This is a genomic window from Actinomycetota bacterium (assembly GCA_035759705.1).
GTDB lineage: Bacteria > Actinomycetota > CADDZG01 > JAHWKV01 > JAHWKV01 > JAJCYE01.
Genome location: DASTUJ010000019.1, coordinates 1 through 45,970, shown reverse-complemented (window position 1 = coordinate 45,970; position 45,970 = coordinate 1). Strand labels below are relative to the sequence as shown.

43 protein-coding genes and 1 tRNA gene are annotated in these 45,970 nt (G+C 66.2%); 20 read left to right on the top strand and 24 right to left on the bottom strand.

All coding sequences use genetic code 11. The features are described 5' to 3' along the window. Nucleotides 1–359: crosslink repair DNA glycosylase YcaQ family protein (locus VFV09_01325; protein ID HEU4866343.1), on the bottom strand; the 359-nt coding region annotated here is incomplete at its 3' end. Nucleotides 360–520: 161 nt separating this feature from the next. Further along, nucleotides 521–1,042: a pentapeptide repeat-containing protein gene (locus tag VFV09_01320; protein HEU4866342.1), complete on the bottom strand. Its 522-nt coding sequence runs from the start codon at nt 1,040–1,042 to the stop codon at nt 521–523. Between the two features lie 43 nt (nt 1,043–1,085). Between VFV09_01320 and VFV09_01315 the strand changes: the two genes are divergently transcribed. Further along, the gene (locus VFV09_01315; GenBank protein HEU4866341.1) at nt 1,086–1,616 is read left to right on the top strand and encodes a hypothetical protein; all 531 of its coding nucleotides are present in this window, start codon (nt 1,086–1,088) and stop codon (nt 1,614–1,616) included. A gap of 4 nt (nt 1,617–1,620) precedes the next feature. On the opposite strand, the gene VFV09_01310 is transcribed toward VFV09_01315, so the two are convergent. The 3 genes from VFV09_01310 to VFV09_01300 form a co-directional block, all read right to left on the bottom strand. After that, a complete protein-coding gene (locus tag VFV09_01310) occupies nt 1,621–2,661 on the bottom strand; it encodes a hemolysin family protein (GenBank protein ID HEU4866340.1) in 1,041 nt (346 codons plus the stop codon). Beyond that, nucleotides 2,654–4,009, bottom strand: a complete 1,356-nt coding sequence (locus VFV09_01305; protein HEU4866339.1) for a hemolysin family protein — start codon at nt 4,007–4,009, stop codon at nt 2,654–2,656. The genes VFV09_01310 and VFV09_01305 overlap by 8 nt, the downstream gene beginning before the upstream one ends. A gap of 116 nt (nt 4,010–4,125) precedes the next feature. Then, nucleotides 4,126–4,815 (bottom strand): NUDIX domain-containing protein, encoded by a 690-nt coding sequence (locus tag VFV09_01300; protein ID HEU4866338.1) that lies wholly within the window; start codon nt 4,813–4,815, stop codon nt 4,126–4,128. Between the two features lie 85 nt (nt 4,816–4,900). Between VFV09_01300 and VFV09_01295 the strand changes: the two genes are divergently transcribed. Both VFV09_01295 and VFV09_01290 read left to right on the top strand, forming a co-directional pair. Continuing rightward, nucleotides 4,901–5,932: an SPFH domain-containing protein gene (locus VFV09_01295; GenBank protein HEU4866337.1), complete on the top strand. Its 1,032-nt coding sequence runs from the start codon at nt 4,901–4,903 to the stop codon at nt 5,930–5,932. After that, nucleotides 5,929–6,816, top strand: coding sequence for a hypothetical protein (locus VFV09_01290; protein ID HEU4866336.1), 888 nt, complete (start codon nt 5,929–5,931; stop codon nt 6,814–6,816). Before VFV09_01295 ends, VFV09_01290 begins: the two co-directional genes overlap by 4 nt. Before the next feature lie 226 nt (nt 6,817–7,042). On the opposite strand, the gene VFV09_01285 is transcribed toward VFV09_01290, so the two are convergent. The 6 genes from VFV09_01285 to VFV09_01260 form a co-directional block, all read right to left on the bottom strand. After that, a tRNA-Ala gene (locus VFV09_01285) sits at nt 7,043–7,115 on the bottom strand. Nucleotides 7,116–7,157: 42 nt separating this feature from the next. Then, nucleotides 7,158–8,564: a cation diffusion facilitator family transporter gene (locus tag VFV09_01280; GenBank protein HEU4866335.1), complete on the bottom strand. Its 1,407-nt coding sequence runs from the start codon at nt 8,562–8,564 to the stop codon at nt 7,158–7,160. A 45-nt stretch (nt 8,565–8,609) separates the two neighbouring features. Beyond that, nucleotides 8,610–8,996, bottom strand: a complete 387-nt coding sequence (locus VFV09_01275) for a cytochrome c (GenBank protein ID HEU4866334.1) — start codon at nt 8,994–8,996, stop codon at nt 8,610–8,612. Continuing rightward, nucleotides 8,993–10,198, bottom strand: a complete 1,206-nt coding sequence (locus tag VFV09_01270; GenBank protein HEU4866333.1) for a ZIP family metal transporter — start codon at nt 10,196–10,198, stop codon at nt 8,993–8,995. The genes VFV09_01275 and VFV09_01270 overlap by 4 nt, the downstream gene beginning before the upstream one ends. Further along, the gene (locus VFV09_01265) at nt 10,195–11,262 is read right to left on the bottom strand and encodes a multicopper oxidase domain-containing protein (protein ID HEU4866332.1); all 1,068 of its coding nucleotides are present in this window, start codon (nt 11,260–11,262) and stop codon (nt 10,195–10,197) included. Before VFV09_01265 ends, VFV09_01270 begins: the two co-directional genes overlap by 4 nt. A 2-nt stretch (nt 11,263–11,264) precedes the next feature. Continuing rightward, nucleotides 11,265–11,924: a metal-dependent transcriptional regulator gene (locus VFV09_01260; protein ID HEU4866331.1), complete on the bottom strand. Its 660-nt coding sequence runs from the start codon at nt 11,922–11,924 to the stop codon at nt 11,265–11,267. A 633-nt stretch (nt 11,925–12,557) separates the two neighbouring features. Here VFV09_01260 and VFV09_01255 point away from each other — a divergent pair. Genes VFV09_01255 through leuS form a run of 3 tightly spaced genes read left to right on the top strand, consistent with a single transcriptional unit; the run spans nt 12,558 to nt 16,101 of the window. After that, nucleotides 12,558–13,202 (top strand): hypothetical protein, encoded by a 645-nt coding sequence (locus tag VFV09_01255; protein HEU4866330.1) that lies wholly within the window; start codon nt 12,558–12,560, stop codon nt 13,200–13,202. Beyond that, entirely contained in the window at nt 13,202–13,582 is a 381-nt protein-coding gene (locus tag VFV09_01250) for a GntR family transcriptional regulator (protein ID HEU4866329.1), read from the top strand. The genes VFV09_01255 and VFV09_01250 overlap by 1 nt, the downstream gene beginning before the upstream one ends. A 56-nt stretch (nt 13,583–13,638) precedes the next feature. Beyond that, nucleotides 13,639–16,101, top strand: coding sequence for a leucine--tRNA ligase (gene leuS / locus VFV09_01245; GenBank protein ID HEU4866328.1), 2,463 nt, complete (start codon nt 13,639–13,641; stop codon nt 16,099–16,101). Nucleotides 16,102–16,153: 52 nt separating this feature from the next. On the opposite strand, the gene VFV09_01240 is transcribed toward leuS, so the two are convergent. Further along, nucleotides 16,154–17,383: a hypothetical protein gene (locus VFV09_01240; GenBank protein ID HEU4866327.1), complete on the bottom strand. Its 1,230-nt coding sequence runs from the start codon at nt 17,381–17,383 to the stop codon at nt 16,154–16,156. Nucleotides 17,384–17,526: 143 nt separating this feature from the next. Then, nucleotides 17,527–18,483: a diguanylate cyclase gene (locus VFV09_01235; GenBank protein ID HEU4866326.1), complete on the bottom strand. Its 957-nt coding sequence runs from the start codon at nt 18,481–18,483 to the stop codon at nt 17,527–17,529. Nucleotides 18,484–18,579: 96 nt separating this feature from the next. On the opposite strand from VFV09_01235, the gene VFV09_01230 reads away from it, so the two are divergent. From VFV09_01230 to VFV09_01220, 3 genes are read left to right on the top strand one after another with little or no spacing between them, the layout of a single operon-like run. Beyond that, nucleotides 18,580–19,443, top strand: coding sequence for a metal ABC transporter substrate-binding protein (locus VFV09_01230; protein ID HEU4866325.1), 864 nt, complete (start codon nt 18,580–18,582; stop codon nt 19,441–19,443). Further along, a complete protein-coding gene (locus tag VFV09_01225) occupies nt 19,440–20,192 on the top strand; it encodes a metal ABC transporter ATP-binding protein (protein ID HEU4866324.1) in 753 nt (250 codons plus the stop codon). Before VFV09_01230 ends, VFV09_01225 begins: the two co-directional genes overlap by 4 nt. Beyond that, complete coding sequence (locus VFV09_01220) at nt 20,193–21,011, top strand: metal ABC transporter permease (GenBank protein HEU4866323.1); 819 nt, start codon at nt 20,193–20,195, stop codon at nt 21,009–21,011. Nucleotides 21,012–21,021: 10 nt separating this feature from the next. Here the strand turns inward: VFV09_01220 and VFV09_01215 are convergent, their stop codons facing one another. Beyond that, on the bottom strand, nt 21,022–23,313 hold the full coding sequence (locus VFV09_01215) for a transglycosylase domain-containing protein (GenBank protein HEU4866322.1): 2,292 nt from the start codon (nt 23,311–23,313) through the stop codon (nt 21,022–21,024). A gap of 131 nt (nt 23,314–23,444) precedes the next feature. Between VFV09_01215 and VFV09_01210 the strand changes: the two genes are divergently transcribed. Next, nucleotides 23,445–23,897 (top strand): SRPBCC family protein, encoded by a 453-nt coding sequence (locus VFV09_01210; GenBank protein ID HEU4866321.1) that lies wholly within the window; start codon nt 23,445–23,447, stop codon nt 23,895–23,897. Nucleotides 23,898–23,951: 54 nt separating this feature from the next. Here the strand turns inward: VFV09_01210 and VFV09_01205 are convergent, their stop codons facing one another. Beyond that, complete coding sequence (locus tag VFV09_01205; GenBank protein ID HEU4866320.1) at nt 23,952–25,031, bottom strand: ice-binding family protein; 1,080 nt, start codon at nt 25,029–25,031, stop codon at nt 23,952–23,954. Between the two features lie 249 nt (nt 25,032–25,280). Between VFV09_01205 and VFV09_01200 the strand changes: the two genes are divergently transcribed. Next, entirely contained in the window at nt 25,281–26,489 is a 1,209-nt protein-coding gene (locus tag VFV09_01200; protein HEU4866319.1) for a methylated-DNA--[protein]-cysteine S-methyltransferase, read from the top strand. Nucleotide 26,490: 1 nt separating this feature from the next. On the opposite strand, the gene VFV09_01195 is transcribed toward VFV09_01200, so the two are convergent. The 3 genes from VFV09_01195 to VFV09_01185 are packed head-to-tail and all read right to left on the bottom strand — an operon-like array spanning nt 26,491 to nt 28,544. Next, nucleotides 26,491–26,928, bottom strand: coding sequence for a transcriptional repressor (locus tag VFV09_01195; GenBank protein ID HEU4866318.1), 438 nt, complete (start codon nt 26,926–26,928; stop codon nt 26,491–26,493). Nucleotides 26,929–26,970: 42 nt separating this feature from the next. Continuing rightward, entirely contained in the window at nt 26,971–28,110 is a 1,140-nt protein-coding gene (locus VFV09_01190; protein HEU4866317.1) for an amidase, read from the bottom strand. 14 nt (nt 28,111–28,124) lie between these two features. After that, nucleotides 28,125–28,544, bottom strand: coding sequence for a helix-turn-helix domain-containing protein (locus VFV09_01185; GenBank protein ID HEU4866316.1), 420 nt, complete (start codon nt 28,542–28,544; stop codon nt 28,125–28,127). 65 nt (nt 28,545–28,609) lie between these two features. On the opposite strand from VFV09_01185, the gene VFV09_01180 reads away from it, so the two are divergent. Together VFV09_01180 and VFV09_01175 are read left to right on the top strand one after the other, a co-directional pair. Then, on the top strand, nt 28,610–30,361 hold the full coding sequence (locus VFV09_01180) for a chloride channel protein (protein ID HEU4866315.1): 1,752 nt from the start codon (nt 28,610–28,612) through the stop codon (nt 30,359–30,361). Between the two features lie 60 nt (nt 30,362–30,421). Next, nucleotides 30,422–30,661 (top strand): hypothetical protein, encoded by a 240-nt coding sequence (locus tag VFV09_01175; GenBank protein ID HEU4866314.1) that lies wholly within the window; start codon nt 30,422–30,424, stop codon nt 30,659–30,661. Here the strand turns inward: VFV09_01175 and VFV09_01170 are convergent. Continuing rightward, nucleotides 30,658–30,795 carry a hypothetical protein gene (locus tag VFV09_01170; GenBank protein HEU4866313.1) on the bottom strand — a complete coding sequence of 46 codons (138 nt, stop codon included), beginning with the start codon at nt 30,793–30,795 and terminating at the stop codon, nt 30,658–30,660. The genes VFV09_01175 and VFV09_01170 overlap by 4 nt on opposite strands. A 29-nt stretch (nt 30,796–30,824) precedes the next feature. Continuing rightward, nucleotides 30,825–33,065, bottom strand: coding sequence for a 1,4-alpha-glucan branching protein GlgB (glgB, locus tag VFV09_01165; protein HEU4866312.1), 2,241 nt, complete (start codon nt 33,063–33,065; stop codon nt 30,825–30,827). Nucleotides 33,066–33,195: 130 nt separating this feature from the next. Here glgB and VFV09_01160 point away from each other — a divergent pair, with 130 nt between their 5' ends. After that, the gene (locus VFV09_01160; GenBank protein HEU4866311.1) at nt 33,196–33,678 is read left to right on the top strand and encodes a hypothetical protein; all 483 of its coding nucleotides are present in this window, start codon (nt 33,196–33,198) and stop codon (nt 33,676–33,678) included. Nucleotides 33,679–33,681: 3 nt separating this feature from the next. Here VFV09_01160 and VFV09_01155 read toward each other — a convergent pair whose 3' ends face one another. Beyond that, nucleotides 33,682–36,945, bottom strand: coding sequence for a DEAD/DEAH box helicase (locus VFV09_01155; protein HEU4866310.1), 3,264 nt, complete (start codon nt 36,943–36,945; stop codon nt 33,682–33,684). Nucleotides 36,946–37,063: 118 nt separating this feature from the next. On the opposite strand from VFV09_01155, the gene VFV09_01150 reads away from it, so the two are divergent. The 4 genes from VFV09_01150 to VFV09_01135 are packed head-to-tail and all read left to right on the top strand — an operon-like array spanning nt 37,064 to nt 40,579. After that, complete coding sequence (locus tag VFV09_01150; protein ID HEU4866309.1) at nt 37,064–37,633, top strand: cytochrome c oxidase subunit 3; 570 nt, start codon at nt 37,064–37,066, stop codon at nt 37,631–37,633. After that, the gene (locus tag VFV09_01145) at nt 37,630–38,364 is read left to right on the top strand and encodes a c-type cytochrome (GenBank protein ID HEU4866308.1); all 735 of its coding nucleotides are present in this window, start codon (nt 37,630–37,632) and stop codon (nt 38,362–38,364) included. Before VFV09_01150 ends, VFV09_01145 begins: the two co-directional genes overlap by 4 nt. Beyond that, nucleotides 38,361–39,206: a Rieske 2Fe-2S domain-containing protein gene (locus VFV09_01140; GenBank protein HEU4866307.1), complete on the top strand. Its 846-nt coding sequence runs from the start codon at nt 38,361–38,363 to the stop codon at nt 39,204–39,206. Before VFV09_01145 ends, VFV09_01140 begins: the two co-directional genes overlap by 4 nt. After that, complete coding sequence (locus VFV09_01135; protein HEU4866306.1) at nt 39,203–40,579, top strand: ubiquinol-cytochrome c reductase cytochrome b subunit; 1,377 nt, start codon at nt 39,203–39,205, stop codon at nt 40,577–40,579. The genes VFV09_01140 and VFV09_01135 overlap by 4 nt, the downstream gene beginning before the upstream one ends. Nucleotides 40,580–40,583: 4 nt before the next feature. Here the strand turns inward: VFV09_01135 and VFV09_01130 are convergent, their stop codons facing one another. The 3 genes from VFV09_01130 to VFV09_01120 are packed head-to-tail and all read right to left on the bottom strand — an operon-like array spanning nt 40,584 to nt 42,645. Beyond that, entirely contained in the window at nt 40,584–40,931 is a 348-nt protein-coding gene (locus VFV09_01130; GenBank protein HEU4866305.1) for a type II toxin-antitoxin system PemK/MazF family toxin, read from the bottom strand. Further along, the gene (locus VFV09_01125; GenBank protein HEU4866304.1) at nt 40,918–41,151 is read right to left on the bottom strand and encodes an antitoxin; all 234 of its coding nucleotides are present in this window, start codon (nt 41,149–41,151) and stop codon (nt 40,918–40,920) included. The genes VFV09_01130 and VFV09_01125 overlap by 14 nt, the downstream gene beginning before the upstream one ends. 39 nt (nt 41,152–41,190) lie before the next feature. Beyond that, nucleotides 41,191–42,645: an LCP family protein gene (locus tag VFV09_01120; GenBank protein HEU4866303.1), complete on the bottom strand. Its 1,455-nt coding sequence runs from the start codon at nt 42,643–42,645 to the stop codon at nt 41,191–41,193. A 98-nt stretch (nt 42,646–42,743) separates the two neighbouring features. Here VFV09_01120 and VFV09_01115 point away from each other — a divergent pair, with 98 nt between their 5' ends. Further along, nucleotides 42,744–43,523 carry a MerR family transcriptional regulator gene (locus VFV09_01115; GenBank protein HEU4866302.1) on the top strand — a complete coding sequence of 260 codons (780 nt, stop codon included), beginning with the start codon at nt 42,744–42,746 and terminating at the stop codon, nt 43,521–43,523. A gap of 224 nt (nt 43,524–43,747) precedes the next feature. Beyond that, complete coding sequence (locus VFV09_01110; GenBank protein HEU4866301.1) at nt 43,748–45,967, top strand: transglycosylase domain-containing protein; 2,220 nt, start codon at nt 43,748–43,750, stop codon at nt 45,965–45,967. Nucleotides 45,968–45,970: the final 3 nt, after the last annotated feature.

Genomic DNA, 45,970 nt, shown 5'->3' with positions numbered 1-45,970 from the left:
TTCAGCACGTCGAGGCCGTCCGCCCGGCCCTTGAGAATCCCGGCGAGGGCGGCGTCGAACACCGGCTGGAGCGTGGAGCGGAACTCGAGATAGTCCGCCGCCGTGAGCAGGTGCAGCGTGCCCCTCATCATCGTCGCCTTGAGGATCGTCTTGTCTTCGATCAGACGGGCGACCTCCTCCCGGCTGAGGCCCTCAACGCGGGTCCACAGCCCGACGAACGGCGCCACGGCGGACTGCGCCTGCAGGCCGACGAGCCGGGAGACCGCCTCGGTTGCCGCGCCGGAGTCCCGGGACAGAAGCATCTGGCGGGCCAGGATGGTCCGGTTGAGCTCCCTCAGGGTCTGGATCCGGTCGGCCATAGCCACAAATCTACTTCGGCCAATCAAAGGGCGGGGTGGGCTTAGCTTCCGGAAGCCCTTCGACCCGGATGCCCCCGGTACACTACGTCGCCGCGATCGCGTCGTGATGCTGCTTCCCGACCAGGAGGTTAGATCCGACCTACCGGCAAGAAGGTGCGCGCCTAAAGCCTGTTCCCCTTATTTTCCAGGTCGCCCCAGTGGTGCGGCCGCGTGATGGAGGGCGGAAGCCCGGTCTGCAGGTCGCCGGTTGCCGACTCGACCTGGGTCTGGACCAGAAAGAAGCTCTGCGACAGATCGGCTCCCCTCAGGTCGGCACCACGAAGGTCGGCGCCCCGGAGATCGGCCACGCTGAGGTCGGCGCCCCGGAGGTTTGCCCCCAGCATCAAAGCCCCTACGAGAGAGGCCCGGGCGAACACCGCCTTGCTCAGGTCGGCCGCAATGAGATCCGACTCGTTGAGGGTTGCCCGGGTGAGGTCGGCTCCGCCGAGGCGGGCTTCGCTGAGGCTCGCGCGGTGGAGAACCGCCTCGCGCAGGTCCGCCCGCCTTAGATCGGCTCTCCTCAGGTTGGCTTTCGTCAGGTCCGCGTGCCGAAGGTTCGGCCGGGTTTTGAGGTTGCGCGCCCTCCAGCCGTTCCACTCGCCCACGGAGTTGAGAAGCATCTCGACCTGTTGCTCGTCTGCCATCGGCAGAAGTGTAGTGGCGGCAAACCACGGTTAACCTTCAACCGTGCCCTATGCCCCCGGCCCGGACCTCAAGCCCGACTGCGAGAAGTGTTGCGGGCTCTGTTGTGTCGCCCCGGCCTTTGCGGTCTCCTCGGACTTCGCGATCAGCAAGCCGGCGGGCAAACCCTGCCCGAAGCTCACAACCGACTTTCGCTGCAGCATCCACGAGCGCCTGCGGCCCGAGGGGTTCCCGGGTTGTATCGCCTACGACTGTTTCGGCGCCGGCCAGAAGGTGACTCAGCTGACGTTCAAAGGGTCTACCTGGCGCAGCTCGCCGAAGGTCGCCGGGCAGATGTTCGAGGTCTTCGGGGTGATGCAGCAGCTTCACTCGATGCTGAGGTACCTCACCGAGGCGTTGGAGCTGGAGCCGGCCGGGCCGCTTTCTGCCGCATTGCAGGGCAGGCTCGATGAAGTGCGGGGACTCTCCGAGGGGACTCCGACCGATTTGATGGCCCTCGACCTGAAGGCCGTGAGGCTTCAGACCGACGACCTGCTCCTCAGGTTCAGCGAGTTCGTACGCCGCCGGGACCCATGAGCTTCTAGGCCGACTGGGTGGCGTCCCGGATTACCCCTACCAGCTCCTCCAGCACGTCCTCCAGGGTCACCACGCCGATGAACCTGCCGTCCGGCTCGTGCACCCGAGCCAGGTGGGTGCCGCGCTCCTGCATCAAGCGAAGGGCCGAGTCGAGGGGCTCGTCGGCGGCCAGGGTGGGCATGGGCCTGATGCGCTTGGCGGCGATCTTACGCACCCGCTTGGCGGGGTCCTCCTCCAGGACGTCCTTCAAGTGCAGGTAGCCCATCAGCTGGCCCTCGGCGTCGCGCACCGGGAACCGGGAGAACCCGGTCTCCGCCGACTTGGCCTCCACGTCGGCGGCGGTGATGCCGGTGCCCAACACCTCCAGCCGGGAGGTGGGGATCAGCACCGTGCGAACGCTGCGCTCCGGAAACGACAGGGCCCCCTCCAGCAGCTCGTGCTCGCCCTCTTTCAGCAGCCCCTCCTTTTTGGACTCGGCCACCAGCGCGGCCACCTCTTCCCGGGTGAAGGCCGAGGCCACCTCGTCCTTAGGCTCGACCTTGAACAGGCGCAGGATCGCGTTTCCGATGGCGTTGAGGGTGACTATCAAGGGCTTCAGGACCAGGACAATGGCGTAGAGAATCGGGCTCAAAAGCAGGGCCGACCTCGTGGGGCCCGCCAGCGCCAGGTTCTTGGGGACCATCTCGCCCAGGACCATGTGAAGGAAGACCACAATCCCCAGGGCGACGGTGAAAGCGATCGGGTGGAGCAGCGGCTCGGGAAGGTTCATCGCGGCAAAGGGAACCTCGAGCAGGTGAGCCACCGCGGGCTCTCCTATGGCCCCCAGGCCCAGGGAGCACATGGTGATCCCAAGCTGGGCTCCCGCCATCATGAGCGACACGTTCTCCATGGCTTTGAGAGTGATCCTCGCCGGCCTGGAGCCCGTCTCGGCCCGGGGCTCAATCTGCGAACGCCGCAGCGAAATCAATGCGAACTCGGCCCCCACGAAGAACGCATTGCCTATGAGGAGGGCTGCGCCGATGAGCAGGGCAGAGGCGTTACTCATCGGCAGCACCCTCCGACGACTGGTCGTTCCCACCGAATGCCGGGTCGGCCTGGACGTCCGCCAGCAGCCGGTCCACCCGGAATCCGTCCATTCTCTGCACCGTCAGAACCACGGGGACCTCTTCGAGGGTGACCGCCGCCACGTTGCCCACCTTCGGAATCCTCCCCAGCTCGCCCGCCATCAGGCCGCCGAGCGTGTCGTAGTCGTCGCTTTCGGGGAAGGCAAGGCCCGTCAGCTCCCGTGCCTCATCCGGGCGGAGCAACCCGGACAGGGACCAGACCCCGTCGGGCCGGCGGTGGGCGTGCAGGTTGGTCCGGTCGTGCTCATCCACAATCTCGCCCACGATCTCTTCGATCAGGTCTTCGAGGGTGACGATCCCCGCCGTCCCTCCGTACTCGTCGACCACGATCGCCATCTGCAGGCCCCTTCCCCGGAGAACGCTGAGCAGCTGGTCCAGGTTGGTCGACTCCAGCACCAGGACCGGCGGGATCATCACTTCGCCGATCCGGCGGACGGAGCGTTCGTCGAAGGGGGCTGCAATCGCCTGCTTGATGTGCACGACGCCTACCGGGTCGTCGACCCCCTCGCCCAGCACCGGGAACCGGGAGTGGCCGGTGGACCGGGCGAGCGCCACGAGATCCGAGATGGGTGAGTCGACGCTAAGTGTCCGCACCCGCCGCCGCGGGACCATGACATCGGCGGCGGAGAGGCCGCCGAACTTGAAGGACCGGATCAGGAGCTTGGCTGTGTTGCTCTCCAGGGTTCCCTCGGAGCGTGACCGCTGAACAAGGGAGAGCAGTTCCTGGGGGGAGCGGGCTGAGGCCAGCTCCTCCACCGGCTCCACTCCGAAGGCGCGCAGGATCCGGTTGGCGGAGCCGTTGAGGAAATCGATCAACGGCCCGGTGGCGGCGGTGAACGCCCGCTGGGGACCGGCGACTGCCCGGGCGACCTGGTAGGGGCGGGCCAGGGCAAGGTTCTTGGGGACCAGCTCTCCGAGGATCATCTGGAAGGCGGTTGTCAGGATGAATGCGCTTCCGAACGCGACCGCGGTAGCGGAGTCCGCCAGGCCGACACGTCGAAGGGGCCCGAGCAGGATTGCCGCCAGTGAGGGCTCGGCGATGAAACCGACAATCAGACTGGTAACCGTGATGCCGAGCTGGGCCCCGGAAAGCTGGGTCGAAAGGGACTTCAGCGCAGCGAGGATTCCCCCGGCCCGTACGTCGCCTTCACCGGCAGCCTTCTCCACCAGGGGCCGGTCGATAGTCACGAGGCTGAACTCGGCCGCCACGAACAACGCGTTGGCGGCGACCATCAGGACGACCACCCCAAGCAGGAGCCACTCGATCAAACGGTTTGCCCATCTGTGTTGGGGAACGGAAAAATCGGTCCGGCAGTCCTGATTCTAGGATGCATTCCGTCGGTTCCTCTTTCCGTGGGTACGCCGACCCGGCCGTTCGACACCGGCTAGCGAAGAAACGGCGGGTAGAGGAACTTCGCCTCACCGCGGCGGTAGAGCTGAGCGGGCCGCCCTCCCTGCCTGCTGGTGCGGCTTCCCGTCTCTTCCACGAATCCCGGGGTCGAGGTGACCTTGCGATGGAAGTTCCGGGGGTCCAGCGGGAAACCCCAGACCGCTTCGTACACCCCCCTCAGCTCCGCCACCGTAAACGACTCCGGGCAGAACGCGGTGGCCAGGGTCGAGTACTCGAGCTTCGCCCGGGCCCTCTCGACGCCGTCGGACAGGATGCGGTGGTGGTCGAAGGCCAGTCGGTCCGGCTCGGAAAGCAGGTCGTCGACCGACTCGAGTCCGGCGCCCGCAGCGTCCGACCCGGCCACCGGGTCGGGCAGGTCGGGGACCAGGGCCAGGTAGGCAACGGCCACCACCCGCCCGCGGGGGTCCCGATCCGGGTCGCCGTAGGTGGCCAGCTGCTCCAGGTGGCCGGTCTCTGCCGCAACCCCGGTCTCCTCGGCCAGCTCCCGGGTCGCAGCCTCGGCAAGTGTTTCGTCGTTCAAGACGAAACCACCCGGGAGGGCCATGCGGCCTTTGAACGGCGGGATGCCGCGCTCGACGACGACGGTCAGGAACCGCCCTTCCCGAACGGTGAGCACGACCAGGTCAACCGCTACCGCGGCCGTCAGATGAAGTGATTCGGTCATCTGTCCAGACTAATCGTCAGATTGACATTTATCCAGTATGGTCTTATCGTCTTAATGACGAAAACAACCGGAAAAGGAGATGAAGATGGCCGAGATTCAGCATCTACCGTTCGTTCGCCACCTGCGGGCCGAGCCAACCGCGTATGTCGTGCACCTGCAGAAGGGACGGCCGCGCCACAAGGGCCCGGGGCTGGCGTTCTGGTTCCTGCCGTTGACCAGCGCCCTCAGCGAGGTGCCCATCGCCGATCAGGAGCAGCCCCTTCTGTTCCACGCCCGGACCCGTGACTTCCAGGACGTGACGGTCCAGGCAACAATCACCTACCGCTTCACCGACCCGGTCCTTGCCTCCACCCGGATCGACTTCGGCATCGACCCGAAAACCGGCCGGTGGAACTCCGCGCCGCTGGAGAGGGTCGGGGGAATCCTGACCGAGCTGTGCCAGCAGCCGGCCCTCGCTCTCATCGGAACGCTGGGGGTGGAGGAGGTGCTCAATGCGGGCATTGAGCTGGTGGGGGAGCGGGTAGCCGATGCGCTGGTGGGCGACGCCCGCCTTGCCGAGCGGGGAGTGGTGATCGGAGACGTCCGGGTCGTGGCGGTCAGGGCCGAGAACGACCTGGAGCGGGCGCTTCAGACGCCGACCCGGGAGCAGGTCCAGGCCGAATCCGACCGCGCAACCTTCGAGCGCCGGGCCCTCGCCGTCGAGCGGGAGCGGGCGATTGCGGAGAACGAGATGCAGAACCAGATCGAGCTGGCCCGCCGGGAGGAGGAGCTGGTTGCCCAACACGGCGCGAACGCCCGCAGCCGGGCGACCGAGAAGGCGGAGGCCGACCGCATCGCCAACGTCGCCGAAGCGGAGCGCATTCGGGTGAGCGCGGCGGCGGAGGCGGAACGTGCCGAGGTGCTCGGCGCTGCCGAGGCGGCGTCCACCCGCCTGCTCGGTGAGGCAGCTGCAGCCGGCGAGGCGGCACGGATCGACGTCTACCGGGACCTCGACGCCCGGCTGTTGACCGCACTTGCGCTCAACGAGCTGGCGGCTAACCTGCCGGCCATCGACAACCTGACGATCACGCCCGATCTGCTCACCGACGTGATCCGGCGGTTCGGAGGGGCGGCGTGAGCCTGAAGCCCCGGGTTGTGGTGGTCCACCGCCAGACCGAGTTCGACGAGCTGGTCGCCCGGCACGGCACCCCGGGGCAGGCTGCGTTTTTCCTCTCGACCAGAGGGCGCAGCATGGAGGAGGTCAAGCGGCGCCACGAGCTCACGACGGAAAGCCTGGGTGAGGTTGCGGCGGCGATTCCCCCGGACTGGCGCCGGGGACGGGTCGAGCGGGGCGACCTCAGCCGGTTTGCCTTCGACCCTGGGGATGTCGTCGTCGTGGTCGGTCAGGACGGGCTGGTGGCGAACGTGGCGAAGTACCTCGATGGTCAGGTCGTGATCGGGATCGACCCGGAGCCGGGCAGGAACGCCGGGGTCCTGGTCCGCCACGCCCCGGGCGAAGCTGCCGGCCTGCTGCACCGGGCGATCCGGGCCAACCCTGCCAGCGACCACCTGACGATGGTCACCGCATCCTCCGACGACGGCCAGACCCTCACCGCTCTGAACGAGGTGTTCCTGGGCCACCCGTCCCACCAGTCCGCCCGCTACGCCCTGGTGTGCGAAATGGGCACCGAGCACCAGTCGAGCTCGGGCGTGCTGGTCGGGACGGGAACCGGCGCCACCGGCTGGCTGGCCTCGGTGGCCCGGGAGCGGGCGTCTGCGCCGGGGATGCCGGGACCTGCGGACGCTGCGCTGTGCTGGTTCGTGCGGGAGGCGTGGCCGTCCCGGGCGACCGGCACTTCGCTGACGAGCGGACGGCTGGAAGCCGGGGAGAAGCTGGCGCTGGTGGCGGAGACCGACGGCCTGGTCGTCTTCGGGGACGGCATCGAGGCCGACGCCCTCACACTGCGTTGGGGCCAGCGGGTTGAGGTTCGCGTCTCAGACCGAGCGCTTCGTTTGATTTAGGAGGCGAAGACCAGGGAGCTTGTTGTGTCGTGCGAATTTTCTTGCGTCGGTGACGCAAATTTAAGAATTGCGGTTAGGTCGGGACTGCTTTGTGGTCAGGAAAGAACGGTGCACGAATTGCCGGCTTGTGATGGGGCCTAACTTCGGGACCCCCCTATGCCCCAGCTAAGGGGTGAGTGTCTCGCGGCCGAGGACTACATCGAAGAGAATTACATACCTGTAATTGTGGAGCTAAGGGGATTCGAACCCCTCGCCTCCGCCATGCCATGGCGGCGCTCTACCAAATGAGCTATAGCCCCGGGAACAACGAGTTTACCAAGATCACGAAGGGCGCATTGTTCTCAGCCGCTGTCGACCGGCTCGAAGTGTACCGTTACTCGCTTCACATCGGGCCACCTGAGGTGGGTGGCATTCTCGATCCTGGTCGATGCGTCGTGGACGGCCAGCACCGACAGCTTCGGCTCCGCCTCGCAGTGCATGACTATGGCCAAGCCCTCCTCCGACTCGGTGATCAGAACCTCGTGGCAGTCGTGAACTTCGGGCTGGCGCTCGGCCAGTTGCTTGGTCCACTGCGCCAGAAGCATGTGGCTTTCGGTCACGTCCAGGCCGAAGGCGCCCTCCTCCAGCGGCTCGATGTGGGTGTCGACCCTGACCACTCCCGGAATCTCGCCCATGATCTCCCGCTCCAGCTGATCGGCCAGTGCGTGCGCTTTCTCCAGGTCCATCTCGGCGGGGAACTTTGCGTGCAGCGAGATGTGGTCGCCCTCGGGGTGCGAGGTCACTGCGATGTTGTGGACCTCCGCCACCACCGGCTGCCGCAGGGCGACCGCCTCGACCTGTTGGGCGACCTTCTTCTCGTCGGCCAGCGGCTCGACGTGGACGACCACGTCGGCCCCCGGCTCCTCCTCCCGGATGACCCGCTCGACCTCCTCGGTCACGTCGTGCGCCCGCTCCAGGGGGACCCTCCGGGAGATGGCGATTACCACGTCGGTCTGCGGTTCGCCCCCGACGTACCGGACCCGCACCCGGCGCACCTCCTCCACCCCTTCGACCCGGGAGGCGATCTGGCCTATCCGGGCGCTGGACCCGGCGGGAGCCCGGTCCATCAGGGTGTCTATGCTCGACCTGCCCATCTTGATGCTCATCCATGCGACGTAGCCGGCGATCCCGAGGCTGGCTATGGCGTCGACCGCCGGGTAACCGGCTCTCACCAGGATCAAGCCCACCAGGACGGCGCCCGAGCTGAGCAGGTCGGACCGGAAGTTGAGGGCGTCGGCCTCCAGGGCCGGGCTGCGCTCCTCCCGGGCGACCTTCCTGAGGACCGTCGACCGCCAGCCGTCTACCGTCATCGAACCGATGACCACCACGAACGAGTACCAGGCGGCTTCGATGTCGGCGTGGCCGGTCCGGAGGCGGAAGATCGCGTTCACGGCGATGTACATGGCGAGGCCCACCAGGACCATTGTCTGGAGCAGTGCCGCGAGGTTCTCCGCCTTGCCGTGCCCGTACGGGTGGTCGGAATCCGGCGGGCGGGCGGCGATCCGGACGGCGATGAAAGTGATGAGGGTCGTCCCGACGTCGAGCGCCGAGTTGGCCGCCTCGGACAGCAGGGCCAGGCTCCCGGTCGCCAGCGCTGCCGCTGCCTTGGCCGCCACGAGTCCGAGAGTGATGACGAGCGAAAAAAAGGCGGCCTTGCGGACGCGGGTGGAGTTGGGGGCGGAAGCGCCCGGGGCGGGCGGGCTGGCCATGGGAGGTGAAGTCTAATCTGCAGCTAGGGGAGTTGGCCGAAACTGCTACTTCAGGGTCTTGATGTATGCCACGAGGGCCTGGGCCTCCTCGAAGGTCAGGGAGTCCGGCTTGATAACCGTCTCCATGAGGCCGGCCGGGAATCCCTTCACCGTCTTTGCGCTCGGCTTAAGTATCGATTCGTGGAGGTACACATCGTCGGCGACGACCTTGGTCCCGTCTTCTAGTTCAACCTCGGACTGGTAGAGGCCCTTCCAGGTCGGTCCGACAAGCGTCGAGCCGTCGACCGTGTGGCAGCTGGCGCAGGCCTTGGCCTTGTAGAGATCGGCGCCGCGGGCGGCAGCCGGATTGGAGGTCGCACCGCCGGCTGAGCCGCCACCGCCGCAGGCGGCCAGCACGAACAGAAGGGGGAGTACCGGGGCGAGCCTGGTCATGCGGCTACGAACACCCCGGTCAGGAACATGACGGCGATGCCGACGGCGATCCCGCCCAGCGCCTCAACCGACGTTAGGCCCCCCTCGGACCTCTTGACCACACCAAGCACCTCGACGACAACCTGGGCGATGGCCCCGGCCGCCACGGCGAGAAACACGGTGGCCAGGGTGGGCGAGAAGAAGAACGCTCCGGCCCAGGCGCCCAGCACGGTGGGAAGTCCGGCGACGACGCCCAACAGGATCAGCAGGCCGATCGACACCTTGCGCTTGCCTAGAATCGAGACGATTCCGAGCCCTTCGGTGGTGTTGTGGATAGCGAAGCCGATCACCAGGAAGGTTCCGAGGGCGATCTCCCCCAGGCGATAGGCAGCGCCGACCGCCAGACCCTCACCGAGGTTGTGCACGCCGATACCCGCAGCCACGGTGAAGGCGGTGACCACCGCCGCGTCGGTTCCGGGACGGCCCCGGAAGGCCCGCCCGATCAGGAAGGTGGCGACGAAGGCCAGGGCGGCGCCCATGATTACGATGCCTATCCCGCCGAACGCCGAGGGCAGGCCGGCGGCCTCGCCGACTGCGTCGTCGAGGGTCTCGAACGCCAGGAAAATCAGCACACCGGCGGTGAACGCCAGGAAGAAGTTGAGCCAGCGGCGGGAGAGCGTCGCCAGGAACGGCTTCCAGGTCAAACCGATCAGCACCGGGATGAGCCCGATGTAGATGCCGATCAAAGCGAAGGTGAGCAGGAAGCGGCCGTCTACGGCAGGGGTCTGTGTGGCTACGTCGATGACGTGGTCGAAAGTCACGCCGGTCGACGTGACCAGCCGGATGTTTACCGGCTCGGTGTCGACCCAGGGGTAGGGGATCGTCAAAGTTGCCGACTTCAGGCGCTCGACCGAACCTTCGACGCTGGTGGAGAAGTCCCAGTAGGCGTCGTCGATGATCACCTGGGCGATCTGGACGTCGGACGGACCGCCGTTGGTGACGACCAGCTTGATCTGGTCCTCCTGAAGCGTCACCCGGCCGAAGGTCAGTTCCTCCACCGGCGGGAAGTTGCCCGGGAAGATGCCGGCCGGGCCGAGCTGGATGAAGAACAGCACGATGGCGGCAGTGAACAGCAGCGGCAGCGCGATCAGCGCCGGACGGCTTCGTGGGGTCTTCTCCTTTGCCGGAGTCTCGGTGTCGGGAAGCTTCTCAGTGGTGCTCACGGCGTCACCCGGAACATGCCGCTCCAGCCGAGCTCGGCGAACTCGCTGATGTGGGCGTGGAACATGTAGTCGCCCGGAAACTTGTAGGTGAACTCAAGGATCGACCGCTCGCCCTGGCCCAGGATGATCGTGTCCGTGAAGTTGTCCGGCTCCAGCTTCGTCCCGGTCCGGTACTCGTTGAAGAACGTGGCGTGGGTGTGGAAGGAGTTCAAGAAGTCGAACTCGGTGATGTTCACGAGGTAGACCCGCACCAGTTCGTTCTGCTTCACCTGGATCGGGTGCTTCATGTAGTGGTGAGCCACCGTGTTGACCGCGTAGATCTCGTTCTCGGCGTCGAAGTTGGTGTCGAAGGCGTTCATCACCATCACCATCTCGTTGGCCGGGGGCCGCCCGCCGGGAGGGTCGATCAGGAACACGCCGTAGAGGCCTTTGTGGATGTGGCGCTTGAGGGGCGGGGTGTGGCAGTGGTAGAGGTGCAGGCCGAAGGGCTCGGCTATGAACTCGTAGGTGAAGGTCTCCCCACGGCCGACCAGCTCGAACACGCCGTCCATACCGGCGGTGTGGAAGCCGTGGAAGTGCATGGTGTGCGGGTGGGATCCTGCGTTGGTAAACCTGATGCGGATCAGGTCTCCCTCGGTCGCCCGAAGGGTGGGACCCGGGACCTTGCCGTTGTAGGCCCAGGCCGCGAACTTCACGCCCGGCGCAACCTCGATCTCCACGTCGACCGCCGTTATGTCGTACTCCCGGAGGGTCTTGCCGTCGGCCGTGGTGGAGACCTTGCCGGGGTCGAAGTCCTTCAGGTAGTCCATCGGGTCGAAGCGGGAGAGGTCGACGTCGCCCACGCTGATGTTGCCGAAGTGTCCGCTGTGGTCATCGGTCGCAACCCCCGCGGCGCCGGCCACCCGGTGGACGTGCTGCTCGGCGGCTGCGGCGACCTTGCCTACCAGCGTGCTGGATGCCGCGCCGGCGACCCCCAGCGAACCGAATTTCAGTAGCTGGCGCCGGCTGATCACCGGGGTCAGGGGCGAGGCGCTGGATCGGGGGGCGCGACGGGGCAGACGCAGGTTCACGGCTGCACCTTCGAAACGTAGACCTTGGTGGTCAGCTCGGTTCCAACGGCGTGGCGGCGCTTGCCGACCTTCACCCAGACCGGGCCTCCGTAGGGATCTTTGCGTTCGATGACGATCTCCGTTCCCGGCTGTAAACCGATTTTGGCCAGGTGCCTCAAAACTTCCGGGTCCCGATCCGACACGCGCTCGACCCGGGCGGGGCCGGGCTCCGCCTGCTCCAGGGTGTCGTGGCGGGTCTCCAGATAGACGCCGCTCTTCGGCGGAATGGGGTCGCCGTGGCAGTCGTGGGTGGGGTTACCGAGGATCTTCGCAATTGCGTCCTCAACGTCCTCCGAGATCGCGTGCTCCAGGACCTCGGCCTCGTCGTGGACCCGGTCCCACGGAATACCGAGCGAGTGGTGCAGGTAGAGCTCGAGCAGGCGGTGGTGCCGGATGACCTCCAAGGCGACCTCGGTACCGCTTTCGGTGAGCTCCACGCCCTGGTATCGGGTGTAGGTCAGGTACCCGAGACCGCTCAGCTTTTTGACCATAGAGGTGACCGAGGCGGGGCTTACCTTCAGCCGGTCTGCGATGGCGCTGGTGTGCACGCCGTCGCCCGCCCGGGCGATCGAGTAGATCGTTTTGAGGTAGTCCTGAATAGTATCTGTGACTTGCATAAATCTAAGTTTAGGCGAATCTAAATTAAGCGCAAGTGGCATGCAGATCAGCATGGTCCGGGGCGATGGAGCACTGGAACCTTTGGAGCCGGCCGACATTCCGCCGGCTCAATGACCCGAGCGGTTGGTACGTCAGCAGGCCTTCCTTCCGGGACAAGTCCGGGACGACGTCAACGGCTTTGACCTATCAGCCCGGAAAGATCTCCCGGCCTTCTCCGTCACCCGGGCTTCCTCACTATCGGCTTGGCGGCCTCGCGCTTGGCTCGCCGGCCAGATCCCCTGTCCGGTTCGGGTGATGGGCTCGTTTACGCATAGACGATCCGTAGGGCCCTGGGTCGATCCGGGCATTTTTTCTTGCGCGGAATCCACAATCGTCCTATTGTTATAAGACATTGATACAAAGGACGGGATGTCATGGATATCAGATTGCTGGGACCGATCGAGTTGGCAGTTTTGCCATTGCTTTTGCTGTTGGTTGCTTTCCTGCTGTACCGGGCCCAGCGAATTAGTGAGGGCGACCTCCAGAGGTGGGCGAAGGCTAACGGAGTTTCCCTGGGAAGTGCAGGACCGCGGGTACGCCGCTATCTTGCCTGGACCAGGCGGTGCAGGGCTGCGGGGTTCCTGGGCGGGATCTTGTTGTCCCTCACGCTGCAGGAAGGGCTCGGCCCCCTGGAGGCGGCGATATTCGGATTCGTGGGATACCTGCTTGGGGCACTGGTGGCAGAGTTGCTGATGAACCGTCCGGCTAAGGCATCTGGGATTGCATCGCTCAAGCCCCGGGTGGTCACCGATTACGTACCCTTACAGGCTCTCAGCCTTTTTAGATCTGCGGCTCTGGTCTTCATCGTCCTGGAGGGTGTCTACGCTTTCACTCCGGTGGGCGCCCGGATCACGGGCTCACCCGCCAACGTCCCCGAAGCCAGCCCTGGAAGGTTTTTAGCCTCAACCCTGGCGGTGGGCCTCCTGATTGCCGGGATTGAGGGGGTGTTGCGATTGATCGTCTCCCGGCGACAGTCGGCGTCGTCGGCTGGGGAAAAGGTGGTGGACGATGTTCTCCGCTCTACTTCAGCTCACGCCATAACGGCCGGAGGACTTGGCTTGATGTGTCTGGCGATTGCGGGGGAGGCGATGGGCTTCGCTCCCCTTGAAGGTCCAGGCGGGTTGGTCGCTCAAGTGGTTGGAGCGCTGGCGATCATCTCCGCATTCGTGGCCTGGTTTACGTTGACCAGACCACGGCGCATGCAGTGGGACGCTCGAGTGGAGGCGCACTCGCCTTGATGCTCAAGGTAGACCCCTCGTCCCCCCTTCCACCCTTCGAGCAAGTCCGAGCGCAGATTGCGACCATGATCAGTGCTGGAGTCCTCACCGAGGGCACGCGCGTTCCCACCATTCGGCAACTGGCTAAAGATCTCGGACTGGCCAGCGGGACGGTGGCGCGAAGTTACCGAGAGCTCGAGCTCTCGGGATTGTTGATACCTAGAGGCCGTCACGGCACCTTCGTGGCACCGGTTCCCGACAGAATGCGGCGGCGAAGCGAGGTAGAGGGATTGCTGGCCGGCCCGGCTCAAACCTTCGCCATGCAAGCACGGCAACTGGGGGTCGATGCTACTAAAGCTCTGGAAATTGTGAGGAAAGCCTTCGACGGCCCTGTTGCGTGAATGCGCGGCCCGGCCAGCCGAACCGTCCGCCGGGCCGGTGCTGTAATTTAGGAGCCATGGCAGAGCGCTACGATCCGCAGTCGTTTGAACCCCGCTGGGCCTCCGAATGGGAGGCCGGCGCGGTTTACGCCGTCCCCGACGACCCGGGGGCCAAGCCGAAGCGGTTCGTGATGGAGATGTTCCCGTACCCATCGGGTGACCTGCACATGGGGCACGTCGAGAACTACACCATCGCCGACGCCATGGCCCGCTACTGGCGGATGAGCGGCTACGAGGTCATGCACCCGATGGGCTACGACGCCTTCGGCCTGCCGGCGGAGAACGCCGCCATAAAGAGGGGAACGCACCCGCAGGAGTGGACCCTGGCCAACATCGCCAAGATGCGTTCGTCGTTCATCCGCCTCGGCTACTCCTACGACTGGGGCCGTGAGGTCATCAGCTGCCTGCCCGACTACTACAAGTGGAACCAGTGGATCTTTCTGGAGATGTTCAAGCGGGGGCTGGCGTATCGCAAGACCTCGCCGGTCAACTGGTGCCCGGTGGACAAGACGGTCCTGGCCAAAGAGCAGATCTCCACCGGCGTCTGCTGGCGCTGCGGTTCGGTCCCCGAGATCCGCGACCTGACCCAGTGGTTCCTCAAGATCACCGACTACTCCGACCGTTTGTTGGACGACATGGACCAGCTGGACTGGGCCGAGTCTCTGTTGACCATGCAGCGCAACTGGATCGGCCGCAGCCAGGGGGCCGAGGTCGTCTTCAAGCTGAAGGTCGACGGGTCCGGCGCCGAGGTCGACTTCCCCGTGTTTACCACCCGCCCCGACACCCTGTGGGGGGCAACCTTCTTCGTCCTGGCCGCCGAGCACCCGGCCGCCGCCGACATGGTCAAGGGCACGGACATGGAGGGGCGGTTCACCGAGTTCGTGAACGAGGTCCGCCGCCAGACCGAGATCGAGCGGCTGGGGGCCAGCAAGACCAAGAGCGGGATGCGTCTGCCCGCGGTCGCAATCAACCCCGTCAACGGCGAGGAGATCCCGGTCTACGCCGCCGACTACGTCCTGATGGGTTACGGGACCGGCGCCATCATGGCCGTCCCTGCACACGACCAGCGCGACTTCGAATTCGCCCGCGAGCACGGCATAGAGGTTCGGGTGGTGGTTCAGCCCGACGGCGTGGAGGAGCTGGACGGCGACACGATGACCGAGCCGGCGCCCGGCACCGGCGTCCTGGTCAACTCCGGGCAGTTCACCGGCACCCGGGTCAACCCCCAGACGCAGGAAGGCATCGTCAGTGTCATCGCCTGGCTGGACTCGAAGGGCAAGGGAAAGCGGCAAATCAACTACCGACAGCGCGACTGGCTGGTCTCCCGCCAGCGCTACTGGGGCACACCGATTCCGATCATCCACTGCCCGGCGTGCGGCGAGGTGCCGGTTCCGGAGGAGGACCTGCCGGTCGTGCTGCCGCCGCAGGCCGACTATACGCCCACCGACGACGCGGTCAGCCCGCTCGCCAACAACTCTGACTTCGTCAACGTCACCTGTCCGAAGTGCGGGGGAGCGGCCCGCCGGGAGACGGACACGCTGGACACCTTCTTCGACTCGTCCTGGTACTTCCTCAGGTACTGCGACCCGAAGAACCCGGATGCCATCTTCGAGCCGGCCAAGGTTGCCAACTGGGGACCGGTCGACAACTACTTCGGCGGGGTCGAGCACGCGGTCATGCACCTCATCTACGCCCGCTTCTTCACGAAGTTCTTCAAGGACATCGGGATGCTCGACTTCGACGAACCGTTCCTGCGCCTGTTCAACCAGGGCCACGTCAGCTGGGACGGCAAGGAGATGAGCAAGTCGACCGGCCACGTGATCGAGGCCGCAGCGGTCACCGACAAGTTCGGCGCCGACTCCGCCCGCACCTTCATACTGTTCTCCAGCCCGCCGGCGGCCGACTACGACTTCCCGGCCGACGGGTTCGGCGAGATCGGCCGGGTGGCGCACAACTGGCTGTCCCGGGTGTGGCGGATCCTCGAGGAGCCGTCCGGCGAACCCGTCCCCGACGCCCTCAACCGCCAGGTCCACCGGGCCGTAAAAGCCATTACGGCCGACATGGAGGAGTTCGGCCTGAACACCGCGATCGCCAAGATGATGGAGTTGATGAACGCCTTCTCCAAGGCCGGCGGGCCGGTGCCCCGGGAGGCGGCGGAGACCTTCCTGAAGCTGCTGTCACCCATCGCCCCGTTCTTGACCGAGGAGCTGTGGCACCGTTACGGCAACCAGGGCTCAATCCACCGGGAGGCGTGGCCGACCTACGACGAGCGGCTGGCAGCCGTCGAGAAGGTGACGATGGTCATCCAGGTCAACGGCAAAGTCCGGGACAAGGTTGAGGTTGCCCCGGACATCACCAAGGTCGAGATGCAGGAGCTGGCCATGGAAAGCCCCCGGGTCAGGGAGTTCCTCAACGGCTCCGACCCGCTGAAGGTCATCGCAGTCCCCCCGAAGCTCGTGAACGTCGTCGTAAGGAACTGATCCCGGACGCGAAACCGCACCCAGTTAAGGGTGCGGTTCCATGCCGGGGAGATCATTGAAAGGACACCGAGTACGTGCCGGTGACCTTGAACGACACCTCCGAGTCGTCGCCCTGGGGAAAGGCCGACATGGTAAACGGCTTTGTGAAGTTCTCAGGGTCTGCAGCATTGACGTTGGGCCCCGCGTCGAAGGAGTCTTTCGCCGTCGTCCACTCGCCGCAGTCGTTCTGTCCCTCGTTCTTGGCGAAGTCGGCGGCGTTGGCTCCACAGGTCGCCAAGGAGAAGGGCGCCTCGAGTTCATCGTCGTCATATCCCACGAGCTTCAGGTTGAGCGTGGGTGGAGCGTTTGTCACGGTGCCCGTCAGGTTGACCACCTTGAACGAACCCGTGCCAGCGCTGGAGAAGATCGTCTTCGGCCAGCCGCTCGGCCCGCCGCCATTTATGAAGAAGGTGAAGGCGAAGTCGCCGGCGCTGAGGTCGTCACTGTCGTCCAAGACCTGGATCTGGCTGTAGGTGACGGAGACGTTTCTCTGCAGCGTCTTGAAAGTCCCGGATTCGGTCTGCCAGTAGCCGGTAACCTTGTTCTCGGCACTGATCACGTAGTGGTAGGTGGTGCCCGGATCCAGGTTGATCAGCTTGTTCGTGTGGCTGGTCTGGGGTCCGTCAACAAGGTTGAAGCTGACACCTTCGACGTCCTGGGTCTCGAAAACCTTGGGTTGGTCGGCGGACAGGACCGGAAAGGCCAGCGGCTTCTTCTGGCTTACGAGGACCACGGGGATCGTCGGCGAGTCGGTGGTGTAGCTGATCTTTGCCGAGTACCCGGAGGGGTCGGACGAAATCTTGGAGATGAACCCCAGGTCGATCTTCGGGTCGGATTGAGGTTCCTCCTCGCCGGGAGTGATCGTCAGGATTGTTGATTTGACGGTTACGCACCCGAACACATCCCTGTCCTGCTGAATACAGAAGAGATAGGTTGCGGATTCAGGCACGACCTCGAAAACCTTGCTGCCTGCCGGAAGATTGGACCAGGTGCTGCTGGGGCCGCCGTTCTTCGAGAGCGTGATCTCGGCTTCCTCCTCATCCCCGACATCCCAGGTGATCGTCGTGAGCTTGGAGGCGGTGTCGCCGATTCCGAAGAGCACCTCCTCATCGCTTGCGGCGATCGTCGGAGGGGCGGCCTGGGCCGGGCGCGCAACAATTGGCACCATAGCCAGGGCGGCGAACAGCACGGCAGCCAGACGGACGGAAAGGCGTTCTGCCGCTTCGCTTTGAGGTGCGAACATCGTGTTCCTCCTTTTCTCTCGGGACTCGGATGTCCCTACGAGAAGGGGAGGAGGACAGGGTTGATTTCCTTACAAAAAACGCTCGAAAATTGAAAATTGATCGCGGGCCGAAGACGAAATTGGTGTGGTGACGCTCCGAGCCGTCAGGCCCGCCCGTTGCTCCGGACTTTCTGGCGTTCCAGATAAAGGGCTTTGTCCGCCCGCTCCAGGAGGTCCTCGGCCGTGTCGTCCGCCCGCATCTCCGCCAGGCCCATCGTCACCGACCCGTGTACCAGGCCCTCAGCCAGGCCGGTGTTAACCAAAGACAGACGTTTTGCCGCCTCGTCCATCGTCAGGCCGGAGATGGCGCAGACAAACTCGTCGCCCCCGTAGCGGATGATCAGGTCGTAGGAGCGCAGATTCTCCACGAGGATCCGTGCGACCTCTACCAGCATCCGGTCGCCGGCGGCGTGGCCGTGCTCGTCGTTGGTCGCCTTCAGCCGGTCGACGTCGATGAATCCCAGAACCAGTGTTTTGTCCTCCCGCTTGGCCCGGGCAATCTCCCGATCGAGTTGCAGGAACCCCGTCCCCCGCAGGAACACGCCGGTGAGGTGATCGAGCGATGCGTCGGCCCGCTCCCGCTTGGAGGCTCCCCGGTCCGCCTCAGCGATGTTGCGGTCCCGGATTGCTGAGGTTCGCTCCGAAGCTCCCGATCCACGATCGGCCGAAGCCGTGCTGCGATCCGCTACCGCCGAGTTCCGCTCGCTGGCCCCGGCTTTGCGGTCCGAGGAGGCGTGCTGCCTGTCGTTCGCCGCTTCCTTCCTGACAGTGGCTGCATCGGGAGGGCGTTTGCCCGCCGTGATCTCGGATCTTGACGCCGCACGGTCCCGGCGTTCGGCGATCTCATCCCTCTGGTCGGCCTCGATGTCACGCTCGTCCGCCACCACGTCACGAAGGTCGCCCGCGCGGTCCCGCCGGTCGGCTGCCTCATCCCGTTGGCCGGCGGAGTCGTCGCGTTTGCCGGCGGCCAGGTCCCGGCGGCTCGCCTTGAGGTCCCGTGCTTCCGCTACCGAGGGGGTGCCTCGAACGTCGTCGGTCAGATCGTCAGGGTCTTCCGCCACACCCCACTATGCGCTTTCTCACCGGACCGCACCTCGATCCCGAACAATCGGCCCTCTAATTGCGAGTCATTCTCATTAGCGTTATCGTGCGACAGGATGAAACGCCCGATCACGCTCGTTCTTTTGACCCTCCTAATGGGCCTCGCAGCGGCATGCGGAGGCGGCGACGAGGAGGCGGACGACTCCCGGCGATCCGTGGTCACCGCCTTCTACCCCCTGACCTACATCGCCTCCGCGGTGGCCGGGGACGAGGCGGATGTCAGCAGCGTCACCCCCGCCGGCGTCGAGCCCCACGACATAGAGTTGACCGCCGCCCAGGTCCGAAGGGTCAGCGAGGCGGACCTGCTGGTCTATATCGGCCAGGGCTTTCAGCCGGCTCTGGACAAGCTGGTGCCCGAGGTGGCGAATACCCTCGACGTCCTGACCGTGCGGCCTCCCGGAAGCCGGGCGAAGGACCCGCACATCTGGCTCGACCCGATTCTCATGGCGGGCATTACCGACACCGTCGCCGACGCCCTGTCCAAGGTCGATGCCGCCAATGCAAAGACCTACCGCAAGAACGCCGATGCGCTGATCCTTGAGATCAACGACCTGGACGACGACTTTTCAAACGGACTGTCCCGATGCGACCGCCGGAAGATCGTCACCACCCACGAGGCGTTCGGGCACATGGCCGACCGGTTCAACCTGGAGCAGGTCGGCATCGCGGGTATCGACCCCGAGCAGGAGCCGTCGGCCCGGCGCCTGGATGAGGTGGCGAAGATAGTCGAGGCCGAGGACATCACCACCATCTTCTTCGAGGCCCTGCTGCCCGAGGACCTGGCCGAAACCGTTGCCGAGGAGACCGGCGCCGAAACCGCCGTGCTGGACCCTCTCGAAAGCCCCCCGAAAACCGGTGACTACGTCTCTGCCATGCGCGCCAACCTTGCCGCACTCCGGACGGCGATGGGCTGCCGGTGAGCGCCCCCGCAATAGCCGAGCTCAGGGACGTCAACGTTGCGCTGGGCCAGCAGGAGGTGCTCAAGGGGATCAGCCTGACCTTCTCCGAAGGGGAGTTCGTAGCCCTGCTCGGATCGAACGGTTCGGGGAAGACCACGCTGGTTCGGGCTCTCCTGGGGTTGTTGAACCTCACTTCGGGCGAGGTTCGCCTCTTCGGAACCCCTTTGAACCGCTTCAGGGAGTGGAGACGGATCGGGTACGTGCCGCAGCGATTCGGCGCTACGTCCGGGGTGCCGGCGACGGTTGAGGAGGTCGTGCTCACCGGCCGGATCTCGGTTGCCCGCCGGATGCGGGGATTTTCCTCCTCGGACAAGGAGGCGGCCCTCAGGTCCCTGGACTCCATGGGTCTGGCCGACGTGCGCAAACGACGGGTGTCCCACCTGTCGGGCGGGCAGCAGCAGCGGGTCCTGATCGCCCGGGCGCTGGTCAACGAGCCGGACTTCCTTCTGCTGGACGAGCCGGTGTCCAGCGTCGACCTCGAGAACCAGGAGTTGTTCGCCCGGACCCTGGAGCGGCTGTCCGAGTCGAAGGCCTCAGTGCTGCTCGTAGCCCACTCGCTGGGGGCGATGGAGCCGCTGGTCCACCGGACGGTCGTCCTCGACCAGGGCGTGGTCGCCTACGACGGCCCGCCGAGTCCCGAGCACCAGGACGAACACGCCCACCACCCGCAGGCGGCCGTCCACTCGGGCGGACTCCCCAAGGAGCGCTGAGTGGACGTGTTCGGTCTTGAGTTCATGCAGCGGGCGCTGCTGGCGGCGCTGGTGGTCGGGATAGCGGCTCCGTCGATCGGCGTGTTCCTGGTCCAGAGGCGCCTGGCTTTGATGGGGGACGGAATCGGGCATGTCGCGTTCATGGGGGTAGCCGCGGGGCTGTTCCTGGGGACCTCGCCGGTGATCACGGGCATCGTTGCCGCCTCGCTGGCGGGCGCCGGCATCGAGGTCCTTCGGGAGAAGGGCCGGACCGCCAGTGACGTAGCGCTGGCGTTGATCTTCTACGGAGGTATCGCCGGCGGCGCCCTCCTGGCGTTCAAGTCCGGGCAGTCGAACAAGGTGCTGGGTTACCTGTTCGGGTCGGTGCTGACCGTGAACAACGACGACCTGATGATCTTGTCCGTCTCGGGGGTTGTGGTGCTGGTCACCGTCCTGCTCTGGCGAAAGGAGCTGTTCGCAGTCTGCTACGACGAGGACGTCGCCCGGGTGTCCGGGCTCTCGGTCCGCAAGCTGAACTTCCTGATGGCGCTGGCCGCCGCGGTGACGGTCGGGGTCACCATGCGGGTGGTCGGGATTCTCCTCGTCTCTGCGATGCTCGTCCTGCCGGTGGCAATCGTGCAGCAGCTGTCGACGAGCTTTCGCACGACCCTGTTCGGGAGCATGGTTCTCGGAGGAATCCTGGGGGTAGCGGGGGTGCTTCTTGCGTTCCGGCTGGACACCTCGCCGGGAGCGACGATAGTGCTTCTGGCGATCGGGGTCTTTTTTCTGGCTGCGATGCTGGCCCAGTTCATGGGGCGGAGAAGAACCGCTACCGCTTAAGGCTCCAGACCTACGTGTCGCAGAACGGGAAGCACGACTCGAAGGTCGCGCTGGGCTCCGGCGCCGGAGCCGCCCTGGTCCGCTCGGGGTTGGGGGTCCTCTCCGCCGGTGGCTGCCCGGCGGGCTGCGTGTCCGCTCCGGGTTGGCCGTTCGGCGGGAACTCCCCTTCGCCGTTCACCGTCTCACCGGGGGCTGCGGCCAGCGCCGAGCCGGGCGAGGGAGTCGCTCCGGGCGACGGTTTGGCTCCGGCCAGCTTCGCAGTGGGCTCCCCGCCTCCGTAGTCCATCACCACTCCCTCCAGCTCGGGCTTCTTGAAGCTTGTCGACGGAGTGCCCTTCAGGGCGGCCGTCATGAACTTGCGCCAGATGGTGGCGGGGAGGGAACCGCCTGTGACCTCGATGCCGTGGACGTTTGTCATCTCCTTGATCGTGCCGTCCTCGCCGGGGGCGTAGCCCATCCAGACCACCGCGGTCAGGGTCGGCGTGTACCCGGCGAACCAGGCGTTGGCGTGGTTCTGGGTGGTCCCGGTCTTGCCGGCCGCCGGCCGGCCGATCTTTGCTCCGGTCCCGGTGCCGGAGCGCACGTTCTGCTCCAGCACGTAGTTGATGGTGTCCGCTACGTTCCGCTCGATCGCAGGCTCGACCTTCGGCTGGTTCTCCGCCAGGACCTTGCCGTTCGGCTGGATGATCTTCAGGACCGAGATCGGGTCGGGCCGGTTGCCGCGCTGGGCGAAGGTGGTGTAGGCCCGGGCCATCTCCAGCGGGGTGACGTCGGTTGTGCCGAGCGCCAGGGCGCAGCCGGAGTCGGTCTTCGGGATCTCGATCCCCGCCTTGCCCGTAATCTCGATGAACTTGGCGGGGGTGACCACCCGGTTCATGATCTCGGCGTAGACGGTGTTGACCGAGCTCAGGGTCGCGCCGGTTACGTTCATGCTGCCGAACGAGGCGTTTTCGAAGTTGGACACCTTCCACGGGGTGCCGTCCTTGTTCCGGCACCTGCCGGAGGTGATCTCTCTCGGCGACTCCCCCGAGAAGGTCGACTCCAGCGACTTGCCGCTGGACAGGAACGCCGCGAGGGCGAACGGCTTGAAGGCCGACCCCGCCTGGCGCCCGCCGCCGTTGCCGCCGGCGTCGGCGGCGAAGTTGAAGCCGCGGGACCTTCCGATGCTTTCGACGTCGCGGCCGCCGACCATCGCCTTGATCTCCCCCTGCGGGCCCATCGCAACCAGCGCTGCCTCGGGGTCGCCCTCCTGGTTCAGGACCTCGCGCACGGCGTTCTCGGCCGCCGTCTGCATGTTGAGGTCGAGGGTGGTGGAGATGGTTAGGCCGCCCCGGAGGATCTGGGCATCGGTCAGGCCGAACTGCGTCTTGAGGTTGCGCCTCACGTACTCCAGGAAGTAGCCGGCCCGGGCGGACTCAACCTCTACCGAGACGCCGGGTTTGAACTGCTCGACCAGCTTCTCCTTCTTCGCCGCCCTTCCCTGTGCCTCGGTGATGGTCTTTGCGTCGATCATCGTGTCGATCACCTGGTTGCGCAGGCCGGTGGCGTCCTTCGGGTTCTCGTCGATCTGATACCGCTCCGGGGACCGGATGACGCCTGCCAGGTAGGCGGCCTGGCCGATGGTGAGCTCGGCCGAGGGCACCTTGAAGTAGGTGCGGGCGGCGGCCTCAGCCCCGTAGGCGCCCCTTCCGAAGTAGACGGTGTTGAGGTAGCCCTGCATGATCTCGTCCTTGGAGAGGTCCTGTTCGATCTGGATGGCCAGGAACCCTTCTTTGATCTTCCGGGTGAACGTGCGCTCACGTCCGATGGCCGGGAAGACGTTGCGGACGTACTGCTGGGTGATGGTCGAGCCGCCCTGGCGGATTCCGCCGCCGGCGAAGTTTGTGAATGCCGCCCTGACGATGCCCTTGTAGCTCATCCCCTTGTGCTCGAAGAACTCCCGGTCCTCGGCCAGCAGGACGCCGGTCCGAAGGTGCTTGGAGATGTCCTGAAGGTCGACGATCGTCCGGTCCTCCTCGCCATGGAGTGTGGCTATCAGCCGGCCGTCGGCCGCCAGCACCCGGGAGGACTGAGCCTGAGGCGCCACGTCGGGGACGTTGAAGTTGGCCAGCCAGAAGACTGCGACGACGGCTCCGACAACGCTGACGGCAGCGGAAGCCGCCGCCCAGGGCCACCGGTCCCGGATGTCCTTGGCCAGAAGGAGGGGATCGGCCCGGTAGCGCCGCACCGGCGCCGAACCGAGCACCGTCTGGACGGCACCGGACAGCTTCGGGGCGCGTGGCGTAACAGGCAGGGGCTTCATCGCAGTGTTCACCTACCCTATGCCACTCCGGAGAAACCCCCGGAGGGGGACCGTTGACAGGTATTACAAGGGTTCGTGGACTACCCAACGGGTAGATATTAAGTGACCGACGAACACACCAAGGAGGATGTATGTCCAAAGTCGAAGAGTCGATCGAGGTCCAGGTTCCAGTTCGGACCGCCTACAACCAATGGACCCAGTTCGAGAGCTTTCCGCAGTTCATGGAGGGCGTCGAGCAGGTACAACAACTGTCGGACAGCACGCTTAGATGGGTAGCCGAGATCGGTGGCAAGAAGCGGGAGTGGACCGCTGAGATCACCGAGCAGCACCCGGACCACCGGGTCGCTTGGACCAGCAGGGAGGGCGCTCGCAACGCTGGAGTCGTGACCTTCCACAAGCTGAGCGACGACAAGAGCAAGGTCATGCTGCAGATGGAGTACGAGCCCGAAGGGGCCGTCGAGACCGCCGGTGACGCGGTCGGACTCGTCAAGAGCCGGGTCAAGGGAGACCTCGAGCGGTTCAAGGAGTTCATCGAGTCGCAAGGCACCGAGACCGGCGCCTGGCGGGGCAGCATCAACAACTAAATAGCTCTGCAATCAAGTGGCGGCCCCCCGAAAGGGGGACCGCCTTCTTGCGTCCTAGCGGTTGGGTATCCGGGACGGCACGGCTTTCTTCGCCCGGCGGCGGCTCTCCAAAAGGAGCCCGGAACCGATCAACAGGGCGGTGAGTGCCGACAGCCCCAGCGGGAGGATGTCGAAACCGGTGTTCACCAGTTGCTTGTGGGTGGTGGTGACCACCTTCGTTCCGGTGGAGGTTGCCGGCTTCTGGGGCAACGCCGTCGTGACTGTCGTAGGCGGGGTTTCCGGTCCGGTTACCGTTGAGGAGCCGGTAGGGGTGGGAGTGGTGTCGGTCGTCGTGTTGGTGATCGGTGTGGAATCCGTCGGGTCCGGAACGTCGACGACAGGGGAGGGATCCGAGTCTTCGGGGCCGGGCTCGGGCTCGGATTCGATACCGCAGGTCGGGCCGGAGACCGTGTTGCTGTCCAGCGTCACTGCTCCGTTGAGAGCCAGAAGCCGGCCGTTGACGTCGGCGCCGGTGGTAGCGGTGATCGACGTGAGGGCGACTATCGTGCCTACGAAGAACGATCCGGTGCCCAGCGTGGCGGAGCTTCCGACCTTCCAGAAGATGCCGTTACAGGTTCCGCCGCCCAGGAAATCAACCCGGCTGCCGCTGGCGGTGATCAACGATGACTCGGTTTTGAAGATGAAGACCGAGGCTGCGCCGTCGACCGCGTTGAGGGTGAGGGTTCCGGTGAGAAACGCCGAGGAGTCGAAGCAGTAGACCCCGGGGACCAGTGTCAAGCCGCCGAGATCCTGGCCGGTCAGGTTCTGGGTGCAGGGTTCGGCGCTGAGCGAGTTGTATGCGCCGAGGGCTCCGGCCTGGGCGTCGCCCGCAACCTCGTCAGCGGAGTGGGGCAGGAGCGTCGGGGGGACCTGCTGGCCAGGGGGGAAACCGGTTATCGAGGTGCCTGGGCTGACGCCCAGATCACCGTGTACCTCCGAAGGCCCGGTGTTCGTCACGGTGCTCGCTCCGAGAACTGCAAAGCTGGCTGCGTCCCCGAGAGTCGGGGCGGTGGCTGCGACCGCGTTGCCTGCGGTGAGGATGGACATCGTCACCAGTAGAAGGGCGACTACGGCTCCGGTTCGAAACTTGTTCACAGTTGCTCCTCCCCGCGTCCATGACGCGTTCTCGGGGTGTTACCGCTCTCGGCGGCGAGGAGACCGGCTGGGGGATTCAGCTATCAACTCTCGGCACGAAACGTGTGGATGCGGAAAGCACCTTGTCCACTTGTTCCTTCGGTACCTGCGTAACTTATCGGCGTAAACCTTGTTCGCATTCACCTCTATTTTCCAGACGGGTCGATCCCGGGACCGGTCGAGCCGGCGGGAATGCGAGACAATTCGGTTGTGACTTATTCCGAGCATGGCCCCGCGCCGGAGGGCCTCACGTTCTTCGAGACTGCCATCGGCCGGTGCGGCGTTGCCTGGACCGAGAACGGCGTAGTGGGCCTTCAACTTCCCGAGGGGACCGACGCCGCCACAGTCGAGAAGCTGATGGAGCGGTTTCCAGGCTTCGCCGAGTCGGTTCCTTCCGGCGCAGCGTCGGCCGCCATCGACACCGTGGTGGAGCTCATGGCCGGGAACGAGGTAGACCTCGCAGCCGTCCGTCTTGACTTCGACGGCATTTCGCCTTTCCACCGCCGGGTGTACGAGGCCCTCCGCAGAACCGTTCGCGGGACGACCGTCACTTACGGCGAGCTGGCTGCGATGGCCGGGTCGCCGGGGGCGGCCCGCGCGGTCGGCACGGCACTCCGGCGAAACCCCCTCGCCGTCCTGGTGCCGTGTCACCGGGTGGTGGCGGCCGGCGGCAAGCTCGGCGGGTTCTCCGCGGCAGGGGGCCCCTGCACCAAGACCCGGATGCTGGGCATCGAGGGCGTCCATTTCGGAGCGGTTGCGAGCACCCCTCCGCCGAGCGAGCAGTTCGAGTTCGACACGGTCACTGCGCTCAGGCACCTGATCGAGTCCGACTCTGAGCTGGGGCGGCTGATTGACGCCGTCGGTCCGTTCGAGATGAAGTTGAGCGCAACCCCGAGCATCTTCGTTGCACTGGTCCGGTCGATCACTTATCAGCAGTTGAGCGGCAAGGCCGCCGCCACCATCTACGGCCGGCTGTGCGCGCTGTTCGCCAACCCGGAGGCGGGCCCCACCGCGGAGGGGCTGCTCGCCCTGACCGACGAGCAGATGCGGGGCGCCGGCGTCTCCCGGAACAAGATCCTCTCCATGAGGGACCTGGCCTCACGGCAGCTGGCCGGCGAGATCCCGAACCTGGCGGAGGCGCGGCTGCTGACCGACGAGGAGTTGGTAGACCGCCTGATTCCGGTTCGGGGCATCGGCCGCTGGACGGTGGAGATGCTCCTGATGTTCCGGTTGGGCCGGCCGGACGTGCTGCCCTCGACCGATCTGGGCATTCGCAACGGGTTCGCCCGGGCGTTCGGAGTCCCTCTGCCGCTGCCGGCCGACATAGTCGCACGGGGCGAGCGGTGGAAGCCCTACCGGACGGTGGCGAGCTGGTACCTGTGGCGAGCCGCCGAGATGAAGGACCAGGAGCCGGTTTAGCCTAGTTGCGGCAGTCCTTGCACAGCCCGAACAGACCCAACGGGCGCTGGTGAAGCTCGAACCCGAACTCCTCCAGCAGGTCGGCCTCCACGCTCTTCATCAAGGAGACCGGAAGCTCCTGCACGGAACCGCACTTCTCGCAGCACAGGTGGTGGTGCTGGTGGTCACGCAGGTGGTAGACGGTGCTGCCGTCGGCGAAGTAGACCCGGTCGACTATGTCGAGCTCCCGCAGGGTCTCCAGGGTGCGGTAGACGGTGGAGACGTCCATCGAGGGGAAGTCCTCCTGCACCCGGGTGGCGATGTCGTCGGCGCTGATATGCCCGTGGCAGTCCACGATCACCTGGATCACGGCCTGCCGGCTCATCGTCCGCCGCCTGCCGCTTGCGACGATGCGCCCGACGATCTCCTCCACCTGGCTTTGGTGCGAATGTTCTGCCACGGACCGGACCTCTGGCTGAGCGCGATAGTTCCGGCTATCTAATCACGTGCCCGGGGCTACGGGTCCACCGCTTGCCGCCTCCAGCACGAGGCCGGTTGCCAGAAGCAGCTCCTCACTTCCTGAAGGACCAATCAGCTGCATGCTCGCCGGCAGGGCTCCCGTCGACGGGGCCGGGAGGGCCAGGGCGGGCACCCCGGCGAAGTTGACCGGGTGCGCCTGGCGAATCGAGTACATCCGGGAGGCGTCTTCCAGCAGCGGTGGGAAATCGGTGAGGATCGGCGCCACGACCACGCCCACCCTTCCGAGCACCTCGCCCAACTGCAGTCTCCACGCCACCATGGCGGCTTCCAGCCGGCGGCGTTCGTCGGGGCCTATCCGGCCGCCGCCCTCCAGGCGTTCCGCCACGTCGGCCCCGACCTTGCCGGTGGCCAGCAGGTAGCCGTCGACATCGAACGCCTCCGAAGCGATGACACCCATGGTGTCGGCGGCGGTTTGCTCCCATCCCGGGAGGTCCACGTCCATCACAGTGATGCCGGATTCGGCCAGGACCCGATCGATGGCCTCGTCGATCAGTGGATGGGCCGGGAGGCGAAGGCGGCCGAGAAGGGGAGCGGGTGTGACGCCGTCGAGCGTAAAGCCCGGCTCCAGGAGCTCCATGCCCCAGATCAGCCCCGCAACGGTTGCGGCCATCGGCCCGACCGTGTCCAGGCTCGGCGCCAGCGGGCGCACGCCGGTCAGGTCGACCCGGCCGTGGGTGGTTTTCAGGCCGGCCACCCCGCAGCAGGCGGCGGGGATGCGGATGGAGCCGCCGGTGTCGGTTCCCAGAGCCATCTCGGCCAGGCCCAGGGCAACCGCGACCGCCGAGCCACTGGACGAGCCGCCGGGGACCCTGTTCGGGTCCAGGGGGTTGACCGGAGTTCCGGACCAGTGGTTGACGCCGGTGATGCCGAAGGCCAGCTCGTGGAGGTTGGTCTTGCCCACGATGTGCAGCTCGCCGGCCGCCTCCCCTGCCCGAATCCCGTGCAGACATGCGGCGTCCTCACCGGCGGGGGGCGCATCGGCCAGCGCTTCAGATCCGGCCGTGGTCGGCAGCCCCGCCATGTCGATCAGGTCCTTGATCGCAACCGCACGGCCCGGGCCCCCGGAATACACGGGACCGATAAAGCAGGCTTCGTCGCTCATCGGCCCACTCTAGTTCAGAGCCCTATGTCCTGAAGCTCCTCGTCCAGCAGCGGGCGGAGGCGCGGGATGAGCCGGGACAGCTCGTCCAGGTGCGCCGCCGAAAGGTGGTGCAGCTTGTCGGTTCCGAGCTCGGTGAGGGCGACCCTGACGACCCGGTGGTCGTCGGGGTCGGGCTCCCGCCGGACCAACCCTGCCGCCTCGGCCCGGTTCACCAGCTCCACCATGCTGTGGTGGCGGAGCAGCATGTGGGTGCTCAGGTCGCGGATGCTCGGTGGTTTGGGCCCCGGGTGGCCCCGAACCGCCAGCAGGATCTGGTGCTGGGCCGGGGTGATCCCCAAACGCCCGGCTTGGGTCTCCAGGTGGTGGAGGTACCTCCGGACGCCGTCACGAAACTCCAGAAGCCGCCGGTAGTCCTCGTCGGTCAGTTCGGCCATAGCTCTATCGTACCAAGATATCGTGATACGATATAGTTTCCCCCACCCCCAAAGGAGCTTGATCGATGCTGGACACGACCCACCGCAGAGTCGGAATGTTGATCGGCGCGGCCGCCTTTTTGGGCCTGGCCGGCGGTGGCGCAGCCTGGGCACTCCTGAAGCTGATCGGCCTGTTGACGAACCTCGCCCTGTTTCACCGCTGGGCAACCGAGGTTCCGTCGTTTGCCGGATGGCAGCCGAACTGGACGCTGGTTCCGGTCGCGGCCGCCGGAGGCCTGGCGGTGTCGCTGCTTGCTCTTCGCTGGCCGGCCATCCGGGGACACGGCATCCCGGAGACCATGGAGGCGGTGCTCACCCGCCACAGCAAGATCGCCCCCGGAGTTGCGGTAGCGAAGCCGGCGTCGGCCGCTCTGGCAATCGGAACCGGAGGCCCCTTCGGCGCCGAGGGGCCGATCATCGTGACCGGCGGGGCCATAGGCAGCCTGATGGGACAGTTCCTCCACGTGTCGCCGGCCGAACGCAAGATCCTGCTGGCGTGCGGCGCCGCTGCCGGCATGGCCGCAACGTTCGGTGCGCCGATAGCCGCAGTGGTGCTGGCGATCGAACTTTTGCTCTTCGAGTTCTCCAGCCGGGCCCTGATCCCGCTGATCGTCTCCTCGAGCATCGCAGCGGGCGTTCACTCGCTCCTGTTGCAGCCCGGCCCGTTGTTTTCGGTTCCCGCCCACGACTACTCGGGCTTGGCGAAACTGCCGGCCTTCGCCGTAGTCGGCGTCCTCTGCGGCCTTCTCGCGGTAGGCATCGCCAAAGGACTTTTCTACACCGAGGAGCTGTACCGGAGGCTGCCGGTGGGCGAGTTCTGGCATCCGGTGATCGGCGCGGTCGGCTTTTCTCTGATCGGGCTGGCGGTGCCCCGGGTGCTGGGCGTCGGCTACGACGCCATCGGCGACATCCTCCACAACCGGCTGGCGATGGCCACCCTAATCACCCTGGGCCTTGCCAAGCTGGTCGCCTGGTGGATCGCCCTCGGTTCCGGCACCTCGGGCGGCACACTGGCTCCGATGCTGCTGATCAGCGGCTGCTTCGGCGGAGTTGTCGGGGTGGCCGCCGAGACCTGGCTCCCGTGGCTGCACCTGTCCCCGGGCGCCGTCGCGCTGGTTTTTATGGCCGGCACATTCGGCGCAGCCACGGGAGCAACCTTTGCCGCAATCGTGTTCCTGTTCGAGTTGACCGGTGACTACCAGGTGATCCTTCCGTTGATGATCGCCACGGTCATCGCCAGCTTTGTCGCCCGGGGTTTGATGGCGGAGACCCTTATGACGGAGAAGCTGGCCCGCCGGGGGCTGAAGGTGGGCAGGGCATTTGAGGTCGACGTCTTCCAGCACACCCTGGTGCGCGACGCCATGACGGTGGCGGTCCACACGCTGGCGTCCGACGCGACCGTAGCGGAGGCACGGATCGCGCTGCAAAACAGCAACCACCACGCCTACCCGCTGGTCGACGAGGCGGGGCGGTGCGCCGGACTGACCACCAGAACCGATCTGTTGCTGGACACCTCGAATCCCGCCGAGCAGGTCCTGGAGATCTGCAACGAGGACCCGGTAGCGGTTCGGGACTCGGACACGCTCGCTTTTGCGCTGGAGATGATGCTCGCGGAAGGGGTGGAGCAGCTGGTTGTCCTGGACTCGGAGGCCCGGTTCGCCGGCATCTGCACCCGCACCGACATCCTCAAGGTCAGGCTGGGCAGGGTCGAGCAGGAGCAGCGCCAGGCCGGCTGGCTGCCGCCCCGGCGGCGGGCTACCGTCGAACAACCTTCCTAACGGCGGCCGAACTTCCACAACTTGTCTGACTTGCTACTTCGAGTGGCTACAATGGCACTAGTGAACGACCAACCGGACTGGCGCGCTGAGATGGAGAAGGCCAAGCAGGAGCTTGGCTCACCCGGGTTGCTGGCCGCCTACTGGGGCGGCACCGTCGTAGTCCTGATACTGGGCTCGCTGCTGATCGGGGGCGTCCCCGGGCCGCTGGGGCTCATCATCAATATTTTCATCATCATGCTGGCGGCCGTGCCGATAGCTCTGGGCGCCGGCTGGCTCAAGGCCCGGAAGGGCTCCGGCTAGGATCCGGAACCGAACACGGTTCCGAGCTGAGTTTCCTCCTGATCCTCCCCGGTCCCCGGCGTCTGGGCGATCAGCGGACCGGTATCCGGATTCTCCCTGCTCAACTCTTCCCGCTCGCGGTCCAAATCGGTCATCGCCGGGTCCGGCTCCGGTTCCGGCACGGCTACTGGCCTTCGGGAACCAGCCAGACGACACCCAGAGGGGGGATGGTCACCTCGGCCGAGTGGGGGAGCCAGTGCCAGCCTTCGTCGCCGGCCCAGACTCCGCCCCCGTTGCCGGTGTTGGAGCCGAAGAAGCTTTCGGCGTCGCTGTTCAGGATCTCTCGCCACGCTCCGCCTCGCGGCAATCCCACCTTGTAGCCGGGCCGCGGCAGGGGAGACAGGTTGGCCAGGCAGGCCAGCACCCTGCTTCCGTCGGCCGAGTAGCGGAGGAAGGCGGCGACGTTCGAGTCGGCGTCGGCCCCCTGGATCCACTGGAAGCCGCCCTCCTCGAAGTCCTTCTCCCACAGGGCAGGCTCGGCGACGTAGACGCGGTTCAACTCCTTGACCAGCTTCTGCATGCCCGAATGCTCGGGGTACTGGAGGAGGTGCCAGTCGACGCTCCGGTCGTGGCTCCACTCCTCCGACTGGGCGACCTCGCAGCCCTGGAACAAAAGCTGCTTGCCCGGGTGCGCCCACATCCAGGCCAGAAGCGCCCGCAGGTTGGCGGCCTTCTGCCACCGGTCACCCGGCATCTTGTTGAGCAGCGAACCCTTGCCGTGGACCACCTCATCGTGCGACAGCGGCAGGATGAAGTTTTCGGTGAAGGCGTATAGCAGGCTGAAGGTCAGGTCGTTGTGGTGGTAGCGGCGGTGGATGGGGTCCTCGGAGAAGTAGGCGAGGGTGTCGTGCATCCACCCCATGTTCCACTTGAAACCGAAGCCCAGGCCGCCGGCGTAGGTCGGGCGGGAGACCCCCGGCCACGCGGTCGACTCCTCGGCGGCCATGATCACGCCGGGGTGTTTGGCGTAGACCAGCTCGTTCAGCTCCTTGAGGAACGACACGGCTTCGAGGTTCTCCCGGCCCCCGAACTCGTTGGGGACCCACTCGCCCGGCTCGCGGGAGTAGTCGAGGTAGAGCATGGAGGCCACGCCGTCGACCCGGATTCCGTCGGCGTGGAACTCCTCCAGCCAGTACAGCGCGTTGGCCAGCAGGAAGTTGCGGACCTCGTTCCGGCCGTAGTTGAAGATCAGCGTGCCCCAGTCCTGGTGGGCGCCCTTTCGGGGGTCCTCGTGTTCGTATAGGGCGGTGCCGTCGAAGCGGGCCAGCGCCCACTCGTCGCGGGGGAAGTGGCCGGGGACCCAGTCGAGGATCACGCCGATGCCCTGCTCGTGGAGGGCGTTGACCAGGGCCCGGAAGTCGTCCGGCGAGCCGAATCGTGAGGTCGGGGCGTAGTAGCCGGTGACCTGGTAGCCCCACGAGCCGCTGAATGGGTGCTCGGCGACCGGCATGAACTCGACGTGGGTGAAGCCCATCTCCCTGACGTAACCGGGCAGCTCGGCGGCCAGCTCGTTGTAGGTGAGCGGGCGGGCGCCGTCCTCCGGCTTGCGCTTCCAGGAACCCAGGTGCATCTCGTAGATCGAAAGAGGTTGGTTGAGGGCGCTCTCGGCGTCCCGGCGGTCCAGCCATTCGGCGTCGGACCACTTGAATCTGCACTCGGTGACGATGCTGGCGGTCCCCGGCGGCAGTTCGGCGGCGAAGGCAAACGGGTCGGCCTTCGTCGTCAGGTGCCCGGCGGCGTTCAGGATCTCGAACTTGTACAGGTCGCCCGGGCGTACCGCGGGGATGAAGATCTCCCAGACTCCGGAGCCGCCGAGCGAGCGCATCGGGTGGATACGCCCGTCCCACAGGTTGAAGCTTCCGATCACCCGTACCGAGCGGGCGTTGGGCGCCCAGACGGCAAACGAAGTCCCTGCGATGCCCTGGTGGACCCGGGGGTGGGCGCCCATGACGTTCCACAGGTCGTGGTGGCGGCCCTCGCCGTGCAGGAACACATCGAGCTCACCGACGGTCGGCGGGAAGCGGTACGGGTCGTCGATGGTGACGACGGTTCCGTCCGGGTACTCGGTTTGGAGCAGGTAGGGCTCGGGGTTGTCCCAGGCCGGGGTGGCCTCGGCGGCAAAGACCCCCTCCTCCAGGCGCTGCATCTCGACCGGCTTGGCCCCGGGGATCAAAACGCGCATCTTCGTTGCGCCCGGACGGAAGGCGTTGACGTAGGAACGCCCGTCGGAGACGTGGTGCCCGAGGACGGTGTGGGGGTCGTGGTGTTCGCCTCTTGCCACCACAGCCAGGTCCGCCGAGAAGTTGCCGGGGACGGTGGTTCGGCCGTTGGTGGCGGCTTTGGGCGCGTTAATGATCGGTGTCATCTCCTTGTTTCCTACCCCGGACGTCAGATTACCAAGCAATTTAACCGCCGCGGGCGGCCTCGGGGCATTGAGCAGCCTGGCGAATAGCGGTAGGTTCTGTGCCCCAAATCGGCTGATCGGAGGTAGGAGGATGGACGCACACCGGGCCGGCGGATTGTGGCTGCTTCGGGAGATGTGGGACTTCCCGGACGGGGTTCCCGAGGACGACCGGGTCGACTACCTGAAAACCATCATGGTTACCGCCCGGGCCGACGGGGAGCTTGGGCAAGCCGAGAAGGAGTGGGTAATCGGCTACGGGGCCGCGTGCGGAGCGCCCCAGGCGACGGTCGACGCCCTGGAGGCATACGACGCCGGCGAAAACGTCGCCGACATCCTCGCACGCAACATGCCGGTGGCGAACACGTGGGGGAGGGTGGCCGTCTTCGACGCCATTCGAGCCTCCCATGCCGACCACGACTACGACGACGAGGAGCGGGCGTCCGTGCGGCGGATCGCGTCGGCGCTGGGGGTGTCCGACGACGTGGTCGCGGAGATCGAGCAGTTGTGCGACGACGAGCGGGCCTTGAAGAAGCGGCGGATCGACCTGGTATTCGGGGGGCAGACCCCGTACTGAGTCCTAAGAGAGCAGCAGCTCCAGGTCCTCCCGGCCGATCTGCCGGATCAGGCTGTTGTCGGCGCCGATGATCGCATCGGCCAGGGCCCGTTTGGAGTCCTGCAGCTGCAGCACCTTCTCCTCCACGGTGTCCTTGGCGATCAGCCGGTAGGCGAAGACCGGGTTCACCTGGCCGATACGGTGCGCCCGGTCGATGGCCTGCGCCTCGACGGCCGGGTTCCACCAGGGGTCCAGCAGGAAGACGTACTCGGCGGCGGTGAGGTTCAGCCCCAGGCCGCCCGCCTTCAGGCTGATCAGAAACAACTTGCAGTCCGGGTCGTTCTGGAACCGCTCGACCCGCGCCTGGCGGTCACGGGTCCGGCCGTCCAGGTACTCGTAGACGATCTTCTCCTCGTCCAGCTTCGGCCGGACGATGCCGAGCATCTTGGTGAACTGGGAGAAGACGATCGCCTTGTGCCCCTCCTCGGCGACCTCCATCAGCTGCGGCAGGAGCACGTCGAGCTTGGCGCTGGACTCGCCTGCCCGGCTGGGGTCGATCAGCCCCGGGTGGCAGGCCGCCTGGCGCAGCCGAAGGAGAGCCTCGAGGACGAACATCTTCGACTTGGCCATCCCCTCGCGGTCGACCCGCTCCAACAGATCCCTCCGGTAGTGGTCACGCAGCTCGTCGTACTGCTTGCGCTGCGGCCCGTCCAGCTCGCAGAACTGGGTCTGCTCGGTCTTCAGGGGTAGGTCCTTGGCCACCTGCTCCTTGGTGCGGCGCAGGATGAACGGCCGCAGCGCCCGGGCCAGGGCCTTTTTGCCGCCGGAGTCGAGCGTGCGGTCGGAGACCATGTTTGCGAAGACCTTCGCAGCACCCAGCATGCCCGGATTCAAGAATTCGAAGAGGCTCCACAGCTCGCCGAGGTGGTTCTCGATAGGCGTGCCGCTGAGGGCCAGCCGGTGGTCGGCCTTCAGCAGACGGGCGGCCTTGGCGGAGGCGGTGGTGGCATTCTTGATCGCCTGTGCCTCGTCCAGGATGGCGTAGTCGAATTGGACCTCGGTTAGCAGGGCGGCGTCCCGGCGCAGGGTGCCGTAGGTGGTGAGGATCACGTCGTACTCCTCGAAGTGCGACCCGGGCGCCAGCCGGGCGCCGGTGTGGTTGAGGATCCGAAGCTTGGGGGCGAACCGCTGGGCCTCGGCCTGCCAGTTGAAGACCAGCGACCGGGGCACGACGATCAGCGAGGGGCCGGCGGTCAGGGAGCCGGTCTCTCGCATCTCCCGGCGGGCCTCCAGCAGAGCGAGCACCTGCACCGTCTTACCGAGGCCCATGTCGTCGGCCAGGCAGCCGCCGAACCCGAACTCCTGCAGGAAGCCGAACCAGCCCAGTCCCTCCCGCTGGTACTCGCGCAGCTCCCCCTGGAACCCGGGCGGTTCGTGCAGCGCCACGACCCCGTCGAACGAGCGCAGGCGGTCCCGCATCCGGCCGAAGACCCGATCGACCTCGATGTCGGGCTGGGCGGCCAGCAGCGCATCCAGCAGGCTGGCCTGGGTGAGCTTGAAACGCAGGCCGTCGCCTTCGATGGTGCCGAGGCCGGCCACCGTGGCGAACCGCTCGATCCACTCCTCCGGAACCAGTCCGATCGACCCGTCGCCCAGCCGGATGAAGTCCTCTCCCCGCCGGACGGCCGCGAGCAGCTGGGGCAGGGTTGCGACCTGGTCGCCGAAGGTGACCTGCCCCTGGAGCTCGAACCAGTCGATGCCGGAGCTGATGTTCGCCTGCGACAGGCCGGCGGTGCGGTACAGGTTGCCTTCGGCCTCCACCCGCCAGCCGAGTTGGGTCAGGGATCTGACGGTGCCGGGCATGTTCCGGGCGGTCAACTGCAGCTCGCCGCGGGAGTTGGGCTTTACGCCCAGCTCCTTCAGGGTGATGCCGGCAGCCTCCTCCGCCTCCCGGTCCCGGAGGATCAGCCGCCTGGGGTCGCGCTTCAGCACCCCCCGGACGGCGTCCCGGCCGGAGATGACCTCGCCTTCGTACTCGAAGCTCAGGGTCACCACGAGATCCTGCTTGCTCGACCAGGCGTTCTTGGGTTGCCGCTTGATCTGTAGGTAGGGGATCGGGGTGCCCTGGACTTCGGCGTACTCCAGGTCGGGCGGGATCTTGACCTTAGGCACCCGCGGCATCTTGACCAGCTGCTTCAAGAACTCGTCGGCCTGGCCGGGCGGCACCAGGATCGCTCCCTGGCGGCGCAGGAGGGGGACCCAGCTGAACGCCCCGAAGTCCTCGAACCCGGCGACCACGCCGTCCCGGCCGAGCACGAACCCGCCGGGGAGCAGCAGGGCCGGCTCGGTGAGCGGCATGGTCTCCTCCCCGCGCCGGAGCGACCCCTGCACCCGGAAGCCGTCCTCCTCAGACCCGCCCTTCATCTCGATCCACAGCTCCCAGCGGGGCCCCTCGTCCAGGGTCAGCGTCACCGGCTCGTCCGCCAGGACGGTCAGCAGGCGGCCCCGGCCGGTTCTGCAAATGAGGGGGATCACCACGTCGGTCATCGACGCGGGGATCGTGACCCCGGTCCCCGGAATCGAGCGGTCGCGGCTGTAGCCGTAGTAGCCGTGGCTGCTTGACCAGGGGTCGGCGGTGCCGAGAATCATCGACAGGACCTGCCGGTCCTGGCCGTTCTTGAGGGCGGCGATTTTGGCGGCGGCGATGGAGAACGGCTTCGGGGCGGTCCAGGAGCCGTCCTTGCGGGCCTCCCGGTAGACGATGTCGACGGTCAGCTGGTTGGCGGTGACTGTGCTGTTCACGTCGACCAGGTAGAAGATCTCCCGCTGTTTGGTGACCTTGCCGGTGGACAGCCGGTCCTGCGCCGCCTGGATCGCCCGGAGCTGGGTCGCCCAGGCGTCGTAGCGGGGGCCGGGAGGCGTCTGTTGTCGGAAGGTCTCCAGCGTGCGGGCGAGGTCCTCGTCGCCCAGCTCCAGGTCCCCCAGGTCGTCGGTGTCCAGAGCTGTCTCGGTCGACAGGTAGCCGGCGGCGTCGGCGGCCAGGAAGGCGGCCCACAGGTGCTTGCAGATGCCGGCGTCGCCCTCGAAGTAGGGGCAGCCGCACTCGACGCGGAGCTCGCCGTCCTCGCTGGAGATGTCGACCGGGTACATCCGGCTTCCCATCACGTAGGCCCTGACCTCCAGGTCGTTCGCCCGGTAGATGTGAACCGCCCCGCGGTGGTGGAGCTCCCGGCCCCGCTCCCGGATGGTCGATGGGACGATGGCGCCGAGCTGTTCGGTCAGACCCATGGGAATTTTAACTCGGCTGTGCGCATCCGACCAGCCTAAACGGTGGGGGCCGCCGCACGCTGGTACGATCGTCGTGGACGAGTAGTCAGTACGCCAGAAAGGTGCCCCGGTAGCAATTTTGAGTTCCGCCGAAGCTGTCGACCACGCACCCACCAGGCCCAGGCTGACCACAGCCGGGATGGTGATCTGGCTCGGGTCGGAGGTCATGTTCTTCGGCGGCCTGTTCGCCGCCTACTTCACCCTCAAGGCCAACACGAAGCCCTGGCCGGGGGAGGGCGTCCACCTCGAACCCACCCTCGGGACGATCTTCACGCTGGTCCTCGTCGCATCCAGCCTCACCATCTACCTGGCGGAACGTTCCGCGGTCCGCAACGACCTGAACGGCGTCGTCCGTTGGGTCATGGTCACCCTGGTCCTCGGCGGGCTGTTCATCGCCAACCAGGCGTTCGAGTGGTCCAACCTCGAGTTCGAGATGTCCGACCACGCCTTCGGCTCACTCTTCTACCTGATGACCGGCTTCCACGGCCTGCACGTGCTGGGCGGCCTGGCTGCTATGGCGCTGATGCTGGCGTTCATGCGCCGCTCGGGCCGGGTCGAGCACGGACCGCTGGAGGCAATCTCCTACTACTGGCACTTCGTCGACGTGGTGTGGATCCTGCTCTTCGTTACCCTCTTCTTCGTCCAATGAGGGCCGCTCGACGGGTGACGGCTCTGGTGTTTTCCGGAGCGATCTTGTTAACCAGCCTTGCCGGCGTGGCCTCGGCGGCGACACCCGACCCGGACGAGGTCGAGGAGGGCCGGGCCCTGTTCGAGAACGCATGCTCAAGCTGCCACGGCGCAGGGGGCGTCGGAACCAACCTCGGTCCGGCGGTCACCGACTCCGGGGCCGCCGGCGCACACTTCATGCTCTCCACCGGCCGTATGCCGCTGGACGACCCACGACGCCAGCCGGTGCGCAAGCCGGCGGCTTTCGACGAGGAGCAGATCGGGCAGATCTCCAGCTACGTCGCCTCCCTGGGGAACGGTCCGGAGATCCCGGACGTGGACGTTGACGACGGCGACCTAGTCCTCGGCCAGCAGCTCTACTCCGAGAACTGCGGGGCCTGCCACAGCTCGGCGGGCGCCGGCGGGGCGGTCGGAGCCGGCCTTGAAGCCCCGTCGCTCAGCCACTCGACGCCGGTGGAGGTCGTCGAGGCCATGAGAATCGGGCCCGGCGCCATGCCGGTGTTCCAGGAGCAGACCCTCAGCGAGAAGGATGCCAACTCCATCGCCCGCTATCTGGACTATCTTCGTGATGTGCCCGATCCGGGCGGACTCGGGATGCGGCGTATCGGACCCATCGCCGAGGGCGCGGTGGCGTGGCTGGTGGGCATCGGGTTGTTTGTGTTGATCTGCCGGTTTGTCGGAGAAAAAGAGTGAACGAGACGAGCAGGGAAGAGGTCCGGGCGGTACGGCGGATTGCGCTGGCGTTCGGCCTGAGCACGCTGGCCGGCCTGGCCCTGGCGGTGGTCTACATCCTCGGCGGAAACGTGCAGGCGGAGGGGATCCTGCTCGCCCTCGCGCTCGGCGGCCTGGGCTACGGCCTGGCCGAGTGGGCGGGGAAGCTTATGTCCAAGGGCCCCGAGGTCGGCGACTACGAGGACGCCCCGCCCCCAGGCGACGAGGACGAGGTAGCCGAGGTGGTCGCCGAGGGCTGGGAGGAGTCGTTCGGGCGCCGCAAGTTCCTGTTTCGGATGCTGGGCGCAGCCGCCGGGGCGATGGGCCTGGCGCTGGTCTTCCCGATCCGCTCGCTGGGGCCGAGCCCGGGCACCTCGCTACTGCGCACGGCCTGGCGCAAAGGGAGCCGCCTGGTCCGTGAGGACGGCCAGCTGGTCAGGGCCACCGACCTGGCGGTCGAGGGCGTTCTGACGGTGTTCCCCGAGGGGCAGACCGACCAGGCGGACTCGCAAACCGTCCTGATCCGGGTCGACCCGGCCCAGCTTTCATCGCAGGAGGGGACGGCCGAAGGCCTGATCGCGTACTCCAAGATCTGCACCCACGCAGGGTGCCCCGTCGGCCTCTACCGGGTGGCCACCCACGACCTGTTCTGCCCCTGCCACCAGTCGACCTTCGACGTCCTGGACGGCGCCAAGCCGATCGCCGGCCCGGCGACCCGTCCGCTGCCCCAACTGCCGATCGAGGTCGACGACGAGGGCTACATCGTGGCCACCGACGACTTTCCCGAGCCGGTCGGCCCGGCCTTTTGGAACATGAACCGATGATCGTCCAAAAGGCGGTCCGGTTCCTGGACGAACGGCTGCGGATCACCGGGTTCTCGAAGAAGACGCTGCGGCGGATCTTCCCCGACCACTGGTCGTTCCTTCTGGGCGAGATCGCGCTCTACCTGTTCCTGATCCTTATCGGGACCGGCATCTTCCTGACGTTCTTCTTCTCGCCCTCGGCCCGGGAGGTCATCTACAGCGGGCCCTATACGCCGCTTCGGGGCGTCCACATGTCGCAGGCGTACGAGTCGCTCCTCGAGATCAGCTTCGAGGTCCGATCCGGCCTGGTCATGCGCCAGATCCACCACTGGTCGGCTCTCATGTTCATGGCGGTCCTGGTGGTGCACATGCTGCGGGTGTTCTTCACCGGCGCATTCCGCAAGCCCCGGGAGCTGAACTGGATCATCGGTCTGACCCTGCTGACCCTCGGCCTGCTTGCCGGGTTCAGCGGCTACAGCCTGCCCGACGACCTGCTCAGTGGGACCGGCCTGCGCATCGCGTACTCGGTGGCCCTTTCGATCCCGGTCGTGGGGACCTGGCTGGCGTTCCTGGTGTTCGGGGGAGAGTTCCCGTTCGGCAACATACTCTCCAGGCTCTACGTCATCCACATCCTGATCATCCCAGGGGCGATCGGCCTGTTGCTGGGACTGCACCTGGCGATGGTGTGGCGGCAGAAGCACACCCAGTTCCCGGGACCGATGCGAACCGAGCAGAATATCGTCGGCACCCGGATGTGGCCGACCTACGCGGTCAAGGCCGGAGCGCTGTTCTTCCTGACCGGGGCGACGGTGACCCTGCTGGCCGGGTTGTTCCAGATCAACCCGGTGTGGATCTACGGTCCGTTCGACCCCGCTCGGGTGAGCGCCGGGGCCCAGCCCGACTGGTACCTCGGATGGCTGGAGGGGGCGCTCAGGCTGATGCCGCCGTGGGAGGTGAGGGCGTTCGGGTTCACCATCCCGAACCCGTTCTTCCCGGGACTGCTGATCCCCGGCCTGACATTCAACATCCTGTACGCCTGGCCGTGGATCGAGGCGAAGTTCACCAAGGACAGGCAGCCGCACAACCTGTTGAACCGGCCGCGGGACGTGCCCGTCCGGACGGCGCTGGGTGTGGCGGGCCTGTCGTTCTACGCGGTGCTTTTCGTCGCCGGAGGCAACGACGTCATAGCCGGCCTGTTCAACCTGCCGCTGGAGAGGGTCACGCAGGGCCTGCAGGTCATGGCATTCGTCTTCCCGCTGGTGGCCGGCATCGCCACCTACAAGATCTGCAAGGAGCTGAAGGGACGGGCCCCGAGGACCGGCGACGAGCACGGCCACGTCATCGTGCGGACCGCCGACGGCTCATACGAGACGGCGGAGCCGGAGAAGGTCTGAGGTTCTACAGAGCCAGGTGGAGCCTCAGGGCATCGTCGACCTTCTGCATCAACTGTGGAGGGACGGTTCCAAGAACCGACCCAACCCGTTCAACCGACACGCTGCGAACCTGCTCCGCCTGAGCCTTGGAATCAGTGGATAGACCGCACGGGCCAGCATTGAGGTGGACCTGGAACGGGTAGATCCGCTCGACGTTGGAAGTGATCGGAACGATCGTGACGACCCCCCGGCCCAGGCGACTCGCCGTCGAGTTGGCAGCGTCGTTGCTTACGAGAACCGCTGGTCGCCGCTTTGACGCTTCAGAGCCCTTCGAGGGATTCATGTCGACCCACCGTATTTCACCGCGCCGCATCATTTGCAAGACCGTCCCCAATGGCGGTATCCCAGACTTCACCCGATTCGTCATCCCGCCACTCCTGCCAAGCTTGATCGTATGCCGGACCAAGGACGCTGGACTTGAGTACGGAAATCGCCTTATGCAACACGGCGGAACGTGACGGAAGGCCCTGTGCCTGAGCATAGGTTTCGAGGAACTCGACGTCCTCTTTGGAAAGGCTGACGCTCAGTTTCAAGGGATGATGCTACCACGGTACGACCGGGGGTAGCACCCCCTACGCCAGGCACTCCGCAGCCGGGTCGGGAGGCGCAGCAGCGGCTGCCGGCGCCTCGGGTGTGGTGCGGATGCCGCCGAAGCTCTTGCCGGTCACCAGCACCACATCACTTCCTTTAACCGACACGTCCTCCTGAATCTCGCTCGCTCCGACCACGTATCCCTGGAGCAGCGCCGCCTTGGCCCCCGCCCCTTTGGCGTGCCGGATGAGGCTGTTGGTGCGGGCCGGCGCGTCGCTGGTGCCGGCCCCCACGAATCCGATCTTGCCCAGCTTGGTCAGCGTGGCGCCCGCTTCGCCCGGCCGGCCGGAGCCGTTCAGGACCTGGATCTTCACGTCGCCCGGACTCAGTGCCTCCGCCTCCGGCGCCTCGACCTTGGGCGGCGGGTTCAGGAACCTGTCGATCATGCCTGATGCATCGGGCTCCTTCATCTTGAGCACCGACGACCCGCCCACCCGGGCGCCCACGGTTGGGATGGTCAGCATCTCGATGCCGCCGTCCCCCAGCGAGCGGAAGCTCATGCCCAGGCGGAGGAGGTCGGTGGTCCCCATCTCGCTGTCCAGGACCACCTCCTCGACGAAGGAGTTCAGCAGCTTGTTGGCGGTGAACGGGTTGCGGGCTCCCGCGGAGATCGCCTTTTTGATCATCCGGCGGATGAAGTCCTGCTGGCGGTTGATGCGCCCGAAGTCGCTTGTGGGGTCGGTCTTCCACCTGCCGTTCTCGAGGAACTCGTAGTGCCGGCTTCGCACGTAGGCAAGCCCCTGCCTGCCGTCGAGGTGAACGCAGCCGGCGGTGGGGACGTTCAGCTCGGCGAGGATGTCCCGCGCCGGCGCCGGGAAGTTGATGTTGAGGCCGCCGATCGCGTCGACGATGCCCCGGAACCCGTCGAAGTTGACCTCGACGTAGTGGTCGATGGGGATTCCGAGCCCTGCGGTGATGGTCTGGATCAGCCGGTCCGGTCCCCCGGCGTAGGCGGTGTTGATGCGGTTGCTCTTGCCGGTCCCAGCGATCGGCAGGTAGAGGTCCCGGGGAATGGAGAGCACGGTGGCCTGGTCGACCGACGGGTCGACCCTAAGCAGCATGATCGCGTCGCTGCGCTGCCCGGCGATCGTGCCGAAGCTTTCCTGCCCGGGCTCCAGGCCGGTGCGGCTGTCGGACCCGACCATCAGCACCGTCATCGCCCTGCCCGAGGCCGGTGTCAGGCCGGCGGGGGTCACGCGACGTACGTCCTTGAGGCGGGACTGTAAGTAGAACCCGCCGGCCGTCACGGCGACCAGAGCAACCAGCAGCAGGATGGTAATGCCCGTCACGACCCGGCGGCCCCAGTTGCGGCGGCGGCGGTACGGGGGCAGGGGCGGGGGAGGCGGGCCCGGGGGGTACAGGTCCGGCCGGTCGGGGTAGAGGACCGCAGTCTGGTCGAACCTGGGGTCGCGGGGCTCGAAGGGCGGGTACGTCACGGGCCCTCAGTGTCCCCCGGATCGCGTTTTGTTACCAGCACCGTACTTTTCGAGAAAGCACTTGCACCTGACGTAACGTCCGGTTCTACCATCGACCCATGAGCGTGCACGATCGGCGTTGGAGCATCGGCGAGATGGCCCGGGACGCCGGGCTGACGGTTCGAACGCTACGACACTACGACCAAATTGGTCTGCTGGCGGCACGGGAGAGAACCGATTCCGGCCACCGCCGCTACTCGGAGAACGACCTGTGGCGGCTGCTTCGAATCCGGGCGCTCCGGCGCCTGGGGCTGTCGCTGGAGGACGTAAGACGGGTGCTCGAGGCCCCGGCCGATGACCCTGAAGCGCTTCAGGGAGTGCTGCGGGCGGAGCTCGACCGGATGGAGTCGAAGGCCGTGGAGCTGGCCGGCACGATCGCCGAGGTACGCAAGCTGCTGAACCGGATGGACGGCCGCAGGGCCGGACCGGACCTGCTACTCAAAAGCATGGAGGTACACACGATGCTGGAGGGATACTTCACCGACGAACAAAAGCAGAGGATCGTCGACCGGCGCGAGAGCCTGGGAACCGAAAAGGACGCCGGCCTCAGGGCCGAGTGGGTGGCCCTGTTCAAGGACCTGAACGAAAAGCTTCAGGCAGGCACCCCGGCGGCGGACGCCGAGGTCCAGGCAATGTCGGCCCGGTGGGACGAGATCGGCACGAGCTTCACCGGCCGGGACCCGGACCTGCTGGAGTCCGCCGCCCGGCTCTGGAGTGAAAAAAAGGAGGCCGTAAGCGCTCACGTCGGTGGAGCGATGGGGTTCGACCCCCGGCGGCTGACGGCGGTTGTCACCTACGTGGAGGAGGCCCGGGCAATCCGGGCCGGTCGGTCCGGGTAGCTGCGGCCTCCCAAATCGATTTGTGCGCTACCCTTGGAGTAATCCCCAAGCGCCCAAAGACTAACCCCAGGTCCTGGCTTGCTGGCCAAGCGCACTCTGGTACCCGGTGACGCATCCTAGATGTGCATCGGAGGCAACACATGTGGCGCAACGTCACAACGGACGGTTCGAATCCCACGCTCGGCGCTGCAAGCACCCCCAAAGAACCGGGTGCTCGGTCGTCGATGTCTTTGCCGCTGCGCTACAGTCCACCCGTTGCGAAGGACGCGGCTCAACGCGGGCAGCCGCCCCTGCCCGTCGCCCGGCCCCGCCCCGCCGCCTGGACAAAGGTGGAGGAGTACGCCCGGCCGGCGTTCGCCCAGGTGCAGACGCGGTTGGTTGTCGCCGGCAGGCCTACCCAGTGGGGTTGGCTCCTCGCCGGAACCACAATCGTGCTGGCGGTCGCCCTCTTGATCCCCGTGGTGATGTTTGCCGCCGTCGACGTTGCGGCGGCTTCATCGGTTTCCGCCGCCCCGGTTGTGCAGGCCAGCCGGGTGCTCGACAAGGACGGGAACGTGATCGGGATCCTCCGGGGGGAGCAGAACCGTGAAGACATCCCGCTCGACAAGGTCTCCCGTTACCTTCGCGACGCAGTGGTCGCGACCGAAGATCGAACCTTCTACGAACACGATGGCGTTAGTTACCGGGGCATGTTGCGGGCGCTTTGGGCGAACGTTGTCTCTGGGCGCGTTGCCGAGGGAGGCTCCACCATCACCCAGCAGTACGCTCGGAGCGCTTATGTGGAGGAGGTCGGCACGAGCCGCTCGATGTCCCGCAAGGCTAAAGAAATCGATGCCGCCAAAAAGATCGAGGAGCGCCTGTCCAAAGACGAGATTCTCGAGCTCTACCTCAACAACGCCTTTTTCGGACGCCGGGCCTACGGAGTTGAGGCGGCGTCTCAGACCTACTTCAAAAAGAAGGCCTTGGACCTGACTCTCGGCCAGTCCGCATATCTCGCGGGAGTGCTGCGGGCACCCCGCCGTTTCCAGGTCGAGGACAACCCGGGGGCGGTCGTTCAGATCCGCAACGAGGTGTTGAGCGACATGGAGCGAGCCGGGTTCATCGACGGGGCGGCCGCTAGGAAGGCCAGGGCGGAAGACATCGTGAATGAGTTCAGGTTCGGTCCCGGCGAGTTCGACACCGCCCGGGCGGGGTTTTTCATCGAGCACGTCCGGCGACTTCTTCAAACGCCGGAATTTGGTTACACGAAGGCGGAGGTGACGACCGGTGGCATGGTGATCCACACCACCCTGGATCCCAAGATGCAGGCTGCAGCCGAAGCATCGGTCAGCTCCACGCTGAACCTCGAGGGCGATCCCGAGGCGGCCCTGGTGGCGATGGACACCAGGGGCAATGTGAGGGCGATGGTCGGCGGCCGGGACGTTGCAGACCCGGCCAGGGCCCGCGGACACAACTTCGCCGCCAACTCCCGTCCCGACGACGGCAGCGGCCGTCAGGCAGGGTCGGCGTTCAAGCCGTTCGCTCTGGCCGCCCTCATCGAAAACGGCGGCTCGATCCGTTCTACGTTCTCCGGGCCCTCGCAGACAACAATCGGCTCTCCCCGTTGCCGGAACGGGGACGGTACGCCCTGGAAGGTTTCCAACTTCGGCGGCGCAGGATTCGGAACACTCGACGTGGCGGGCGCAACCATCAACTCCGTCAACACCGTGTACGCCCAGATCATGAACAAGCTGGTCTCGCCCGATGACTTCATCAAGCTTGCCGGAAAAGCCGGCATCGCGATCCCCGAAGCCGACAAGGGGTGCGCTCTCACGCTCGGCACCACGCCGGTCACACCGCTGGAGATGGCCCGGGGGTTCACCACTTTCGCCGCAGGGGGCGCCAGTCCCGAACCCATTGTCATCAGCCGCGTCGAATCTCCGACCGGAGAGATCCTGAAGGAGATCGAGCCCAGTAGCCGGCCTGCCATGGCCGAGGCAACCGCGCACCAGGTCACCTCCGTACTTCAGGGGGTTATTCAAAGAGGGACAGGAACCGGCGCAAAGACCGGTTTCAGCGCGGCCGGCAAGACCGGCACCACCCAGAACCATGCCGACGCCTGGTTCGCCGGCTACACGCCGGATCTGACCGCAGTGGTGTGGGTCGGGTTCCCCCCGGATTCCTCGGGGAAAATCCCGCTGATGACCAACGTGCACGGCAGGCGGGTGACGGGCGGGTCGTTCCCGGCGACCATCTGGGCCGGGTTCATGACCAAGGCGCTGGAGGGAACCAATCCTGCGAAGTTCGCCGCGCCGGCGGGAGAGCCGGCGGTGGTTCGGCCAAAGCGGCGACCTCCCACCCCCGTTGCGCCTGAGCCTTCGATGTTGGAAGCGCCGGCGCCCGAGTTGCCGTCCCAGATCGTGCCGGAGGTACCCTTTGTGGACCTGCCCGTTCCCGGAATCTAGAGG

Excerpts from the sequence above, each read along its gene's own strand:
- VFV09_01320 (HEU4866342.1), bottom strand. The coding sequence starts at position 1,042 with ATGGCAGACGAGCAACAGGTCGAGATGCTTCTCAACTCCGTGGGCGAG.
- VFV09_01310 (HEU4866340.1), bottom strand. The coding sequence starts at position 2,661 with ATGAGTAACGCCTCTGCCCTGCTCATCGGCGCAGCCCTCCTCATAGGC.
- VFV09_01300 (HEU4866338.1), bottom strand. The coding sequence starts at position 4,815 with ATGACCGAATCACTTCATCTGACGGCCGCGGTAGCGGTTGACCTGGTC.
- VFV09_01295 (HEU4866337.1), top strand. The coding sequence starts at position 4,901 with ATGGCCGAGATTCAGCATCTACCGTTCGTTCGCCACCTGCGGGCCGAG.
- VFV09_01280 (HEU4866335.1), bottom strand. The coding sequence starts at position 8,564 with ATGGCCAGCCCGCCCGCCCCGGGCGCTTCCGCCCCCAACTCCACCCGC.
- VFV09_01275 (HEU4866334.1), bottom strand. The coding sequence starts at position 8,996 with ATGACCAGGCTCGCCCCGGTACTCCCCCTTCTGTTCGTGCTGGCCGCC.
- VFV09_01260 (HEU4866331.1), bottom strand. The coding sequence starts at position 11,924 with ATGCAAGTCACAGATACTATTCAGGACTACCTCAAAACGATCTACTCG.
- VFV09_01250 (HEU4866329.1), top strand. The coding sequence starts at position 13,202 with ATGCTCAAGGTAGACCCCTCGTCCCCCCTTCCACCCTTCGAGCAAGTC.
- leuS (HEU4866328.1), top strand. The coding sequence starts at position 13,639 with ATGGCAGAGCGCTACGATCCGCAGTCGTTTGAACCCCGCTGGGCCTCC.
- VFV09_01240 (HEU4866327.1), bottom strand. The coding sequence starts at position 17,383 with ATGTTCGCACCTCAAAGCGAAGCGGCAGAACGCCTTTCCGTCCGTCTG.
- VFV09_01230 (HEU4866325.1), top strand. The coding sequence starts at position 18,580 with ATGAAACGCCCGATCACGCTCGTTCTTTTGACCCTCCTAATGGGCCTC.
- VFV09_01215 (HEU4866322.1), bottom strand. The coding sequence starts at position 23,313 with ATGAAGCCCCTGCCTGTTACGCCACGCGCCCCGAAGCTGTCCGGTGCC.
- VFV09_01210 (HEU4866321.1), top strand. The coding sequence starts at position 23,445 with ATGTCCAAAGTCGAAGAGTCGATCGAGGTCCAGGTTCCAGTTCGGACC.
- VFV09_01190 (HEU4866317.1), bottom strand. The coding sequence starts at position 28,110 with ATGAGCGACGAAGCCTGCTTTATCGGTCCCGTGTATTCCGGGGGCCCG.
- VFV09_01185 (HEU4866316.1), bottom strand. The coding sequence starts at position 28,544 with ATGGCCGAACTGACCGACGAGGACTACCGGCGGCTTCTGGAGTTTCGT.
- VFV09_01180 (HEU4866315.1), top strand. The coding sequence starts at position 28,610 with ATGCTGGACACGACCCACCGCAGAGTCGGAATGTTGATCGGCGCGGCC.
- VFV09_01170 (HEU4866313.1), bottom strand. The coding sequence starts at position 30,795 with ATGACCGATTTGGACCGCGAGCGGGAAGAGTTGAGCAGGGAGAATCCG.
- glgB (HEU4866312.1), bottom strand. The coding sequence starts at position 33,065 with ATGACACCGATCATTAACGCGCCCAAAGCCGCCACCAACGGCCGAACC.
- VFV09_01160 (HEU4866311.1), top strand. The coding sequence starts at position 33,196 with ATGGACGCACACCGGGCCGGCGGATTGTGGCTGCTTCGGGAGATGTGG.
- VFV09_01155 (HEU4866310.1), bottom strand. The coding sequence starts at position 36,945 with ATGGGTCTGACCGAACAGCTCGGCGCCATCGTCCCATCGACCATCCGG.
- VFV09_01145 (HEU4866308.1), top strand. The coding sequence starts at position 37,630 with ATGAGGGCCGCTCGACGGGTGACGGCTCTGGTGTTTTCCGGAGCGATC.
- VFV09_01135 (HEU4866306.1), top strand. The coding sequence starts at position 39,203 with ATGATCGTCCAAAAGGCGGTCCGGTTCCTGGACGAACGGCTGCGGATC.
- VFV09_01130 (HEU4866305.1), bottom strand. The coding sequence starts at position 40,931 with ATGCGGCGCGGTGAAATACGGTGGGTCGACATGAATCCCTCGAAGGGC.
- VFV09_01115 (HEU4866302.1), top strand. The coding sequence starts at position 42,744 with ATGAGCGTGCACGATCGGCGTTGGAGCATCGGCGAGATGGCCCGGGAC.
- VFV09_01110 (HEU4866301.1), top strand. The coding sequence starts at position 43,748 with ATGTCTTTGCCGCTGCGCTACAGTCCACCCGTTGCGAAGGACGCGGCT.